The following is a 57,091-nucleotide window of genomic DNA, read 5'->3' as shown; positions in this document are numbered from 1 at the left end:
CCTGGACGGCCTCGATGGTGTGAGCCTTGGGTGACTCCCGGGGCGTCACCCCCTCCAGTGACCCGAAGGCGCGAGCCTAGGCGGCCCGGAAGGCGTGAGTGGGCGGGCCCGGTGGTGTGAGCCCTGGGTGGGCCCGATGGCGCGAGTCCCGGGCGGGCCCGATGGCGTGAGTGCCGGAGCGGTCCCGGGTGGGCCCGGGGAAGACGCCCTAGGCGGGCCCGGGCCGGACTGAGACCGGCCCAGGCCTGCTCATGCAGGCCCCGGGCTCGGGCCCAGGCCTGCTCATGCCGGCCCCAGGGGCCGGTCCCGCCTCGGGGTTGGTGCCTCGCGTGAGCCGCAGACAGGAGCCCTACCTCTCCCAGGCGGGCCTCGGACGTACCCAGGGGGGCCTGCGAGCCGTTCCTGGGCAAGGGGCTCGGGCATTCCCCGGGGACGGCTCCCAGCGCGCCTCAGGCGGCCTCGCACGCCTCAGGGGGCCACGGCGGGCCTGAGGCGCGCCTCAGGAATGCCTCGGGTGTGCCCCGGGCGAACGCCAGACGGGCCCACCGTGAGCCTCGGACGGGCCCGTGGCGCGCTCCAGGTAGGCAGGCGAGCCCCAGGTGAGCCTCAGGCGGTGAGCGACGCCGCCTTGGCGGCCCGGCGCGCGAGTACCTCGGCCCGTCGGTCCGTCACCTGCCGCAGCGCGTCCTTCCGCTCCCGCCGGGAGAGCCGGTCCAGATAGACCCGGCCGTCGCAGTGGTCGGTCTCGTGCTCCAGGCACCGCGCGAAGTAGCCCGTGCCCTCGACGACGACCGGTTCGCCGTCCTGGTCGAACCCGCGAACCACGGCCCGGTCCGGCCGGGGTACGTCCATCACGGCGCCCGGAACCGACAGACACCCCTCCTGGTCGTCGAGCAGCCGCCGCCCGACGGCGGTGAGTTCGGCGAGCACCGGGTTGACGACGTGTCCGACATGCCGGACACCTTCGTCGTCCAGGCAGTCGTAGACGAACAACCTGAGGTCCACACCGACCTGGTTGGCCGCCAGACCGGCCCCGTCGGCGGCGTACATGGTCAGGAACATGTCCGCGATGAGCGCGGCGAGATCGGGCCCGAACTCGGTCACGTCCCGGCACGGCTTGTGCAGGACCGCCTCGCCCACCTCGGTGACCCGGCGCACCGACCCGCGCCGGGCCTCGGGCGCGAGCGGGGGATACGAAGCGAGGGGCTGTCCCTGGACGAACACACGTGGCATGGCTGTCTCTCCTCCAACTCATGGCAGACCGTGCGGAGTTCCCGCCGGCCCGAGAGGAGGATGCCCGAGTTCGGAATGGCCGATTCGGAGCGCCTGATTGGGAGCGCCTGATTCGGGTACCCGATTGAGGCACCCGATCAGGGGGCCCTGATCAAGCGGTGTCGAGGATTGCCCGAAGGGCCGCTGCCCCCGAGCGGCTGCGGCCCTTGCGTGGCGGTACGGGTGCGTGCGTCAGAGGACGCGCACCGCACCCGACGCCGGGTAACCCGAAAGCTCCTGAATGACGACGCCCTTGGAGGGGTTGGCCGCGTCCAGGTACTGGCCGTTCCCGATGTAGACGCCCACGTGGTACGCGGAGCCCTTGCCACCCCAGTACAGGATGTCGCCCACCTCCAGATTGGACAGGGAGACATCGGTGCCGGACATCGACTGGTCCTGCGAGACACGCGGCAGGTCGACGCCGACCTGCTTGAAGGCGGCCTGGACGAGGCCCGAGCAGTCCCACGCGTTGGGGCCGGTGCCGCCCATGACGTAGGCGTCGCCCACCTGCGCCTTGAGGAAGGCGATGACCGTGGCCACGCTGCCGCTGGCGGGCGCGGAGACGGTCGTCGAGCTGCTGCTGGCGGTGGTGGTGGAGAGCGTCGAGCGCTCCGCGGAGCGGGAGACGGCCTCCGCGGCGGCGGCCTTGCGGGCGGCCTCCGCCTTCTTCTTCGCCTCTGCCTTCTTCGCGTCGGCGAGGTCCTGCTTGGCCTCCTTGGCCGCCGCTGCTGCGGCGGCGTCACGCTCGGCGTTGAGCTGGTAGTTCGCGGCGGCCTGCTGCGTCGCCTGGGCGGACTCGGCGACCTGGGCAGCCAGATCACCCGTGAAGACGGGCAGTTCGAGCGTCTGGGTCACCGGCTCGGCTGCGTAGGCCGTGCCGGCCGCCGTGGCGACGGCCAGCGTGCCGAGGACACCACTGGCGACTCCGGCCCGCATCGCGACAGTCGACGCGCTGCGGCGGGGTTTCCGGTGGCTGCGTATGTGAGCGGTGTGGGACATGAGTCCAACCGGTATCAGGGGCTCCTCCATACCTTCAAGAAACGTGTGCTGCGCCACATTTGTTCAACGGGGCCCCCGAATACCCTTCACGCCACTCTTTATTGACGCCGTAACGGACATTGCGGACTCGGGTGAACAAGCCTGTGATCATGGCCTTTCACTGTTACGCCCGAATTGCCCCGGGCCTACCATCGGTCGCGATCGTTGGCCAACCCCGGTTCTCATAGGTCTCTCATTGATGTGGCGGAGGTCACGGAAAGGTCACCCGCTCCGCTCGTGAACGCGTGCACGCGTCCACACCCCGCCCGGGCCCTCCCTCTGATGCGTGAACGAGGTCCACTATCAGCCCCTCACGTCCATCTCCAATTTGCATGCAAGGGAAGTCTCTTGATATGGAGACGCCCTGTGCCACCTGCGATGAAGAGCGTAAATGTCACTTCTTGTGATCACTCTGACGCTTCGAGTGCGGAGATCATCGCCGATATGACTTCATGATCCTTCGTCAGGTGGTGGAGATCACAAAGCTTGTGTAATACCCCGTGTCGCAGATCACAGAGTGGCGGGCATAGGATGCGAGGCAGTTGGGCTTGTGACCTGCTTCACATGTTCGCGATCTTGGTTGGGACGACCGGGGTTCGCAGGGCGCGTGAGAAGGATGTGAGTCCAGTGCCATCGCCAGCAGTCAGTGCCGACTGAGAGGAGCGAGGAGCGGTGAACGCCTATGCGCCCATCCTCGTACTGGGAGCCCTCGGGGCAGGCTTTGCGATCTTCTCCGTGGTCATGGCCACGCTGATCGGGCCTAAGCGGTACAACCGCGCCAAGCTCGAGGCCTATGAGTGCGGTATCGAGCCGACCCCCACGCCGGCCGGCGGCGGGCGCTTCCCCATCAAGTACTACCTGACGGCGATGCTCTTCATCGTCTTCGACATCGAGATCGTCTTCCTCTACCCCTGGGCCGTCACCTTCGACGCCCTGGGTGTCTTCGGGCTCGTGGAGATGTTGCTCTTCGTGCTCACCGTCTTCGTCGCGTACGCGTACGTATGGCGGCGCGGCGGCCTGGAATGGGACTGAGGGGCCTTTAGTCATGGGACTCGAAGAAAAGCTGCCGAGCGGCTTCCTGCTGACCACCGTCGAGCAGGCCGCGGGCTGGGTGCGCAAGGCGTCGGTCTTCCCGGCCACCTTCGGCCTCGCCTGCTGTGCCATCGAGATGATGACCACCGGAGCCGGGCGCTACGACCTGGCGCGCTTCGGCATGGAGGTCTTCCGCGGATCACCGCGCCAGGCCGACCTCATGATCGTGGCCGGCCGGGTGAGCCAGAAGATGGCGCCGGTGCTCAGGCAGGTCTACGACCAGATGCCCAACCCCAAGTGGGTCATCTCCATGGGCGTGTGCGCGTCCTCGGGCGGCATGTTCAACAACTACGCGATTGTCCAGGGCGTCGACCACATCGTCCCCGTCGACATCTACCTCCCCGGCTGTCCGCCGCGCCCCGAGATGCTGATGGACGCGATCCTCAAGCTCCATCACAAGATCCAGAACTCCAAGCTGGGCGTGAATGCCGAGGAGGCGGCCCGCGAGGCGGAGGAAGCGGCGCTCAAGGCCCTGCCCACGATCGAGATGAAGGGGCTGCTGCGGTGAGTGACGCGAACGGCACCGGCGCTTCGGGGAACGGAGTGAACCCCGAGAAGGACCTTGCCACCGACAACCTCCCCGGTCAGCGCGGCCAGGGCGGTGAGGAGATCCGCGTCCAGCGCGGCATGTTCGGCGCCAACAACGGCGGCGACACCTCCGGCTACGGCGGCCTGGTCCGCTCCGTCCGCCTCCCGGGCCCGTCCGCCCGGCCCTACGGCGGCTGGTTCGACGAGGTCGCCGACGAACTGGAGGGAGCGCTGGAGGAACAGGGACTCCTCCCCGAGAACGCGATCGGCACGACGGTCGTCGACCGCGGTGAGCTCACGTTCCACATCGAGCGCGAGCATCTGCCGCGCGTCGCCCGCACCCTGCGCGACGACCCGGCCCTGCGCTTCGAGCTCTGCACCGGCGTCAGCGCCGTCCACTACCCGAACGACAAGGGCCGCGAGCTGCATGCCGTCTACCACCTGCGCTCGATCACCCACAACCGGCTGATCCGCCTGGAGGTCAGCGCCCCGGACGCCGATCCCCACATCCCGTCCCTGGTCTCCGTGTACCCGACCAACGACTGGCACGAGCGCGAGACCTACGACTTCTTCGGGATCGTCTTCGACGGTCACCCGGCCCTGACGCGGATCATGATGCCGGACGACTGGCAGGGCCACCCGCAGCGCAAGGACTACCCCCTCGGCGGCATCCCCGTCGAGTACAAGGGCGCCCAGATCCCGGCTCCGGACCAGCGGAGGTCGTACTCGTGAGCACTTCCCACGCTTCTCCCCGCGAGACCACCGAGGGCACCGTATATACGGTCACCGGTGGCGACTGGGACGAGGTCGTCCAGTCCGCGGCCCGCGCCGACGACGAGCGCATCGTCGTCAACATGGGGCCCCAGCACCCCTCCACCCACGGAGTGCTCCGGCTGATCCTGGAGATCGAGGGCGAGACGGTCACCGAGGCCCGCTGCGGCATCGGCTACCTCCACACCGGCATCGAGAAGAACCTCGAGTACCGCACGTGGACGCAGGGCACCACGTTCGTGACGCGCATGGATTACCTGACGTCCTTCTTCAACGAGACCGCCTACTGTCTCGCCGTCGAGAAGCTCCTCGGCATCGAGGACCAGATCACCGAACGCGCCAAGATCATCCGGGTGCTCCTGATGGAGCTGAACCGTATGTCCTCCCACCTGGTGTGCATCGCCACCGGCGGCATGGAGCTCGGCGCCACCACGATCATGATCTACGGCTTCCGCGACCGGGAGATGATCCTCGACATCTACGAGCTCATCACGGGCCTCAGGATGAACCACGCGTACATCCGCCCCGGCGGACTCGCCCAGGACCTGCCGCCCGGCGCGGTGGACCAGATCCGCGCGTTCGTGAAGAAGATGAAGAAGAACCTCCCGGAGTACGACAAGCTCGCCACCGGGAACCCCATCTTCAAGGCCCGTATGCAGGACGTCGGCTACCTCGACCTGGCCGGCTGCATGGCCCTCGGCGCCACCGGCCCGATCCTGCGCTCCACCGGCCTGCCGCACGACCTGCGCAAGGCGCAGCCGTACTGCGACTACGAGACGTACGACTTCGACGTCCCGACCGCCGACACCTGCGACTCCTACGGCCGCTTCCTGATCCGCCTGGAGGAGATGCGCCAGTCGCTCAGGATCGTCGAGCAGTGCCTGGACCGGCTCCAGCCCGGCCCGGTCATGGTCGGCGACAAGAAGATCGCCTGGCCCGCCCAGCTCGCCCTGGGACCGGACGGACTGGGCAACTCCCTCGACCACATCAAGAAGATCATGGGCACCTCCATGGAGGCCCTGATCCACCACTTCAAGCTGGTCACCGAGGGCTTCCGCGTCCCGCCGGGACAGACGTACGCGGCCGTCGAGTCACCCAAGGGCGAACTCGGGGTGCACGCCGTTTCCGACGGAGGCACCCGTCCCTACCGGGTCCACTTCCGCGACCCGTCCTTCACCAACCTGCAGGCCATGGCGGCGATGTGCGAGGGCGGCCAGGTCGCCGACGTCATCGTCGCCGTGGCGTCCATCGACCCCGTGATGGGAGGCGTCGACCGGTGACCACCTCTTCTTCCGAGCGGGGCGTCAGCCTGGGCATGCCCGAACTGCCCGCGCCCGCCTACCCGGACGACGTCCGGGCCCGGCTCGAGCGGGACGCGCGCGAGATCGTCGCCCGCTACCCCGACTCCCGGTCCGCGCTCCTGCCGTTGCTGCATCTCGTGCAGTCGGAGGAGGGACACGTCACGCGCACCGGAATGCGGTTCTGCGCGGACGTACTGGAACTGACGACGGCCGAGGTCACGGCGGTCGCCACCTTCTACTCCATGTACCGGCGCCGGGCGAGCGGTGACTACCAGGTGGGTGTCTGCACCAACACCCTCTGCGCGGTGATGGGCGGCGACGCGATCTTCGAGTCGCTCCAGGAGTACCTCGGCGTCGGCAACGGCGAGACCACCGACGACGGAAAGATCACCCTGGAGCACATCGAGTGCAACGCGGCCTGCGACTTCGCGCCGGTCGTGATGGTCAACTGGGAGTTCTTCGACAACCAGACCGTGCAGAGCGCGAAGCGCCTGGTGGACGACCTGCGGGTCGGACACAGCGTGTCGCCCACGCGCGGGGCGCCGCTGTGCACCTTCAAGGACACCGCGCGGATTCTGGCCGGCTTCCCCGACGAGCGGCCCGGGGCCGTCGAGGCAAGCGGCAGTTCGGGACCCGCGTCGCTGGTGGGCCTTCGCCTGGCAAGGGGAGAGGCCGCACCCGCACGCGTGGTCCATCCGCGGGACGGCGGCCCGCACGACGAGCGGCAGGACAGGCCGGTGCACGACCCGTCGCCGACCGAGCACCTGAGCTCCCATGACGCGCCACAGGACACATCGGCCTCTGATCCGGCCCACCCGGCAGGACCGACCGCCGAGGAGGGGGAGGGATGACCTTGGCACCCGAGCTGAAAGGCAGCAGCCCCGAGAAGCTGCTCGCACCCGTGCTGTCGGCCTTCTGGGACGAGGAGAAGTCCTGGTCGCTGGACGTCTACCGAAGGCACGAGGGATACGAGGGACTCCGCAAGGCGCTCGCCATGTCCCCGGACGAAGTGATCGCGTACGTCAAGGACTCCGGTCTGCGCGGGCGCGGCGGCGCGGGATTCCCGACCGGAATGAAATGGCAGTTCATTCCCCAGGGTGATGGAAAACCACACTATCTAGTTGTCAACGCCGACGAGTCGGAGCCGGGGACCTGCAAGGACATCCCGCTCCTCTTCGCGAACCCGCATAGCCTCATCGAGGGCATTGTGATCGCGTGTTATGCCATCAGGTCTTCGCATGCCTTCATCTATCTGCGTGGTGAAGTGGTCCCTGTTCTGCGGCGGTTGCACGAGGCCGTGCGCGAGGCCTACGCGGCCGGCTACCTGGGCGAGAACGTCCTGGGCAGCGGACTCGACCTCGAACTCACCGTGCACGCGGGCGCGGGTGCGTACATCTGCGGTGAGGAGACCGCGCTGCTGGACTCCCTCGAAGGCCGCCGTGGTCAACCGCGGCTGCGTCCCCCCTTTCCTGCGGTCGCGGGCCTCTATGCGTGCCCGACTGTGGTGAATAACGTCGAGTCCATCGCGTCGGTTCCCGCGATCCTGAAAAACGGGAAAGAGTGGTTCAGGTCGATGGGGAGTGAGAAGTCCCCGGGCTTCACGCTCTACTCGCTCAGCGGCCACGTCGCGAGCCCCGGCCAGTACGAGGCCCCGCTCGGCATCACCCTCCGCCAGCTCCTCGAGATGAGCGGCGGCATGCGGCCGGGCCACCGCCTCAAGTTCTGGACGCCGGGCGGCTCCTCCACCCCGATGTTCACCGCCGAGCACCTCGACGTCCCTCTTGACTACGAAGGAGTGGGGGCCGCGGGTTCCATGCTCGGCACGAAAGCACTCCAGTGCTTCGACGAGACGACCTGCGTGGTGCGCGCCGTCACCCGCTGGACCGAGTTCTACGCCCACGAGTCCTGCGGCAAGTGCACACCCTGCCGTGAAGGCACCTACTGGCTCGTGCAGCTGCTGCGTGACATCGAGGCCGGCAAGGGCGTGATGTCCGACCTCGACAAGCTGAACGACATCGCCGACAACATCAACGGCAAGTCCTTCTGCGCCCTCGGCGACGGCGCCGCCTCGCCGATCTTCTCCTCCCTCAAGTACTTCCGCGAGGAGTACGAGGAGCACATCACGGGCCGGGGCTGCCCCTTCGACCCGGCCAAGTCGACGGCCTGGGCCGACCGCCCGGAGGTGAACGCATGACCGTGACCACCAGCGCTCCCGCAGGCGGGGGAGAAGCGGCGGTCCCGCCGGAGGATCTCGTCACGCTGACGATCGACGGCGCGGAGATCAGCGTGCCCAAGGGCACCCTGGTCATCCGGGCCGCCGAACGGCTCGGTATCGAGATCCCCCGCTTCTGCGACCACCCCCTCCTCGACCCGGCCGGCGCCTGCCGGCAGTGCATCGTCGAGGTCGAGGGGCAGCGCAAGCCCATGGCGTCCTGCACGATCACCTGTACGGACGGGATGGTGGTGAAGACCCACCTCACCTCGCCCGTGGCCGAGAAGGCCCAGCACGGTGTGATGGAGCTGCTCCTCATCAACCATCCGCTGGACTGCCCGGTCTGCGACAAGGGCGGCGAGTGCCCCCTGCAGAACCAGGCCATGTCGCACGGCCAGGCCGACTCCCGGTTCGAGGGCCGCAAGCGGACGTACGAGAAGCCCGTCCCGATCTCCACGCAGGTGCTGCTCGACCGCGAGCGGTGCGTGCTGTGCGCCCGCTGCACCCGGTTCTCCAACCAGGTCGCGGGCGACCCGATGATCGAACTGATCGAGCGGGGCGCGCTCCAGCAGGTCGGCATCGGCGAGGGCGACCCGTTCGAGTCGTACTTCTCCGGCAACACCATCCAGATCTGCCCGGTCGGCGCGCTGACCTCGGCGGCGTACCGATTCCGCTCCCGCCCCTTCGACCTCGTCTCCTCGCGCTCCGTGTGCGAGCACTGCTCCGGTGGCTGCGCCACGCGCACCGACCACCGGCGCGGCAAGGTCATGCGGCGCCTCGCGGCGAACGACCCCGAGGTCAACGAGGAGTGGATGTGCGACAAGGGGCGGTTCGGGTTCCGGTACGCGCAGCAGCGCGACCGGCTCGAGACGCCTCTGGTGCGCAACGCCGAGGGCGACCTGCAACCGGCGTCCTGGCCGGAGGCGCTGCAGATCGCCGCGCAGGGGCTGCTGGCCTCGCGCGGCCGGACCGGCGTCCTGACCGGCGGCCGGCTCACCATCGAGGACGCCTACGCGTACAGCAAGTTCGCGCGCGTGGCGCTCGGCACCAACGACATCGACTTCCGCGCACGCGTGCACAGCGGCGAGGAGGCCGACTTCCTGGCGGCCCGGGTGGCCGGCCGCGGCCGTGACCTCGACGGTACGGGCGTCACGTACACCTCGCTGGAGAAGGCGCCCGCCGTCCTGCTGGTCGGTTTCGAGTCCGAGGAGGAGGCACCCGGCGTCTTCCTGCGGCTGCGCAAGGCCTGGCGAGGACACGGACAGCGGGTGTTCTCCCTCGCCACGCACGCCACCCGGGGTCTGGAGAAGGCGGGCGGCACCCTGCTGCCGGCCGCTCCGGGCACCGAGACCGAGTGGCTGGAGGCGCTCGCGACCGGCGTCGGCCTGGACGACGTGGGCGGCAGGGCCGCCGAGGCGCTGCGGGCCGAGGGCGCGGTGATCTTCGTAGGAGAGCGGCTGGCCACTGTGGCCGGCGGGCTCACTGCGGCCGTGCAGGCCGCGTCGGCCATCGGCGCCGAACTGGTGTGGATCCCGCGCCGGGCCGGGGAGCGCGGCGCGGTCGAGGCGGGCGCGCTGCCGGGCCTGCTGCCCGGCGGGCGCCCGGCCACAGACCCACGCGCGCGGGAGGAGGTCGCCGCCGCCTGGGGGCTCGCCGACCTCCCTTCCGGCCACGGCCGGGACACCACACAGATCGTCGAGGCCGCCGCCACGGGCGAGCTGCAGGCGCTGCTCGTCGCGGGCGTGGAGGTCGCCGACCTGCCCGACCCGGCACGCGCGCGTGAGGCACTCGCCGAGGTCGGCTTCCTGGTGTCGCTGGAGCAGCGGCCCGGCGAGATCACCCGGCAGGCGGCCGTCGTGCTTCCGGTGGCCGCGGTCGCCGAGAAGGCGGGCGCCTTCCTCAACTGGGAAGGCCGGGTCCGGTCCTTCGAGGCCGCGCTCAAGCCCGACCAGATGACCCGCAACCCGGCGCCGTCCGACGCGCGCGTGCTGCAGATGCTTGCCGACGCCATGGACGTTCATCTGGGCCTGCCGGACCTGCGCACCGCGCGCGTGGAGCTGGACCGGCTCGGCGCCTGGGACGGCTCACGGGCCACCGGGCCGGTGGAGACGTCGGGTGTGCTGCCGAGGCCCGCCGCCGGGGAGGCCGTACTCGCCGGACACCGGCTGCTCCTGGACCAGGGCCTCCTCCAGCAGGGCGACGAGGCGCTCGCCGGGACCCGGCACGCGGCACGCGCGCGACTGTCGGCCGCCACGGCCGCCGAGGCCGGTGTCGCGGACGGTGACGTCCTCGCCGTGACCGGTCCCTCCGGAACGGTCGAACTGCCCCTTCAGGTGACCGAGATGCCCGACCGGGTGGTCTGGCTCCCGCTGAACTCCACCGGCGGCGGCGTCGCCTCCGACTCCGGGGCCGTCCTCGGCTCCCTCGTCCGCATCGGCCCGGCCACGCCCGCCGAAGCCCCCAAGGAGGTGGAGGCGTGAGCCCGTACTTCGCCGCTGAGGACCTCTCGATGTTCGGCCGCGACCCCTGGTGGCTGGTCGTCGTCAAGGCCGTCTTCTGCTTCGCCTTCCTGATGGTGACCGTGCTGTTCTCCATCGTCTGGGAGCGCAAGGTCGTCGCCTGGATGCAGCTGCGCATCGGCCCCAACCGGCACGGCCCCTGGGGCATGCTCCAGTCGCTCGCCGACGGCGTGAAGCTGATGCTGAAGGAAGACCTCGTCGTCAAACGCGCGGACAAGGTGGTCTACGTCCTCGCGCCGATCGTCGCCGCCATCCCGGCCTTCATGGCGATCGCGGTGATCCCCTTCGGCCCGGCCAACAACGAGATCTCGATCTTCGGCCACCGCACCACGATGCAGCTCACCGACCTGCCGATCGCGATGCTCTACATCCTCGCGGTCGCCTCGGTCGGCATCTACGGCATCGTCCTGGCGGGTTGGAGTTCCGGATCCACCTACCCGCTCCTGGGCGGCCTGCGCTCCTGCGCGCAGATGATCTCCTACGAGATCGCCATGGGCGCCGCGTTCGCCTCGGTGTTCCTCTACTCGGGGTCGATGTCGACCTCGACGATCGTCGAACAGCAGCAGGACCGCTGGTACATCCTCCTGCTGCCGGTCTCCTTCGTCATCTACATCATCACGATGGTGGGCGAGACCAACCGGGCCCCCTTCGACATGCCGGAGTCCGAGGGCGACCTGGTCGGCGGTTTCAACACCGAGTACTCGTCGATCAAGTTCGCGCTGTTCATGCTCGCCGAGTACGTCAACATGGTGACGGTCTCGGCCGTGACGACCACCCTCTTCCTCGGCGGCTGGCGGGCCCCCTGGCCGATCAGCACCTTCTGGGAGGGCGCGAACCACGGCTGGTGGCCGATGCTCTGGTTCGTGATCAAGGTCCAGTTGCTGCTGTTCTTCTTCATCTGGCTGCGCGGCACGCTCCCGCGCGTGCGGTACGACCAACTGATGAAGCTCGGCTGGAAGGTCCTCATCCCGGTCTCGGTGGTGTGGCTGATGCTCGTCGCGACCGTGCGGACCCTGCGCAACGAGAACTACGGCTTCGCAGACATCGCCCTCTACGTCGGCGGCGGCGTCCTGGTCCTGTTGCTGCTCTCCTTCCTCGCGGACATGTTCCGCGGCGGCGGGAAGGACGACGAGGCCCCCGCAGAGCCCGCCGACTTCGACCCGATGGCGGGCGGATTCCCCGTGCCGCCGCTGCCCGGACAGGAGCTTCCGCCGGTGCCCAGGCGCCGTTCGCGCCGGGAGCGGGAGCTGATTGTCAGTGGCGGGTCGGACACTGTCAGTGACGGATCGCTGGATGGAAAGGAGGCGTCCGATGGCTGAGGAGCCGAAGGAGACCGGGCAGACGAAGCCCGGCTTCCAGAACCCGGTAGCCGGCTTCGGCGTGACCTTCAAGGCCATGTTCAAGAAGCGGCTGACCGAGCAGTACCCGGAGCAGGAGAAGACCACGGCTCCGCGGTTCCACGGACGGCACCAGCTCAACCGCCATCCGGACGGCCTGGAGAAGTGCGTCGGCTGTGAGCTGTGCGCCTGGGCCTGCCCTGCCGACGCCATCTACGTGGAGGGTGCGGACAACACCGACGAGGAGCGCTACTCGCCGGGCGAGCGGTACGGCAGGGTGTACCAGATCAACTACGCCCGCTGCATCCTGTGCGGCCTGTGCATCGAGGCGTGCCCCACGCGCGCGCTGACGATGACCAACGAGTTCGAGCTCGCCGACTCCAGCCGCGCCAACCTGATCTTCACCAAGGAGCAGCTGCTGGCCGGCCTCGACGAGGGCATGGTCGACAGCCCGCACGCCATCTACCCGGGGACGGACGAGCAGGACTACTACCGGGGCCTGGTGACGGAGGCCGCGCCCGGCACCGAGCGTCAGGTGCCCACCTCCAAGGGCGAGAAGCCCGAGGAACAGGGGGTGGAGGCATGAGCGATCTCGCCGCCTACTCCACCTCCACCGGTGAGGCCTTCCAGTTCTGGGTCCTCGGCACCGTCGCGGTGATCGGCGCCCTGTGCACCGTTTTCATGAAGAAGGCCGTGCACAGCGCGCTCTGCCTCGCCGGCACCATGATCGTCCTGGCGGTGTTCTACCTCGCCAACGGGGCCTACTTCCTGGGCGTCGTGCAGATCGTCGTCTACACCGGCGCGATCATGATGCTGTTCCTGTTCGTGGTGATGCTCGTCGGTGTGACGGCCGCGGACTCCCTGAAGGAGACCATCAAGGGCCAGCGCTGGCTGGCCCTGGTGTGCGGCCTCGGCTTCGGCATCCTGCTGGTCGCCGGCATCGCCAACGCCTCCCTGACAGAGTTCAACGGCCTCTCCCAGGCGAACGCGAACGGCAATGTGGAGGGCCTCGCCGCCCTCATCTTCACCAAGTACGTCTTCGCCTTCGAGATCACCGGCGCGCTGCTGATCACCGCCGCCGTCGGCGCCATGGTGCTCACCCACCGCGAGCGCACCGAGCGCGCGAAGACCCAGCGCGAGCTGGCCGAGCAGCGCGTCCGCGAGGGCAAGCACGTACCGCCGCTGCCGGCGCCCGGCGTGTACGCGCGGCACAACGCCGTGGACATCGCCGGCCTGCTGCCCGACGGCACCCCGTCGGAGCTCACCGTCAGCAGCACGCTGCGCGAGCGCGGCCAGATCCGTGATGTGTCCACCGAGGCGCTGAACGACATCAAGGCGCTGGAACAGCGCGCGGAGGACCGCCTGGAGCGGGGCGGGATCGAGCCGCCGCACCTCAAGCGGGACACCCTGCGGACCGAGGAGGCGTCGAAGTGAACCCGGTCAACTACCTCTACCTCGCCGCCCTGTTGTTCACGATCGGCGCGACGGGCGTGCTGATCCGGCGGAACGCGATCGTCGTCTTCATGTGCATCGAGCTCATGCTCAACGCCTGCAACCTCGCGTTCGTCGCCTTCTCCCGGATGCACGGCAATCTCGACGGCCAGATCATCGCCTTCTTCACGATGGTCGTCGCCGCCGCGGAGGTCGTGGTGGGTCTCGCGATCATCGTGTCGCTGTTCCGTTCCCGCCACTCGGCCTCGGTCGACGACGCCAGCCTGATGAAGCTGTAAGGGGTCGGAAGAATCGTGGAGAACCTGATCGCGCTGCTCATCGCGGCGCCCCTGCTCGGAGCGGCCGTCCTTCTGGTCGGCGGTCGCCGGCTCGACGCCGTCGGCCACTGGATCGGCACGCTCCTCGCGGCCGTCTCCTTCGTGCTCGGCCTCGTCCTCTTCGCCGACCTGCTCGGCAAGGGCACCGAAGACCGCACGCTCACCCAGCATCTGTTCAGCTGGATCCCGGTCGAGGGCTTCCAGGCCGACGTCGCCTTCCGCCTGGACCAGCTGTCGATGACGTTCGTGCTGCTGATCACGGGCGTCGGCTCGCTGATCCACCTGTACTCGATCGGGTACATGGAGCACGACGAGCGGCGCCGCCGCTTCTTCGGCTACCTCAACCTGTTCCTCGCGGCGATGCTGATCCTCGTCCTCGCCGACAACTACCTGCTGCTGTACGTCGGCTGGGAGGGCGTCGGTCTCGCCTCCTACCTGCTGATCGGCTTCTGGCAGCACAAGCCCAGCGCCGCGACGGCCGCGAAGAAGGCCTTCCTGGTCAACCGCGTCGGCGACATGGGCCTGTCGATCGCCATCATGCTGATGTTCACCACCTTCGGGACCTTCGCGTTCGGCCCGCTGCTCGGCACCCTCGAGGAGCCGGGGGTCGCGGGCGACGCGAGCGAGGGCAAGCTCACCGCGATCGCCCTGATGCTGCTGCTCGCGGCCTGCGGCAAGTCCGCCCAGGTGCCGCTGCAGTCCTGGCTCGGAGACGCGATGGAGGGCCCGACCCCGGTCTCGGCCCTCATCCACGCGGCGACCATGGTGACCGCCGGCGTGTACCTGATCGTCCGCTCGGCGGCGATCTTCAACGGCGCGCCCGACGCCCAACTCGTCGTCACCGTCGTCGGCGCCGTCACGCTCCTGTTCGGTGCGATCGTCGGTTGCGCGAAGGACGACATCAAGAAGGCGCTGGCCGGCTCGACCATGTCGCAGATCGGCTACATGGTGCTGGCCGCGGGCCTCGGCCCCATCGGCTACGTCTTCGCGATCATGCACCTGGTGACGCACGGCTTCTTCAAGGCGGGCCTGTTCCTCGGCGCCGGCTCGGTCATGCACGGCATGAACGACGAGGTCGACATGCGCAAGTACGGCGGCCTCCGCAAGTACATGCCGATCACCTTCGTCACCTTCGGCCTCGGCTACCTCGCCATCATCGGCTTCCCGGGACTGTCCGGCTTCTTCTCCAAGGACAAGATCATCGAGGCGGCGTTCGCCAAGGGAGGCACCGAGGGCTGGATCCTCGGCGCCTGCGCCCTGCTGGGCGCGGCCATCACGGCGTACTACATGACGCGCGTGATGCTGATGACGTTCTTCGGCGAGAAGCGCTGGCAGCCTGATGGGGACGGCCACGAGCCCCACCCGCACGAGTCGCCGAAGTCCATGACGATCCCGATGATCGTGCTGGCCTTCGGGTCGGTCTTCGCCGGAGGGTTCTTCAGCATCGGCGACCGCTTCCTGCACTGGCTGGAGCCGGTCACCGGCCACTCCCACGGCGACTCGCCGGTCAGCGCCCTCACCGTCACCCTCTCCACGATGGTGGTCCTGGTGATCGGCGTCGCGATCGCCTACGCGCAGTACGGCCGCAGCCCGGTCCCGGTCGTCGCCCCGCGCGGGTCGCTGCTCACCCGGGCCGCCCGCCGCGACCTCCTCCAGGACGACTTCAACCACGTCGTCCTGGTCCGTGGCGGCGAACACCTCACACGCTCCCTGGTGTACGTCGACCACACCCTGGTCGACGGGGTCGTCAACGGCACGGCGGCCTCCATGGGCGGCCTGTCCGGACGGCTCCGCAAGCTGCAGAACGGCTACGCGCGGTCGTACGCGGTCTCGATGTTCGGCGGTGTGGCGATCCTCGTCGCCGCGACCCTGCTGATGAGGGCGGTCTGATACCGATGTCCTTTCCTCTGCTGACAGCGACGGCCGCGCTCCCGGCGATCGGGGCGGTCGCCACGGCCGCCGTCCCGGCCGCCCGGCGCAACGCGGCCAAGTCGCTGGCCCTGCTCGTCTCGCTCGGCACACTCGCCCTGGCGATCGCCGTCCTGGTCCGCTTCGACCCGGACGGCGACCGCTACCAGCTCACCGAGTCCCACGCCTGGATCAAGGACTTCGGGGTCAGGTACGAACTGGGCGTCGACGGCATCGCGGTGGCGCTCATCGCGCTCACCGCCCTGCTGATCCCGTTCATCATCCTGGCGGGCTGGCACGACGCCGACCCGCTGGAGACCGGGAACAAGCGCTGGCGGCCGACGCAGGGCTTCTTCGCCCTGATCCTGGCCGTCGAGGCGATGGTGATCATCTCCTTCGAGGCCACCGACGTCTTCCTCTTCTACATCTTCTTCGAAGCCATGCTCATCCCGATGTACTTCCTCATCGGCGGCTTCGGCGACCGCGCCCACGAGCACGGTGAGGAGACGGCGTCCACGCAACGGTCGTACGCGGCCGTGAAGTTCCTGCTCTACAACCTGGTCGGCGGTCTGATCATGCTGGCCGCGGTGATCGGCCTCTATGTGGTCGCCGGGAACTTCAGCCTCCAGGAGATCGCCGAGGCGCGGGCCAACGGCACGCTCGACATGGCGACGAACACCGAACGCTGGCTGTTCCTCGGCTTCTTCTTCGCGTTCGCGGTGAAGGCGCCACTGTGGCCGCTGCACACCTGGCTGCCCAACGCCATGCAGGAGTCCACCGCCCCCGTCGCCGTTCTCATCACGGCGGTCGTCGACAAGGTCGGCACCTTCGCGATGCTCCGCTTCTGCCTCCAGCTGTTCCCGGAGGCCAGTAAGTGGGCGACGCCCGTGATCCTCGTCCTGGCGCTGATCAGCATCGTCTACGGCGCGCTGCTCGCCGTCGGCCAGAGGGACATCAAGAGGCTGGTGGCGTACGCGTCGATCTCGCACTTCGGGTTCATCGTCCTGGGCATCTTCGCGATGACCAGCCAGGGCCAGTCCGGTGCGACGCTCTACATGGTCAACCACGGCATCTCGACCGCCGCCCTGATGCTGGTGGCCGGCTTCCTGATCTCCCGGCGCGGCTCGCGGCTCATCGCCGACTACGGCGGCGTGCAGAAGGTCGCCCCGGTGCTGGCCGGCACCTTCCTGATCGGCAGCCTCGCGACCCTGTCGCTGCCCGGACTCGCGCCGTTCGTCAGCGAGTTCCTCGTCCTGGTCGGCACGTTCGCCCGCTATCCGGCGGTCGGCATCATCGCTACCTTCGGCATCGTGCTCGCCGCGCTCTACACCCTCGTCCTGTACCAGCGGACGATGACGGGCCCGGTGAAACCCGAGGTCTCCAAGATGCCGGACCTGCGCCCGCGTGAGCTGGCGGTCGTCGCCCCGCTGATCGTGCTGCTGATCTTCCTGGGCGTCTACCCGAAGCCCGTCACGGACATCGTCGACCCAGCGGTCAAACAGACCCTGTCAGACGTACACAAGAAAGACCCCAAGCCCGAGGTGGAGGCGGCCAAGTGAGCGCAACAGCCGTCCACAGCCTGTGGACAACGGCGGCCGAGCCGATCGCCAAGATCGACGCGCCGAAGATCGAATACGGGCAGCTGTCGCCCACCCTGATCGTCGTGGGCGCGGCGATCGTCGGGATCCTCGTCGAGGCTTTCGTGCCGCGCAAACACCGCTACTACGCCCAGGTGTTCGTCTCCGTCGTGGCCCTCGCCGCCGCGTTCGCCGCGGTGGTCGCCCTCGCGGCCGACGGATACGGCACCACCAAGGCGCGCATCGCGGCGATGGGCGCGATCGCGGTCGACGGACCCGCCCTGTTCCTGCAGGGCACCATCCTGCTGGCCGCCCTGGTCGGTCTGTTCACCTTCGCCGAACGCCGCCTCGACCCCGAGGCGCACGGCAACCGGGTCGACTCCTTCGCCGCCCAGGCCGCCTCCGTGCCCGGCAGCGACAGCGAGAAAGCCGCGGTCAAGGCCGGTTTCGCCACCACAGAGGTCTTCCCGCTGCTGCTGTTCGCGGTCGCCGGCATGCTGGTCTTCCCGGCGGCCAACGACCTGCTGACCCTCTTCATCGCCCTGGAAGTCTTCTCGCTCCCGCTGTACCTCCTGTGCGCCCTGGCCCGCCGCAAGCGGCTCATGTCGCAGGAGGCCGCGGTCAAGTACTTCCTGCTCGGCGCGTTCGCCTCCGCGTTCACCCTGTTCGGCATCGCCCTGCTGTACGGCTACGCGGGCTCGGTGTCGTACGGGACGATCGCACGGGTCGTCGACGGCACCGTCCAGAACGTCGACCCTGCCCTCGCCGACACCATGGGCAACGACGCGCTGCTGCTCATCGGCACCGCGATGATCGTCATGGGGCTGCTCTTCAAGGTCGGCGCCGTGCCCTTCCACATGTGGACGCCGGACGTCTACCAGGGCGCCCCGACGCCGGTCACCGGCTTCATGGCGGCGGCGACCAAGGTGGCCGCGTTCGGCGCGCTGCTGCGCATCCTGTACGTCGTCCTGCCCGGCCTGCGCTGGGACTGGCGGCCGGTCATGTGGGCCGTCGCGATCGTCACCATGCTGGGCGGCGCGATCGTCGCGATCACCCAGACCGACATCAAGCGGCTGCTGGCGTACTCGTCCATCGCGCACGCCGGTTTCATCCTCGCGGGTGTCATCGCGACCACCCCCGACGGTGTCTCCTCCGTCCTGTTCTACCTGGCCGCGTACTCCTTCGTGACGATCGGCGCCTTCGCCGTGGTCACGCTGGTGCGCGACGCCGGTGGCGAGGCGACCCACCTGTCCAAGTGGGCGGGGCTCGGCCGCCGCTCGCCACTGGTGGCGGCCGTGTTCGCGGTGTTCCTGCTCGCCTTCGCCGGCATCCCGCTGACCAGTGGGTTCGCCGGGAAGTTCGCCGTGTTCAAGGCGGCGGCGGAGGGCGGCGCGGCGCCGCTGGTCGTGGTCGGTGTGATCTCGTCGGCGATCGCCGCGTTCTTCTACATCCGTGTGATCGTGCTCATGTTCTTCAGCGAGCCGAAGCCCGACGGCCCGACCGTCGCCGTCCCGTCGCCGCTGACGATGGCGGCGATCGGCGTGGGCGTCGCGGTCACTCTGGTACTCGGCGTGGCACCGCAGTACTTCCTGGACCTGGCCAACCAGGCAGGAGTGTTCGTGCGCTGACCTGTGGTGCGCCTGCGCGACGGGCCCGGTCCCCTCCGGTTTTTCGGGGGACCGGGCCCGCAGCCGTGTTCGAGTGACGGGTGTTGCACACAGGGCGACTCGATCCAGCCTGTGGATAACTCCGGCGCTGTCAGTCCGGACCCCTATCGTGGGGGCAGTGGTCGAGGGACGACGTACGGGGGACGAGACGATGGGTGGGACGGGCGGTATCGGCGAGATGACAGGGATCACCGGGACACCGGGGCGGACCGACAGCGAGGCGCTGGCCACGCTGCACCGGATCTTCGGCTACGACGCCTTCCGCGGCGAGCAGGAAGAGGTCATCGAACACGTGGTGGCCGGCGGGGACGCGGTCGTCCTCATGCCGACCGGCGGCGGCAAGTCCCTCTGCTACCAGATCCCGGCCCTGGTCAGACCGGGTACGGGCGTCGTCGTCTCTCCCCTCATCGCCCTGATGCAGGACCAGGTGGACGCTCTGCGGGCGCTCGGCGTGCGCGCCGGGTTCATGAACTCCACGCAGGACTTCGACGAGCGGCGCGTGGTCGAGGCGGAGTTCCTCTCGGGCGAGCTGGACCTGCTGTACCTGGCGCCGGAGCGGCTGCGCCTGGACTCCTCGCTGGAGCTGCTCTCCCGCGGCAAGATCTCCGTCTTCGCGATCGACGAGGCGCACTGCGTGTCCCAGTGGGGCCACGACTTCCGCCCCGACTACCTCGCCCTCTCCCTGCTCGGCGAGCGCTGGCCGGACGTCCCGCGGATCGCGCTCACGGCGACCGCCACACACGCGACGCACCAGGAGATCACCCAGCGCCTGAACATGCCGGCCGCCCGGCACTTCGTGGCGAGCTTCGACCGGCCCAACATCCAGTACCGGGTCGTGCCCAAGGCCGACCCCAAGAAGCAGCTCCTCGCCTTCCTGAGGGAGGAGCACGCGGGTGACGCGGGCATCGTGTACTGCCTCTCGCGCAACTCCGTCGAGAAGACCGCCGAGTTCCTCGCCGGCAACGGCATCGCGGCAGTGCCGTACCACGCGGGCCTGGACTCCGGCACCCGCGCGGCGCACCAGTCCCGGTTCCTGCGCGAGGAGGGCCTGGTCGTGTGCGCGACCATCGCCTTCGGCATGGGCATCGACAAGCCCGACGTCCGCTTCGTCGCCCACCTCGACCTGCCCAAGTCGATCGAGGGCTACTACCAGGAGACCGGCCGCGCGGGCCGTGACGGACTGCCGTCGACGGCCTGGATGGCGTACGGCCTCAACGACGTCATACAGCAGCGCAAGCTGATCCAGTCCGGAGAGGGCGACGAGGCCTTCCGGCGCCGGGCCGGCGCCCATCTGGACTCGATGCTGGCGCTGTGCGAGACCGCCCAGTGCCGCCGCGGACAGCTCCTCAACTACTTCGGCCAGGAGCCCGACCTGACGGGCTGCGGCAACTGCGACACCTGCCTCACGCCGCCGGAGACGTGGGACGGCACGGTCGCCGCCCAGAAGGTGCTGTCGACGGTGGTGCGGCTGCAGCGGGAGCGGGGGCAGAAGTTCGGCGCGGTGCAGATCGTCGACATCCTGTTGGGCAAGCGGACCGGCAAGGTCATCCAGTTCGACCACGACCAGCTGTCCGTGTTCGGCATCGGTCAGGACCTCGTCGAGGGCGAATGGCGCGGCGTCGTCCGGCAGTTGCTCGCCCAGGGGCTGCTCGCGGTCGAGGGGGAGTACGGCACGCTGGTGCTGACCGAGGCCAGCGGGGAGGTTCTGCGGCGGGAGCGCGAGGTGCCCCTGCGCAAGGAACCGAAGAAGCCGGCGACCTCCAAGGCGTCGGGCTCGTCGTCCGCCGGTTCCTCCGGCAAGGGCAAGGCCAAGGCGGCCGTCGCCGAGCTGCCCGAGGAACTGCTCCCCGCCTTCGAGGCGCTGCGTGCCTGGCGCGCCGAACAGGCCCGCGAGCAGGGCGTCCCGGCGTATGTCATCTTCCACGACGCCACGCTTCGGGAGATCGTCACGGCCTGGCCGACGTCGGTGCGAGGGCTCGGCGGCATCAACGGTGTCGGCGAGAAGAAGCTCGCGACGTACGGGGAGGGTGTCGTCGCGGTGCTGGCCTCGCTGGAGGGCGGGGCGCCCGGCTCCGCTCCGGCGGCCTCCGAGGCAACGGGCGGAGGCGGGGTGCCCGGCTCCGCTCCGGCGGCCTCCGAGGCAACGGGCGGCGACGACCACTGGCCCGAGATGGACGCGGAACCGGAGCCGGACGACTGGATATGAGAGCCGGGGGACTCCCGCCTACAGGGCCCGGGTCGCGTACGCCCTGACGTCCGCGTCCGAGTCCGATGTGACCGTGGCGAGGGCCGCGCGGGCCTCCTCGGTGCGGCGGTGCCGGGTCAGGGCCAGGACGGCGGCCTTGCGCACATCGGCGTTCGGGTCCGCGAGGACCTTGGCCAGGGCGGGCACGGCTCCATCGGGCGCGGCGGAGGACAGTGCCGTCGCGGCTCCGGACCGCACCTGCCAGGCCGGGTCGGCCAGTGCGGCCACGGCGCGGGCGGCGAGCGGGGCCGGGCAGCCGGTGGTGCCCAGCGCGGCGTAGGCGGCACCGCGGACCAGGGCGTCCGCGTCCTCGGTGAGCCGGTCCAGGGTGCCGGTGAGCAGATCGTGGCCCGCCGGTGGGAGGGCCGTGGCGTCGACACCGGCCAGAGCCTTGGCCACGGCGACACGGACCTCGCGGGAGGCGTCGTCGGCGGCCCGCGCCAGGGGGGCCGCCGCGTCGACCGACACGAGCGCGCGCACGGCCTCGATGCGGACGGCGATGTCGGGGTCGTCCAGCGAGGCGGCGAACAGCTCGGCGTCGCCGAGCCGCAACGCGCGCAGCACGTCTAGGGCGGTGGCACGGACCACCGGGTCGGGCGAGTCGAGCGCACCGGCGAGGGCGTCGCGCAGGGCCGGCTCGGCGGGGAGTGTCTCGACCAGCTCGCGCAGTGACGCGGAGGCGGTGGCGCGGACCTCGCCGTCGGCGTCGCCGAGGGCACCGGCCAGCGCCTGCCCGGTGCCGGGCGGCACGGTTTCAGTGAGCACGGAGACGGCCGTCCGGCGTACGGCGGGGTCGAGGTCGGTCAAGTAGGGGTCGAGGGCGGCCAGTTCTGGTTCCTCCTCGGCCAGGGCCAGCAGTTCGAGGAGCCGGGGCGAGGCCGCCCCCCGGGGGCCGCCGCGGTCCGCGGAGTCGGCGGAGTCGGCGTCGCGCGCGGATGTCGGGCCCGCGGCCACCGGTGCCGCGTCCCGCGACCCGGCCGTGGCCACGGCCTCGGGGTGGACCTCGCCGAGCTGCCGGGAGGGGCCGCCCACGGGCGTGAACTCGTCGACCGGAACCAGATAGGGAGCCACGGGACGTGCCGTGAACTCCATCGCACCGGAGGGGGACTTGTGCAGATCGAGGTGGTGGAACCAGGACGCGTCGTCGCGACTGGGGTGGTCGAGGCGGTCGTGGTAGAGCCCCCAGCGGGACTCCGTGCGGGCCAGGGAGGCGCGAGCGGCCATCTCCGCGCAGTCACGGATGAAGGTGACCTCGGCGCACCGCATCAGCTCGTGCGGGGTGCGGGCGCCCATCTCCGCGATGTCCTCGCGCATCCGGTCGAACGCCTCAAGGGCCAGCGACAGCCGCGCGCCCGACTTCGGCGGGGCCACGTAGTCGTTCACGAAGCGGCGCAGCTTGTACTCGACCTGGGTCTGCGGCGGGCCGTCCGGGTTGCGCAGCGGGCGGTACACCAGCTCGTGCGCCTCCCGGAGCTGGTCGGCCGGCAACTCCCCTTCGTACGGCGTGTACCGGGCCGCGTCGGCGCCAGCCAGCTCGCCGAAGACGAAGGCGCCGATCATGTAGTTGTGCGGGACGCACGCCAGGTCACCGGCGGCGTACAGCCCGGGGACGGTCGTACGGGCGTGGTCGTCGACCCGTACGCCCGAGGCGGAGTGGCCGCCGCACAGGCCGATCTCCGAGATGTGCATCTCGATGTCATGAGTGCGGTAGTCGTGGCCGCGGCCGGAGTGGAAGGTGCCGCGGGTGGGCCGCTCGGTGGAGTGCAGGATCGACTCCAGGGCGGAGATCGACTCCTCCGGAAGGTGGCTCAGCTTCAGGTAGACGGGGCCGCGGTCGCTCGCCACCTCCGCCGCGAACTCGGCCATCATCTGGCCCGACCAGTAGTCGGAGTCGACGAAGCGCTCACCGTGCCGGTTGACCTGGTAGCCGCCGAAGGGGTTGGCGACATAGGCGCAGGCGGGGCCGTTGTAGTCCTTGATCAGCGGGTTGATCTGGAAGCACTCGATGCCGGTGAGTTCGGCGCCCGCGTGGTACGCCATCGCGTAGCCGTCGCCCGCGTTCGTCGGGTTCTCGTACGTGCCGTACAGGTAGCCGGAGGCAGGCAGGCCGAGGCGTCCGCAGGCACCGGTCGCGAGGATCACGGCACCCGCGCGCACGGTGACGAACGCGCCGGTGCGCGTGTTGAAGCCGACCGCCCCCACGGCCCGCCCCTCCACGGTGAGCACCCGCACCGGCATCACCCGGTTCTCGATGCGGATCCTCTCTCGCATCTCGCGCCGCCGCAGCTGCCGGTACAGCACCTTCTTGACGTCCTTGCCCTCCGGCATCGGCAGCACATAGGAGCCGGAGCGGTGCACCTGGCGGACCGCGTACTCGCCGTGCTCGTCCTTCTCGAACTTCACGCCGTACGACTCCAGCCGCTGCACCATGGCGAAGCCACGGGTCGCGGTCTGGCGGACGGTGGACTGGTCGACGATGCCGTCGTTGGCGCGGGTGATCTCGGCGACGTAGTCGTCGGGCTCGGCGCGGCCCGGGATCACCGCGTTGTTGACGCCGTCCATGCCCATGGCGAGCGCCCCGGAGTGGCGGACGTGGGCCTTCTCCAGGAGCAGCACGTTCGCGCCGTGCTCGGCGGCGGTCAGGGCCGCGATGGTGCCGGCGGTGCCGCCGCCGACGACGAGGACGTCGCAGGAGATCTCCTCCGCCTCGCTGAGGGCGGGAATCTGCAGGAGGGTGTCCACCGGGATGCCTTTCACGTTCCGAGCGAGGTGAGGACGTCGCGCCGCAGCGCCACGCGCGCGGGAGCGTCGTGCGCCGTACGGTCCCGCGGGCGCGGCACGTCCCGTACGGCGAGGAGGCGGCCGGTGCCGAGGAGGGCCACACGGTCGCCGAGGAACAGGGCCTCGTCCACGTCGTGGGTGACGAAGACGACGGTCGCGCCCGTGCCCTGCAACACCTCCACCAGCAGGTCCTGCATGCCGGCGCGGGTCTGGGCGTCGAGCGCGCCGAACGGCTCGTCCATGAGGACGGCGCGCGGCGACCCGGCCAGCGCGCGGGCCAGTTGCGCGCGCTGGCGCTGGCCGCCGGATACGCGGTGCGGCAGTTGGCGCGCGTGCTCGGCGAGTCCGACCCGGGCCAGCCACGACTCGGCCTGGGCCCGGCGTTCCGAGCGGGGCAGCCGGCGGATGGCCAGGGGAAGTTCGACGTTCGCGCGCAGGGTGCGCCAGGGCAGGAGGGCGTCCTCCTGGAAGACCAGGGCGCGGTCGGCGCCGGGGCCGGTCAGCGGGCGGGCGTCCTGGGCGACCTCGCCGGCCAGGGGCGGCAGCAGCCCGGCGAGGGTGCGCAGCAGGGTCGACTTGCCGCAGCCCGAAGGGCCGACCACGGTGAGGATCTCACCGGGCGCGATCTCGAGGTCGACGCCGTCCAGGACGGGCGCGCCGGGGCGGCCGAGGATCACGCCGCGCAGGGTGAGTCCCGCTCCGGCGCGGGAGCCGGTGTGGCTGTCGGCGGAACGGACGTCAGACGAGCTGGTCATGGGGTACGCCCTCCTCGGTCCTGGGCCCGGCCGGTACGGGAGTGGTGGCGCCGGGTGCGCGCCGCGCGGGCCGTGCGCCGGGGACGTACGACGTGCCTGGGAGCCAGTGGGTGAGGCGGCGGCCGAGGAGTTCCACGGCTGTGGAGGTGGCCCAGCCGAGCACGCCGATCGTGACCATGCCGACGAAAACGCCGGGGTAGTCGACGACCGTGTAGTCCTGCCAGGTGCGGTAGCCCACGCCGTACTGGCCGGAGATCATCTCGGCGGAGATCACACAGATCCACGACACACCGATGCCGACCGACAGACCGCCGAAGATGCCGGGCAGCGCGCCCGGCAGGACGACCGAGGCGAGGATCCGCCACCGGCCGCCGCCCATGGTGCGCACCGCCTCCTCCCACACCGGTGTGAGGGCGCGGACCGCGTGCCGGGTGGAGACCAGGACGGGGAAGAAGGCGGCGGTGCAGGTGATGAAGACGATGCCCTGTTCGTTGGAGGGGAAGAGGAGGATCGCGACGGGCACGAGGGCGATGGCGGGGATGGGCCGGACCACTTCGAGGAGCGGGCCGAGCAGGTCCTCGGCGAGCCGCGAGCGCGCCACGAGCACGCCGGTGGCGATGCCGAGGACGGCGGCCAGCAGAAACCCGGTGAGGATACGGGTGAGGCTGTCGGTGAGGTCCGTCCAGTAGTCGTCGCCGGAGAGCCGGTCGGCGAAGCCGCGGGCGACATCGGCGACGGTCGGGAACTGCGAGAACCGCAGCCACAGGTCGATGTTCCGGCTGGTCAGCAACTGCCACAGACCGAGGGCGGCGGCGAGCGAGGCCAGCCGGAGCGCATACCGGCCCGCGCGCGGAGCGTTCCGGCTCACGACGCCCGCTCCAGCGCCTCGGCGTACGGGACGACGCGGGCGCCGCCGTGGGTACCGACGTACGCCTGCGCGGTCTCCGGCGCGACGAACGGCAGCAGGTCCTTGCCGTCGGCCACCCAGACCGCCTTGTCGGCGAACCAGAGGGTGCCGGTGGTGGCGTCGGGGACGTAGGCGGCGCGGATGCCGTCCTTGTGCTGCGCGACGTAGGCGAGCAGTTCGGCGGGGGTCTCGAAGGTACGGGTCTTCTCGGCGTCCTTGGGCCACACCTCGCTCGCGGCCGGCGCGGGCGTTGCGGTGAGCTGCTTGGCGTACGACGAGCCGAGCGCCTTCTTCACGTACTGGTCGTCGACGAAGGCGTCCACGTCGACGTCGCCGGTGAGCTTCGCCGCCTTCAGGACGGACACGTCCTTCTTGAGGGCGTCGACGAGCTGCGGTTTGACGGCCGGGTCGAAGGTGGAGATGCCGTGGGCGCCGTTGTAGAGGTAGACGACCTCGGCGGGCAGACCGGTGGCCGAGGCGACCTTCTCGGCGGCGGTCACGGGGTGGTCGTCGAGGTAGGCCGTGGCCTCTGCCTGGGCCTTCAGGAACGCCTCCAGCACGGCGGGGCGCTTCTTCGCGAAGTCCTCGCGGGCGGTGACGCCGTGGAAGGTCGGCAGGTCCAGCTCGGCGCCGTCGTACAGGGCCTTCGCCTTGCCCTGGAAGACGAGGAGGCCAGGCCAGGCGACGAACTGCGAGAGCGCGTCCGCACTGCCCGCGGAGAGGGCCGACGCGCCCACCGCCGGCTGCTGGTTGAGCTTCTCGACGCCCTTGTCCGGGTCGATTCCGGCTTGCTGCAGGGCCCGTACGAGGGTGCCGTCGGCGGCGGAGCCGATGCTCGTGGACACCTTCTTGCCCTTGAGGTCCGTGAGGGAGGTGAGCTTGGAGTCCGGCGCGGTGACGATGGTGTTGAGGCCGCCGCGAAGGTTGTAGCCGGTGACCGAGACCAGGTGGGTGGGTTTGCCGAGCTGTTTGCCGCGGGCCGCGTTGATGAGGAGCGGGAAGTCGCCCATCGAGCCGATGTCGATCTTTCCGGCGGTCATCTGCGCGGTGATGGGGGCGCCGGTGGCGTAGTCCTGCCAGTCGACCTTGTAGGTGTGGCCGTCGTGCAGGGCGTTGAGCTGCTTCTCGAAGTAGCCGAGGGAGCGCAGCAGGGTGCCGGCGGTGACCGTGTTGATGGTCTTGGACTGGTAGCCGACGGTCACGGTGACCGTGGAGCCGTCGCCCGCCTGGGCACTGCCCCCGCAGGCCGTCAGGGGAAGCAGCGAAAGGAGCAGCAGGGTGGCGGCAACTGGTTTGTGTTTCATGGGAGTTCGGGACCTCTCACCGGAGCAGATAGGGCATGTTGACCGTGACGGCTCCGGTGGGACAGCGGGCCGCGCACGGGCCGCAGTACCAGCACTCGTCGACGTGCATGTAGGCCTTGCCGCTGCTGGTGTCGATGGCGAGGGAGTCCAGCGGGCACATGTCCACACAGAGCGTGCAGCCGTCGATGCACTTCGACTCGTCGATGGTCACGGGCACGTCGGCCCGCTGGGGCGCCAGGGTCATGGCTGTCTCCAGAAAAGTCCCGAGAAATTCTGCGAAATCCGGCTCGTTCGTGAACCGATGAGGCCCTGCGGAACGATGAAGGGGTGAGGGCGCGGAGAAGAGCGGAAGGGACAGAAGGGGGTGTGTCAGAGGGCGCGGTGCAGCAGGCCGCTCATGGTGATGCGGTCGCCGCGGAAGCGGATGAACTCCAGGTCGACCGGTCGGCCGTCGGCGAGGTGGGTGAGCCGTTCCAGCATCAGGACGGCGGCGCCGCGCGGGGCCTCCAGTACGGCGGCGGAGTTGGCGTCGGCGTTCACCGCCTCCAGGGTGATCTCGGCCTGACCGAGACGCTGGCCGGTGATCGCCTCCAGGAGCCGGAAGACGTCGGTGTTCTCCAGGTCGGCGCCGAGCAGGGCGGTGCCGAGGTCGAGCGGGATGTAGGTGAGGTCGAGGGAGAGGGGGAGTCCGTTGAGCCGACGTAGACGTTCGATATAGAGGACGTCGGCGCCCGGGGTCACCCGGAGTCTGTCGGCGACCGGGGCAGGTGCGGCGACGGGGCCCATGGTGCGGACCTCGTTGGTGACGCGGCCGTGTTCGCGCAGCGTCTCCGCGAGTCCCATCAGCCGGTCCAGGCCGTGCGGGAACTTCTGGGCGACGACCACGGTGCCGACGCCGGGCAGGCGTTCCACCAGGCCTTCGGCGCGCAGCAGGTCGAGAGCCTGCCGCACGGTGTTGCGGGAGGCCCGGTATTCGGTGGCGAGGGTCGACTCGTGGGGGAACGCGCCGTCCGGGAAGCCGTCGGTCAGCAACTGGCGGCGGAGCAGGTCGGCGAGCTGCCGGGCCCGGTCGGCGCGCAGCCGGCGGCGCGCACGGTGGGCGGCGACGGTGGTCGCGCCTTGTCCGGCGTGGTCGCGGATGCGGTCGGTGGGCGGCATGGTCGGACCATACCTATCCGGTAGGGATAGTGGTGTTGCGGAAGTGTTGCGCCAGCTTCCGGTGCGTCAGGTAGCTCGATGACCTGCGCTTTCTCTGCGCGGGAGGCAAGATCTTCCACCTCCCGCGCACAGCTCCTTACCTTCCGCCTTGCTCTGCCGCCTTGCTCTGCCGTCTGCCGTCTGCCGTCTGCCGTCTGCCGTCTGCCGTCCGCCGGGCCGGCCCTACGTCAGTGCGGTCAGTCCCGGGGCGAAGGTGATCAGCAGGGGCAGCAGGGGGACGAGCGTGGCCAGGGTCGTCGTCATCGCCCGGTGCCTGCGGAGCAGACGCGGAGGCGGCTGGAGGAGACGGTCGACCCGCTCGCCCAGGAGGCGGTGGCTGGAGGCGCAGGACAGGACGCCCCGGTGCTGGTTCAGCTCGATCAGGGCCAGGGCGGTGGTCAGGTGGCCGCAGCGACGGGACGCGGTGTCGTCGGCCGCGAGTTCGACCAGGCGATGGGTCTGGTCGCAGAAATGGGAGAAGAGCGGAATGCGGGGGAATCCGGTGGCAAGAGCGGTCGAGAGGTGGAGCAGCCAGTCGTGGTGGGCGCGGGCATGGCCACGTTCATGGGTCAGGACGGCGTCCAGCTGGTGGGCGGTGAGGCGGTGCAGGGCGCCGGTCGTGACGATCAGCTGGGGCGGGTTGCCCGGCATCCACCAGGCGTCGGGGTACTCGTCCTCCAGGACGAGCAGGGGACCCCTTGCGGAGGGCAGGCCCGCCGGCAGGTCCGGGGCGCGTTCCCGCAGGTGGGCGCGGGTCTGGCCGCGCCGCCTGCGTGCCTCGACGAGTTCGCGGGCCAGCATCGCGGTGGTCCAGGCCGCGCCGCAGGCCAGCAGCAGGGTGAGGGCGGCGGCCCAGGGCGGGACGCCGGACAGGTCGTACGCCTCGGTCACCTCGGCCGGAGCGGGGGCGAAGACCTGGGCACGCACGGTGTGGAAGACGGCGGCGGCCCCGAGCACCAGCGCCGTCAGACAGCACAGCAGGACCGTGGCGACCAGGCACTGCCACACCCACAGCGCGACCACCGGCTCCCGCTCGGGCCAGTCGGCCCGGGTCAGCGCACGCGGGACCGGCACGGCGGCGGTCAGGGCGACGACGCTCAGCAGGAGCAGGCAGACGGTCATGCCATGGGCTCCGGATCCTGGTCGGAGAAGGCGGACGAGGGGCGGGGCCGTGCTTCGGGCGCGCGGGCGCGGGATGCGGCGAGTGCCCGTACCGGCCCGGTTGGGCGAGCTCTTGCGGGTCGGTGCGGCGGTGCGGGTGGGTGTGCTGTTGCGGTGGGGCGGAGGGCCCCGTGAGAGGACCGTGCCCGTCGCCAGTATGACGGCGGCGACCGCCGGAGTCAGCCCACCGGAACCGGCCGCATCCCTTGCCTTACCCGGTGATGATCCGTCCGCGCACCTAGTCTCACCCGGGCATGATCCGTCCGTGCACCTTGTAGCCCGCGGTCATGATCCGTCCGTGCACCTAGTCTCACCCGGTCATGGTCCGTCCGCGCCCCTTGTCGCCGGTCATGATCCACCCGCGCACCTAGTCTCACCCCGTCACGATCCGGCCGCTCACCTCGCCGAGGCCCACGCGCAGGCCGTCGGGGCCCGGGGCCCAGGCCGAGAGGGTCACGATGTCGCCGTCCTCCAGGAACGTGCGTTTGCCGTCGGGGAGTTCGAGGGGGTCGCGGCCGTTCCAGGTCAGTTCCAGGAGGGAGCCGCGCTGGTGGTCGGCCGGGCCGCTCACCGTGCCGGAGCCGTACAGGTCGCCTGTGCGCAGGGAGGCGCCGTTGACCGTGAGGTGGGCGAGCTGCTGGGCCGCGGTCCAGTACATGGTGGAGAAGGGTGGCTCGGAGACGACGTGGCCGTTGAGGGCGACGGAGATCCGCAGGTCGTAGCCGGCGGGCTCGGAGGCGGTGTCGTCCAGGTAGGGCAGCAACGGGTCGGTGCGCTCCGGCGGCGCCACCCGGGCCTCCTCCAGTGCCTCCAGCGGGGTGATCCAGGCCGACACCGACGTGGCGAAGGACTTGGCGAGGAACGGACCGAGGGGGACGTACTCCCAGGACTGGATGTCACGGGCCGACCAGTCGTTGAGCAGGCACAGTCCGAATACGTGTTCACGGAAGTCGGCCAGTGCGACGGGACTGCCCTGCCGGGAGGGCACGCCCACCACGAAGCCGACCTCGGCCTCGATGTCCAGCCGCACGGACGGGCCGAAGACGGGCACCGGGTCGGCGGGTGCCTTGCGCTGGCCCGAGGGGCGGACGACGTCCGTGCCGGATACGACGACCGTGCCGGCGCGGCCGTGGTAGCCGATCGGCAGGTGCTTCCAGTTCGGCAGCAGAGCATCCCCGCCGCCGGGGCGGAAGATCGCGCCCGCGTTCCGGGCGTGGTGCTCGGAGGAGTAGAAGTCGACGTAGTCGGCGACCTCGAAGGGGAGGTGCAGGGTCACCTCGGCGAGCGGGTGCAGGAGCGGTTCGAGGGCGGCTCGGTGGGCGGGGTCGGTCACCGCCTCCATCAGGGTGCGCCGCACCTCGGACCAGGTCGTGCGGCCCGCCGCCAGCAGCGGATTGAGGGTCGGCCGCGAGAGCAGAGGGGCGTGCGGCGAGCCGATCGCGCGGGCCGCCGCACTCGCGTCCAGGACGTGGTCGCCGAGCCGGACGCCCACGGTCCGCTCCCCGGACCCGGTGCGGGAGTAGACGCCGTACGGAAGGTTGTGCGGTCCGAAGGGGTCGCCCTCGGGGAGGTCGAAGGGGGGCATTGGGTAGTGCCTCGCTTTCGTTCGGGAACCGCCGCACACGTTACGGCCGATCACGCGGCAGGCGTAAGCGCACGGTGGCCGGGCCACCGCTCTCCGCATCCGTTCGCCTACTGGAAGTTGTCCACAAGAAGGCGTGCAATCTTGACGGAGCGGTGCGAAAGGGGACACTCTTGGCGGGTCCTGGAGCGCCTCGGGGAGGGGGCGGTCCCGCGGCACATCTGGGGGGCTCATGGCCATAGGGGAGGCCGGCCTCGGGTCGGCGCGGCGTGGAGCACGGCCGAAACGGCTGGAAGCGACCATGCGCGGCAGGCTCGGCCGGGAATGCTTGTACGTGCCGTCGTGCAGAATCGGGCTGTATGTGGCGTTGCGCCACTGGTGCCCGCCCGGCGGCCGGGTGCTGATGTCGCCGGTCAACGACGACGTGATCTTCTTCGTGGTGCTGGCGGCCGGACTGCGTCCGGTGCAGGCGCCGTTGAACCCGTTCGACGCGTCGATCGACGTGGACGCCGTGCCCGACGAGGTGTGGGGCTCGCTGTCCGCGGTGCTCACGACGAATCTGTACGGCAACCCGGACGACGCGCCGAGACTGCGGCAGAAGTGCGACGCGCTGGGCATCCCCTTGTTCGAGGACGGGGCCCATGCGATCGGCAGCGAGGTGGGTGGCCGGCCGGTCGGCGGCTGGGGGGACGCCTCCGTCTTCAGCCTGTCCAAGCACGTCGGTGCCAAGGCCGGGGGATTCCTGTCCTTCGCCGACCCGGGGCTGCGCGAGGCACTGGAGAAGACCTGCGAGGATCTGCTGCTGCCCGGCCGGCGTAAGGCGGAACTCGCCTATGCGGTCCGGCCGTACGCGGAGGCGATCGTGCGGGGACTGGGGTTGCGGCGGGCCGCCTGGGCGACGATGCGGCTGCTCGGGCTGATGGAGCGCGAGGACATCCGGATGCCGTTGCGGCCGGACGAGCTGGGTCGGGCGGCGGGGGCGGCGCCGGACCTCACCGCGTACGACTCGTGGGTGCGGGTCGACATGCACGACTACCGGCTGCGGTCCGGTCCGCTGCGCCTCGCGCGCATCGGGCGCAAGCTGGACCGGCTGGACGGGGTGCTGGCCGCCTGCCGGGCGGGCACGGAACTGCTGCTGTCGACACCGTGGGCGAGGCCGCACAGCGCCATGGGTCCGGTCCGGGCCCAACCCCTCTTCCGGGTCCCGCTGTTCGTCGCAGACCGGGACGCAGCGCGGGCGGCGCTCGCACGGCGGGGGATCGTCGTGGGGTACCTGTACGACCCGCCGCTGGACGACTACGCGGGGGCCGGGTTCACCGACCCCTCGCCCGATCCGGCGGGGGCCCGCTGGTTCGCACGGCATGCCCTGCCGGTGGATCCGCTGCGTGCCAGGCAGGTGGTGGAGGCGCTGGACGAGTCCAAGGCGCGGCCGGCCGAGATACCGGGAGGGCCGGTAACGAACCGTGGCTGAGACGCAGGCCGAGATCCACCCGCCCGAGCGGCCGGCGCCGCCCGCCGGGAAGGACACGGACGAGCCGGAGCCGGCGGGCACCGACCGAGGTTCCGACTCCCTGTTCAGGAACGCCTACTTCCTGATGCTCAGCACCGGCGTCTCCGCCGTGCTGGGCCTGGGCTTCTGGCTGGTGGCGGCCCGCTACTACTCGGAGGAGGCCGTCGGCCAGGGGTCGGCCGCGATCGCCGCGATGCGGCTGCTCGCCAGCATCACGGCGACGACGATGATCGGCGCGGTGGTCCGGTTCGTGCCCCGCGCGGGACGGGCGACCGGGTCGCTGGTGCGGCGGGCGTACGCGGCGAGTTCGGTGGTCGTCCTGATCGCCTCCGCCGTCTTCCTGCTGTCGCTGGACCTGTGGGGGGCGTCGTACGCGCCACTGGGGACGCCCGCCGCGGGGGCGGCGTTCGTCGTGGCGTGTGTGGCGTGGGCGCTGCTCACCCTGCAGGACGGCGTGCTGACCGGGCTGCGCAGGTCAGGCTGGGTGCCGGTCGGCAACGCGGTGTTCTCCGTAGGCAAGCTCATCCTGCTGGCGCTCTTCGCGACCACGCTGCCGGTGCTGGGCATCTTCGTGTCCTGGGCCGTGGCGATCGCCTTCTCGACACTGCCGCTCGGCTGGCTCATCTTCCGCAGGTTGATCCCGCGCCAGGCCGCCGCCGACCGGGACCTGGAGCCGCCCCGGCTGCGGGAGATGGGCCGCTTCCTCGCCGGGGACTCGCTGGGCGCGCTGTTCAGCCTGGCCATGATCAACCTGCTGCCGGTGATGGTCGCGGTGCGCTTCAGCGCGGCGGAGAACGGCTACTTCTATGTGGCCTACACCGTGGGCGGCACGATGGAGTTCATGGCCATCAACATGGCCTCCTCCCTCACCGCCCACGCCTCGCACGACCCGCGGCACCTCGCCGACGGGGTGCGCGGGGCGCTGCGCCGGATGACGGTGCTCCTGGTGCCGGTGGTGCTGGTGCTGGTGCTGTTCGCCCCGCAGATCCTGCTGCCGTTCAGCCCGGACTACGCCGAGCACGGCACCACCGTGCTGCGGCTGCTGGCCGCTGGGGCGCTGCCCCGGGTCGTGGTCGAGATGTACATCGGGGTGCTGCGGGTGCAGGGCCGTACCGGGGTGCTCGCCGCGCTGCAGGGTGCCATGTGCACGTTGGTGCTGGGCAGCGCGGCCCTGCTCTTCGGGTCGACCGGCATCGCGGGCGCGGGCTGGGCGGTGCTGCTGAGCATGACGCTGATCGCCGTCGTCTCCGTGGTGGGGCTGCGGGCCGCGCTGCGCGGAAAGGACCGGGTGCTGCCCGTCGACCGAGTCCCGGACGCGGCCGAGGCCCACGCGGCGACTCCCGCTCTCGACACCCGCCGGGCCCGGCTCAACGCCACCGCCGGCTACTACGGCACGAGCTGGGCGGCGCGCCGCGCGGAGCACGAGCACCCGGCGTCCGACGAGGACACCGTCGCGCTGTTCATAGGGCGTCCCGGCTACGAGCGCGAGGCACTGGAGGCGGACACCCTGGCCGTGATCGTGCGGCCCCACCGACAGCACGGGCAAGGGACCCCGGCCCCGGAGGCCACACGAACGGCCGCGGAGCCCACCCGGCCGACCGGGCCCCTGGGGCTGATCGGGCCCGCGCTGCCGACCGGCCCGGTGGGGCTGACCAGGCAGGCGTTGACGGCTGAACCGACGTTGCCGACCGGGCCCGTAGGGCCGGCTGCGCGGACGACCGGGCCGCCGGCCGAATCCGTCCCGGCGTACGAGGAGACCGGGATCTGGTCCGAGCGGTGGCAGCGGTGGTTGCGGGGCGGGCTGTGGGGCCTGGTCGGCGTGGCCGCGATGGTCCTCGGGTGGGGGCTGCGCGACCTGCCGTGGCCGGGCGGCCGGCTTCCCGGCTCGCTCGCCGGGCCGCTCAGCGGGCAGGAGATGCTCGCCCAACTGCCCGGACCCGCGGTCGCAGCCGGGGCCGCACTGCTGGTGCTGTTCGTCGCCACGGTGACGCTGGGCATACGGCACGACGTGTGGCTGCCAGGGACCGCGCTCGGACTCATCACCCTTTCGATGTATTCCGTGCCGGTCGCGTTCGGACGGGAACCAACCCCGCTCGGCGGGACGTTCTATGCGCATACGGCCGATTTCTTCGCGGAAACGCTGGGGCTGCCCGGGCCCGAGCCGTTGCTGCGCTGGGTACCGCCCGTCTGTCAGGTGCTGTGTCTCGTGGCGCTGTGGCGGCTGCTCGCCCGGATGGGCGGCCGGCTGCCGTGGGAGGCGCGCTGGGGGGTCGTCTTCCTCGTCGCCATGGGGGGCTGGGCGGGGCGCGAGACGCTCGCTCCGGTCGCGCTGCCTCTGATGTTGCTGCTGTTCCTGCTCGTCCTGCTTCTGTCGCTCCACCGCGAAGAGCCACCGGCGGAGCCCGGCCGCGATCCGCTCCGGTCACCCGTGTCTGCAGAGTCTTCCGAACCGTCCGTGACACGCGTGACCGCCGGATCCGGCGCCCCACCCAGCGACTGACCAAGCGATTGACCAAGGGACCGACCAAGCCTCGGAGCCGAACCGCAGGGGGGAACCTGTCGTGCGTCCGCCAACCACTCCACGAAGGAGATCCGAACCGGATCCCGTGCCGGGTCCGAGCCCGGGGACCGACACGACCCTCGCGCTCGGCACGGCGCGCGCCTCCGGTGAGGCAGCCGCGTCCGCGCCCGGGCCGGGCCGGGCCACCACGGTCACCCAGGAGTCGCACGGCTCGGTGGGGGCCGAGTCCGTGACCGACCTCTCCGACCTGCCGCCCGCGCGCCCCTGGCGCGAGTCCGGGCTGTGGCCGGCCGTCGCGCTGCTCGGCGCGCTCGCCCTGTGGGGCTACGCCGTGACCCACACCGACGTCTCCCACCTGGACGACTTCGGCTTGGTCAGCGCGGTGCACCCGACGTTCTGGGCCGGGCTCGCGCTGCTCACCTGCGGCTTCTGGATCACGCTGCGCGGCCCGCACCGCCACCCCGGCTGGGCGCCCGCGTATGTGCTCGGGCTGCTGGTGATGGAGCGGGCCACCCAGGCCGTGGTGTACCCGACGCCGCTGTACGCGTGGGCGTGGAAGCACGACGCGGTCATCGACCACCTGCTGACCGCGGGGCACCTGCAGAACGCGGACGTCCTCGGCGACATGGCCGTCTACGACCAGTGGCCGGGCTTCTTCGCCGCGCAGGCCACGCTGGTACGGCTGTTCGGGGTGGACTCGGCCGCGCAGTTCATGGCCTGGTGGCCGCTGGTCTCCAGCCTGATGCTGCTGCTCCCGCTGCTGCTGATCTACCGCACCTTCACCGAGGACCGGCGGCTGATCTGGCTCTCGGTCTGGCTCTTCTGCATCGCCAACTGGGTCGGCCAGGACTACTTCTCGCCCCAGTCGGTCGCCTTCGCCCTGCACCTCGGCGTGCTCGCCGTCGTGCTGCGCCGGTACGCGGGCCGCGGACCGGCCGGCACCCAGCGGCAGGCGGTGTGGACGGTCCTGCTCACCCTGCTGGTGGTGGCCATCGTCATCACCCACCAGCTCACCCCCGGCATGCTCGTGGTGTCCCTGGCCGTCCTGTTCTTCGTCCGCCGCTACCGCGACAAGGTCCCGCTGTTCACCACCCTGGTGGTCTTCCTGGCCTGGTGCCTCACGGCCGCGCTGCCCTTCCTGTCCGCCACCATGCCCGACATGCTCCGCTCCATCGGCGACGTCGGGGCCAACGTAGAGACCGGTTACGGCGCCACCCCCACCGGTGCCGGAGCGGTGACGGCGTCCTGGGCGGCCCGGCTGCTGTCCGGCTCGGTGCTGCTGCTCGCCGCCGTCGGCGTGCTGCGCCGGCCCGTGCTGCGCCACCGCGCCCAGCCTCTGCTGCTACTCGCCCTGGCCCCGCTACCGATGTTCGTGGCGAGCAGCTACGGCAGCGAGATGATCTTCCGGGTACTGATGTTCATGCTGCCCGGCGCCGCCTTCTTCGCCGCGGCGGCCCTGCTGCCCCAGGTGCGCACCCTGACGGCCGTCGAGACACAGGGCGTCCGGCCGGAGCCCCGCCGGTTCGTGTGGCTGCCGTTGCTCGCCCTGCTCGCCGGGACACTCGCGTTCGTGCCGAGCTACTCCGGCAAGGACCGCCTCAGCTACTTCCCACCAGCCGAGGTCGCCCTCGTCCAGCAGGTCTTCGACAAGGCGCCGGACGACTCCCTGGTCGTCGCCGCCGACCGCAACTACCCGCTCGCGTACGACGACTACTGGCGGGTGGACCACTACTGGTTCCTCGACGACGGCAAGACACACGTCGACCTCATCGTGAAGAGCCCGGCGGCCACCCTGGCGAGCGACATGTCGTCCGTGGAGTCGCCCGGCCGGGCCTATGTGCTGTTCACCCGGGGCCAGTTCGCCGACTCCGAGATGAACGGGCTGCTCACCAAAGCCCAGTTGGACCGCATAGAGGGATCGGTCGCGGCGTCCCCGCTGTTCGAGCGGGTCGCGGAGAACAGCGCGGGGTCCGCCTACGTGCTCAAGGAACCGAAGGAGGCAGGCCGATGACCCCGCAGGAACTCATGGTGCGGATGCTGCCGCCGTTCGGCGGCTGGCTGGCCCTGACCGCGCTCGCGCTGCCCGAGGGCTCCGCGCTGCGGATCGCGGCGATGACCGTCTTCGTCGCGGCCGGGCCGGGCGCGGCCCTGGTCAGAATCTGCGGGCCCGCGCTCGGCGCGCGCCCCGCCGAGGGGCCCGTCGAGCGCCGGGACCCGGCCTTCGAACGCCACTCCGACCTGCTGGAGCGGCTGATGCTGATCGTCTTCCTGAGCGTGGCGATCATCCTGCTCGTCGCGACGGTGTTCATCGCCACGCACGCCTTCAGCGCGCAGCGCGTTCTGCTGACACTGACGCTGCTGACCACGGTCGCCGCGTTCTGCCCGCGGCTGCGCGCCTCCCCGCAAAGGACTGGGAAGGGTATGGCCACGTGAGGTTGCTCCACCCCTTTCGCCATGGGAAACACGCACTTCGCAACGGAAAACTCCCCTTTCGTCAAGCAAGGCACCCACTGAATCTCGCGGTGGTCGCCGGCCTCTGCACCGTCCTGACCGCGGTCCTGGCCGCCGTACTGATCATCCGTCACGAGTCCGCCGACGACTCGGGGCCGGGGCAGACCGTCGCGTCGCGGCCCTCGGCGCTCGGCGGGCGGTGCGCCCCGACGGTGCTGCTCGAACCGCCCTGCGGGGCCTGGTTCGGCGCGTTCGTGCCGCACAGCAAGGGGAACCTTGCCCAGAAGGTCAGCGCCTACGAGCAGAAGGTGGGCCGCAAGCTCGACATCGTGTACACGTACCACGACATGTCCCTGGTCCAAGGAGGGCGACTGGAAGGGCAGTTGCTCACCGACGAGGAGAAACGCGTCGCCGCCGACGATCACCTCCTGCTGCTGTCCTGGGAGAGCAAGTGGTGGGGCGGCACCAAGGCGCAGCAACCCACCTGGAAGCAGATAGCCGACGGCGACCTGGACGCGTCGGTCATCGACGTGCAGGCCCGGCGTGTGAAGGCGTACGGGAAGAAGATCTTCCTCTCCTTCGACCTGGAGATGGACACCCGCACGCCGGCCAGCGGCACCCCGGAGGACTACGTCAGGGCCTACCGGCACATCCACGACCGGTTCCGGGAACTGGGCGTCACCAACGTGGTGTGGACCTGGATCACCACCGGCTACCTGGGGCACGCCGACCTGATCAAGCGGATGTACCCCGGCGACGACTACGCCGACTGGGTCGCCTACAACCAGTACAACTACTACAAGTGCCACCGGGCGGACTGGATGTCCTTCGCCCAGACCCAGCGGGCCACCCACGACTGGATACGCAGGAACATCTCCGCCGACAAGCCGCTGATGCTGTCCGAGTTCGGCACGGCGAACGACCCGTCGCGGCCGGACCGGCAGGCCGAGTGGTATGCGCAGGTGCCGGGCGTGCTGAAGAGCCTGACCGGGGTCAAGGCCGCCCTCCAGTGGAACTACCGCGACCCCGGACCGCACTGCGACCTGGCGGTGGCGGGCGACGAGTCCTGGGACAGCCTGCGCAAGGCGGTCTCCGACCCCTACCTCAACCAGCCGCTGAGATAACCGAGCCGGGGTGACCCGAGCCGAGAGGGCCCGAGCCGGGGTGACCCGAGCCGAGAGGGCCCGAGCCGGGGTGACCCGAGCCGGGGTGACCGGATGGAGGGGGGTCACCCCGCGAACACGGACCCGCGTGCCGCCGCGCGGGCCCGCCGGTACCACCGCCAGGCGACCGTCTTCGCACTGTCGCGGTACGGCGCGATCCGCGCCCCCCGACCGGCCAGCCAGTCCTCGACGTCACCGACGGTGTGACCGCGGCGCACGATGAGCCGGGCGATGCGGTGGAGCTCGTCGCGGTCCGAACTGAGCGCGTGGCGCACGGCGGTGGCGGTCTCGTAGCCGGCGGCGACCGCCATCCGCCGCACCCGCCCGCTGTTGTAGCCGTGCGGATAGGCGAGATGGCGGACCGGGTGGCCGAGGGCCTCCTCCAGCGCCGAGCGGGAGGCGCGCAGTTCGTGCGCCAGCGCCCGGGGCGCGAGGGTGTCCAGCTGGGCGTGCGTGACGGTGTGGCTGCCGACCTCCATGCCGTACTGCTCCAGGCGTGCCGCCTGCGTCAGCGTCATCATCGGCGCGGGCGGCAGCAGACTGCGCCCGCCCGGAGTGATCGCGCCGGTGGTGAGGTAGGCGGTGGCCGACAGCCCGCGCACCGCCAGCGCCTCGGCGGTCGGACCGGGCAGGTCGGCGAACCCGTCGTCGAAGGTGAGCAGCACAGGGCGGGGCGGCAGCGGCGCCCGCCCCGCGAGATGCTCGGCGAGCGCGCTGATGGTGATCGGAGTACGCCCGCTGCCGACGACGGCGTCCAGATGCTCGCCGAACTGCTTGGGGCTGACGGTGAACTCGGCGATCCAGTCCGGCGGGTCCTCCATCACGGCGTGGTACAGGAACACCGGGATGCCGGCGACACCCGCTCTGGCGGAACCGCCGTCGCCTCTGTGCGCGCCCGCCGTCATCGCGCCGCACCCCGCACCCGCAGTGCGCGCCGGGCCCGCAGATAGCCGAGCGGCCCGTACAGCATGCCGCGCCGCTGGAGCCGGGACAGTCGCCCTGGCCACGCGTGCGTGCGGTGATCGTGCCCGCCGGGACCCGTGTCCTGACCGCTCTCCGCCGCCCGGCTCGCGGTCAGCGTCCGCGCGTAGGCCAGCCCCCTGGGCAGTCGGGCGAGGAACGCGGGCAGCAGCCCGGGCCGGTTGACGAGGACGGCGGTGAGGTAGGCGGTGAGGCCGGCGCCGTAGCCGTACGCCTGGGTCTCCAGGTCCCGCCAGGTCTCCCGATGGTGGTGCCAGACCAGGGCGTACGGCGTGTAGTGCAGCCGGTGCCCCTCGGCGAGGACGCGGACGAACCCGTAGAGGTCGTCGCCGCCGCGCGCGAGGGTGCCCGCGCCGGTCGCCGGGTCGAAGCCGCCGACCGCGCGCAGCACCTGTGTACGGAAGGCCATGTTGGCGCCGGAGCCGAACCGGCCCGCGGTGAACGGGAACAGCGGCTCGCCGGCGGGCGGGTCGGCGGGGTCGTAGGTGCGCGGCGCGAAGCCCTTCGCGAAGCCGCCGTGGCTCTCCAGGAGGACCTGGGCGGGCGTGCGCAGCCGGGCCGGCAGGATCAGCCCGGTGGCGCAGCCGAGGCCGGGATCGGAGCCGAAGGACGCGGTGAGTTCGGTGAGCCAGCGCGGATCGGCCACGACGTCGTCGTCGGTGAAGGCGATCACCTCGCCGTGCGCCGCCGCGACGCCCGTGTTGTGCGCGACGGCCAGCCCGGGCACCGGCTCGGTCACGTACCGCACGCGCTCGGCGTACTTGCGTTCGACCAGTTCCCGGGTCGCGTCCGTGACGGGCGCGTTGTCGACGACGACGATCTCGAAGTCGGGGTGGTCCTGGGCGAGCATCGAGTCGAGGGCGTGGGCGAGCCGGTCGGCGCGCTCGCGGGTGGCGATGACGACGGACACCGACAGTGGCGCGGCGGAGGGCGCCGGTACGGGCGGCGACGTCTCGGGAGCGTGCTCACGGGCCGCCGACGTGAGGAGCACCGTCCTCGGATCGGCTCCCTCCGGTACCGACCCGAGCAGTGTCCCGACCGGGCGCCCGCCCCGCCTCACGAGCAGGAACACGTCGCCGTGCGTGACGGGCGGGCTGCCCGGGCCGGGTTTGAGGACCCCTCCTCCGTCCAGCTCCAGCTCGGCGACCTGCACTGGTCCGATGCCGAGAAACGTCTCTGTCTCCTGCTGTACGCGTGTCGCGTGTGACATGAACCCCCCCTGGGCCAGGACGATCGTCATGACCGGCGCAGCCGGCCCGCCCCCTTCAAGGACCGTGCGGCGAGCGCGGCGAGCCTCGGCCGGCCGCGCACGAAGTGGTGCGCGCGGCGCGCCGGCTCACGGCTGAGCCAGTGGAGCGCGGCGCCCGCCCCCGGGCGCGTCCACGCTCCCTCGTACACGGGGGTCTCCCCGGTTTTCAGCGACTCCTTGTACTCGGCCGCGCCCCGCCCCAGGTCGAGCAGGCCTATCCCCTCGGCGGCGGCGGCCTCGGCCATCCGCAGATGCAGCACCAGGCCCGGTGAGTACTTCGACAACTCCGTGTCGTACGACGGAAACCAGCAGGCCAGGACGGTGGCTGAACGTAACCCGAAGTGCGCGGCGACCGGTTCGTCACCGGCGTACAGGACGGACAGCGTGCCGGCGCACTCCGGCGCGCGCGTCGTGTGCAGCGTGTGCACGAGCCGGGTGATCCACTCCTGCGAGAACCGGTCCCGGCGGCCGGTCCTGCGGTACTGGGCCGACTTCCACGCCATGAGCGTGCGCAGCGCGGCGGGGTCGCGTTCGTCGAACACGAACCGCACCTCCCCGACCTGGCGGCCGAGCCTGCGCTCCTTGGCGAGTGTGGTCTTCAGGAACTTCGGCGACTGGGCCCGCAGGACGGACTCGTACGTCTCGTAGCCCTTCTCGACGTCGATGACATAGGCGCTGTACTCGGCGGCGGCGTGCGGCACGAACAGGCCCTGTTCCGCCTCCAGGTTGTCGAAGGCGAAGGTGGACAGGGAGCACTCCCGCATCAGTTCGTCGGTGTCGATGCTCAGCCCGGGGGCGAGTACGGCCCCCTGCGCGTCGGACACGCCGTACGCGAGTGCCTGGCCCCGGCCCAACGGGCCGCGCTCGTGGGGCAGGAAGCCGACCGGCTCGCGCCCCTCGTACACCACTGCCACCCGCGTACGCGGCCGTACGCGGCCCATTGCTTCGGTGAACTCCGGTTCCATGAACGGGTTGCGCGGTGCGGTCGACACTGCGCGCAGCGCGCGCCACCGACTCCGTTCCCCCTCGCCGAGATCCTCAGGACTCAGCACACGAATGCGCCCACTGCTCAACCTGACCCCCCGATCAAGTCCCCCCTGGACACAGGGAAGGTACCGCTACCAACCGGGCGCACGGTAGGTAGTGGAGCAAGTTGTTGCCAATCGGTGCAGAGGTCTTTAACCGGTCTGTACCCGGCGATGCGGGCGAACGGTGAGAGCACCGGATCGTCGTGGGCGTCTCCGGTCAACAATCAAAGGGGAGTTGGCACAAGCGTGCCGGACTTCGGCCTCGTTCGATTCGCGTCGAGTCCGCAGGGTGCGGGATCCGTATTCTCTGATCATGGCCGCACCCACCGCTAATGCCTCGCGCACCGCGTACTCCCTCATCGCCACCGACCTGGACGGAACGCTGCTGCGCGGCGACGACACCTTCTCCGACCGGTCGCTCGCCGCGCTCGCGCGGGTGTCGGCCGCCGGGGCGCGCCACCTGGTGGTGACCGGCCGGCCCGCGCCCCGGGTACGGCCGCTGCTCGACCGGCTGCACAGCAGAGGGCTCGCGGTGTGCGGCCAGGGCGCGCAGCTGTACGACGTCGGTGCCGACCGTCTGCTGTGGTCGGTCACCCTGGACCGGGAGCTGGCGGAGACCGCGATCGGCAAGATCGAGGCCGAGATCGGGGAGGTGTACGCGGCCGTGGACCAGGACGGTGTCGACGGGCTGACGCTCATCGAGCCCGGCTACACGATGCCGCACCCGACCCTGCCCGCCCTGCGCGTCGGCGACCGCGACGACCTGTGGTGCGCGCCGATCAGCAAGGTGCTGCTGCGCCATCCCGCCCTGTCCGACGACGAGTTGGCGGCCACGGCCCGCGCGGTGGTCGGTTCGCTCGCCACCGTCACCATGTCGGGTCCCGGCACGGTGGAGCTCCAGCCGTGCGGGATCACGAAGGCGACGGGCCTCGCCCTGGCCGCCGAACACCTGGGGCTGCGGCCCGAGGACACCATCGCCTTCGGTGACATGCCCAACGACATCCCGATGTTCGACTGGGCCGCCCGCGGGGTGGCGATGGCCAACGCGCATCCCGAACTCAAGGCGGTGGCCGACGAGGTGACGACGTCGAACGAGGACGACGGCGTGGCCGTCGTCCTCGAACGTCTCTGGCCGTGAGGCGCCTGGGTCAGTACGCGCCGAAGACGTTGTCGATCGAGCCGTAGCGCGCCGCCGCGTAGTTGCAGGCTGCGGTGATGTTCGCGACCGGGTCGTAGGGGTCCCACGACGTGCCGGCCACGTGGTAGGCCTGGAAGGTCGGGTCGATGGTCTGGAGCAGGCCCTTGGAGGGGGTGCCGGCGGCGGCGTTGGAGTCCCACAGGTTGATGGCGTTCGGGTTGCCCGAGGACTCCCGCATCACGTTGCGGTAGATGCCGTTGTAGGTGCCGGGGATGCCCTTCTGGGCCATGATCGCGAGCGACTCGCGGATCCACCCGTCGAGGTTGTTGGCGTATCCGGCGGTCGTCACCGTCGTGGCCGTGGTCGCGGTGGTGGCCGCGGAGGCGCCGGTGGCGCCGATGAGCGGAAGGGCGAGCACGGCCGCGCCGGTGGCGGCGACGGCGAGCGTGCGGGCGAGGCGGCGGGGACCGCGGTTCTGAGCGGCAGCAGGCATGGCGAAGTGTCCTCTCCGTCGCCTGCGAGGTGAGCTGTCGGGTTCGGGCGGGAGCTGCCCGGCCGCGTCCCGGGGAGGGACGCGGCTTCACCCCAAGCCGTAACGGAATGCCCCATGTGAAATGAAACATCCGGTCCGGCGACTTACCTGGTTCCCCCGCTCCTGCCATGGCGTTCTAGGTGGGTGTCGGAGCGGCGGCAGGATTAGGCGTCCGCTCGACAGGCCGGGAACGTATGCGAGAGCACATGTCCGGAACAAGTGGCGGATTCACAGATGACCCCTATTGACCTTGGTCTGTGGCTTATGAGGTACTTGATCCTTTGTTGCTGCAAAGCGTCAACTCGCTTGACGGGTGAGAGGGGTCGGGGTGCGGGGAACGGGAACCCGGGGAGGGTCGGTTCGTCCGGCCGAGTGAGCCAACTCACCGGCTTCCACAAGAAGGGCGAAACGGGTAATAAACCCAGATGGCCGCGTAAGGGGTGCCCGCTTCCCGGTGAGACCGCCCGAGCTGTAACCGTGGGGGCTCGTGGTGATCGAAACATGACCGGATACGCTGACTTGAGTGAGCTCAGAGACCTATCGACAAACCGCGTAATCGCCAGCAGACACCAGCAGACAGGAGACTCCTCGTGACCGTCGTCGAGCCGTTCGGGCTGAGCGTGCGGGACCAGGCTCTGGAAGCCGATGTCCAGGCCGGATTGGCGGCTGTCGAGGAAGGCTTGCTCGAGGCCACCAAGAGTGAGGTGCCGTTCATCACGGAGGCGGCCCAGCATCTGCTGCGAGCCGGAGGGAAGCGATTCCGGCCACTCCTCGTGATGCTCGCGGCGCGGTTCGGCGACCCGTACGCGCCCGGGGTCGTACCGTCGGCCGTGGTGGTGGAACTGACCCATCTGGCGACCCTGTACCACGACGACGTCATGGACGAGGCGGCGGTCCGGCGCGGGGTGCCCAGCGCCAACGCCCGCTGGGGGAACTCGCTCGCCGTCCTCACCGGCGACTTCCTCTTCGCGCGCGCCTCACACATCCTCGCCGACCTCGGCCCCGAGGCGGTCCGCGTACAGGCCGAGGCGTTCGAACGGCTGGTCACCGGCCAGATCCTGGAGACGGCGGGCCCGGTCGACGGCCGTGACCCGGTGGAGCACTACCTGGACGTCCTCGGCGGCAAGACGGGCTCCCTGGTGGCGGTCTCCTGCCGCTTCGGCGCGATGATGTCGGGCGCCGACGACACCGTGGTCGACGTGCTCACCCAGTACGGGGAGCGGCTCGGCGCCGCCTTCCAGCTGGCGGACGACGTCCTGGACATCGCCTCCGACTCCCACGAGTCCGGCAAGACCCCCGGCACCGACCTGCGCGAGGGCGTCCCCACGCTGCCGGTGCTGCGGCTGCGCGAGCGGGCGGCGCAGCAGTCGCTGCCCGAGGACGTCGCGCTGTGCGAGCTGCTCGACTCCGACCTGAGCGACGACGCCAAGCTCGCGGAGGCGGTCGCGGCCCTGCGCGCCCATCCGGCGCTCCAGCAGGCCCGCCGCGACACCGTGCGGTACGCGGAGGAGGCCCGGGCGGCGCTGGCCCCCCTCAAGGACTGCGACGCGAAGGCGGCCCTGACGGAACTCTGCGACGCGGTGGTCCACCGCGCCGGCTGACCGACGCCGCGCCGGGTTCTCCGGGAGGGCGCCGGCCCTTGCGGGACGCGGCCTGCCGGGGGTGACCCCTACGGGTCGGGAGTACGCCGCGGCCCTCGACGTCATACCCCAGACGTACGCGGAGTTGGCTCCCGGGTCTGACGCTTCTTCGTGTGCGATTTGGTCAGATGGGAACCAGGGAAAACACCACCGCTCACCGATTCGGGTGAGAATGGCGGCTCGGGGTGGGGACGTTACATCGCGAGATGACCAGCCGCCGCCGACGACGGAGGTAAGGCACACATGGCACCGAACGCATCCGACGACATCACGACCGCCGGAGACGCGGCCGACCCGCGCCTCGGGCGCCGCAAGGCCGTGCGGTACGTCGTTCCGGTCACCGTGATCGGCGTCGCGGCGGCGACCATCGGGCTGGTCCCGGCGCTCGCCGACTCGGGCGACCCCGATCTGCCGAAGATCACCGCACAGCAGCTCCTCGACAAGATCGCCGCGTCGGACGTGGAGCAGTTGTCCGGCACCGTGAAGATCACCACCGACCTGGGCCTGCCGGACCTCGGCGGGCTGGAGAGCAGCCTGCTCTCCGGCGCCACCGGAGCGGGCGGCGGCGACGGTTCGTCCGCCGACCCCTCCACCAAGCTCACCGAGCTCGCCGCAGGCACCCACACCCTGCGCGTCGCCGCCGACGGCCCCGACCGCCAGAAGCTCTCCCTGCTGGAGAACGCGGCGGAGTACAGCGTCATCCACAACGGCAAGAACGTCTGGGGCTACGACAGCGCGTCCAACGAGGTCTACCACTCCACCGTCGACGAGAGCTCCAAGGACGCGGAGACCCCCGCCACGCCCAAGGACCTCACCGAGGACGCCCTCAAGGCGGTCGACGACACCACCTCGGTCACCGTGGACGGCACCGTGCACGTGGCCGGCCGGGACGCCTACAAGCTGCTGATCAAGCCGAAGCAGTCCGGCTCCACGGTCGGCGCGATCAGCGTGGCCGTCGACGCGAAGACGGGCCTGCCGCTGAAGTTCACGCTGACCCCCGCGAGCGGCGGCGCCGCCGTCGTGGACGCCGGCTTCACCCAGGTCACCTTCGCCAAGCCCGCCGCCTCTACCTTCGACTTCACCCCGCCCAAGGGCGCGAAGGTCACCGAGGGGGACGACGAGGGGACCGCGTCGGAGGACTTCGGGATGTCCGACGACGAGCTCGCCAAGGAGCTCGACGGCCTCGACGGCCTCGAGGGCCGGGACGGTTCGCACGGCACTCCGAACGCCGACGAGCCCGACGTCCTCGGCAAGGGCTGGACCTCGGTGGCGGTCTTCGAGACCGGCGGTGCGGGAGTTCCCTCCGACTCCGAGCTGAACTCCGAACTCGGCTCCGATGCCGGCGGCGCCCTCAGCGGCTTCCTCGGCTCCTTCGGGGACAAGGTGAGCGGCAAGTTCGGCTCGGGCACGGTCTTCTCCACCCGCCTGATAAACGCCCTGGTCACGGACGACGGCAAGGTCTACGTCGGTGCGGTCACCAAGGACGCGCTGGTGAAGGCGGCGAACACCGGGAAGTAAGTAGCCTTGGGGGCCTGAGGCAAGGGGGAGCGCATGGCTGAGGGGCGGCTCATGGACGACGAACCGGTGATCCGCACCCACGGCCTGACCAAGCGCTACCGCGGCGGCCGGCCCGCCGTGGACCGCCTCGACCTGAGCGTCCCGGAGGGCAGCGTCTTCGGCTTCCTCGGGCCGAACGGCTCCGGCAAGACGACCACGATCCGCATGCTGATGGGGCTCATCGAGCCCACGTCCGGCTCGGCGCGCGTCCTGGGGCAGCCCATGCCCCGGGCGGTGCGCGGGGTCCTGCCGCACGTCGGGGCCCTCATCGAGGGCCCCGCCCTCTACGGCTTCCTCTCCGGCCGCGACAACCTCCTGCGCTACGACGCCGCCGACCCGACCGCCGACCCGCGCACCCGGCGCACACGCGTCACGGCCGCGTTGGAGCGGGTGGGACTGACGGCGGCGGCCGGCAAGAAGGCCAGGGCGTACTCGCTCGGCATGAAGCAGCGGCTGGGCCTCGCCGCCGCGCTCCTCCGGCCGCGTCGGCTCCTCGTCCTGGACGAGCCGACCAACGGCCTGGACCCACAGGGCATGCGGGAGATCCGCTCCCTGGTACGGGAGCTGGCCTCGGACGGCACCACCGTCTTCCTCTCCTCCCATCTGCTGGACGAGATCGAGCAGGTGTGCACGCACGCGGCGGTGATGGCACAGGGCCGGCTGATCACCCAGGGGTCGGTCGCCGAGCTCGCGGCGGGCGTGCGCGGCCGGCTGGTCGTCACCACGCCCGACACCGCCGACGCGGCGCGGGTGCTGAAGGAACAGGGCGCGGGGGACGTGTCCGCAGGCGACGACCGGGTCAGCGCCGACCCGCCGGACCGCGATCTCGCCGAGGTGAACGCCGCGCTGGTCACGGCCGGCGTCCGTGTCCGCGGCTTCGCCGTCGAACGGGCCTCCCTGGAGGACGCGTTCATGGCGCTCACGGGGGAGGGGTTCGATGTCGCGGGCTGAAGCGGTCGGTCCGCCGAGCATGTGGTGGACCTTCGGTCTCCTCCGCAGCGAACTGCTGGTCACCTTCCGCCGCTGGCGCACCCTCGCCCTGCTAGGTGTGCTGGCGGCCGTGCCGGTCCTGGTCGGCATCGCCGTCAGGATCGAGACGGGCGACGGATCACCGGCCGGGCCGGGAGGAGGCGGCGGCGGGGGCGGCGGCCCGGCGTTCATCGCGCAGGTCACCAACAACGGCCTGTTCCTGGTCTTCACCGCGCTGGCCGCGACACTGCCGTTCTTCCTGCCGATGGCCATCGGTGTCGTCGCGGGCGACGCGATCGCCGGCGAGGCGAGCTCCGGGACCCTGCGCTACCTTCTGGTCGCCCCGGCCGGCCGCACCCGTCTGCTGCTCACCAAGTACGCGACCGTGCTGGCCTTCTGTCTGGTCGCCACGCTCGTGGTCGCGCTCTCGGCGCTCACGGTCGGGGCGCTGCTGTTCCCGCTGGGCGACCTGACCACGATCTCCGGCACCACGATCAGCTTCACCGACGGACTCGGCCGGGCCCTGCTGATCGCGCTGGTCGTCGCCGCCTCACTGATCGGCGTGGCGGCGCTCGGCCTGTTCGTCTCCACCCTCACCAGCAGCGGCATCGCGGCGATGGCGACCACGGTGGGCCTGCTGATCACGGTCCAGATCGTCGACCAGATCCCCCAGCTCCACGCGATACACCCCTACCTGTTCTCCCACTACTGGCTGTCCTTCGCCGACCTCATGCGCGAACCCGTGTACTGGGACGAGCTGGTGAAGAACCTCGGCCTCCAGGCCCTGTACGCAGCGGTGTTCGGCTCGGCTGCCTGGGCACGCTTCGCGGCGAAGGACATCACCGCGTAGCTGTAGCCAGACACCGGGTCACGCGGCGTCGGCCTCGTAAGGGAAGCGGGCGAGCGGGGCGGCTCCGGCGAAGAACGTCTTGGCGCGGGCGAGGGCCTCGGCGTCCCTCAGGACGTCACCGGGCTTGCTGCTGTTGCCGAGCAGCACGCCTCCGAACCGCATCCCGAGGTACGCGGCGGAGTTGCTGAGCGTGCCGACCAGCGGGTCGGCGACCTCGGCCTCCTCATGGGCGAGCGCGGTGACACCCCACAGGGTGCGTCCGGCCATGGTCGCCATGAAGTCCACGCCGGGGGTGCGCAGCCAGCCCGACCAGTGGTCGAGGTAGCGCTTGACGTGCGCGGACACCGAGTACCAGTACAGCGGGGAGACGATCACGACGTCCGTCGCCGCGAGGGTCGCGTCGAGGAGGAGCGCCGGGGTGCCGTCCGTCGGACGGAGGTGGTCGCTGTCGTGGCGCAGGTCCTCGAAGTCCGGCAGCGGGTGCTCGGCAAGGCTGATCCAGGTCTGGTCGACGGACGGGCCCAGCTGCTCGGCGGCCCTGCGGGCGAGCAGTTCGGTGTTGCCGTCCGGCCGGCTGCTGCCCAGTACGAAGAGGAAACGGCGCGTCATGAGATCCCCCAGGAAATCGGCGTGCAGAGGTAATCCGCTCATGCATTATATGCATGAGCAAGTAATCAGGGAAGGGAGAGCTCGGCCGCCCGGGCCGGCGCCAGCAGGAGCGGCTCCCTCCCGTGTCCCGCGACGATCTGCAACCCCACCGGACACCCGTCTGCACCGAGGCCCGCCGGGATGCTGATCGCCGGATGGCCGCTCAGATTGAACGCCCAGGTCAGCGCGGTCGAGTACCGGTCGCCGGGGCCCTCGTGACCGTGCGCGGCGTTCGGCGTGGTGGGCGTCAGGAGCAGGTCGGCGCGGGCGAAGAGCGCGGCCAGCCGCAGATCGTTCACCTCCCGGATCCGGCGAACGTCCCCGCCCGCTCGGCCGCCGTCCCTCCCTTGTCCGCGCAGAGCGAGCCACGCGGGCGCCGGATCCTCCAGCCGCACCGGAGCGGCGTCCGGCAGGAGTCGTACGACACCGGCGTCCGCGAGACGCCCGACGGCGGCCCGGGCGAGGGCCAGAGGTTCGGGGTCGGGCGAGGCGAAGCCGAGATCGGACGAGAAGACGGCGACAGGCACCGAAGGAGCCACCACCTCCGGACGGGTCCCCATCGCCGCCACCACCTCCGGACTCGTTCCCGCCCCCGCCCCCGCACCCGCCATCACCCGCCAGTACGCCTCCGCGTCCGCCGCGTACCGGGTGAGCACTCCGGGTGCCGCCAGGCCCGTACGGTCCGGGGACGGCAGCCGGCCGTTCGTCGTCTTCAGGCCGAGCACCCCGCACCAGGCCGCCGGGATCCGTACCGAGCCCGCGCCGTCGCTGCCGGTGGCCAGCGGCACCAGCCCGGCCGCCACCGCCGCCGCAGACCCGGCCGAGGACCCGCCCGGAGTGCGGTCGGCCCGCCAGGGGTTGACGGTACGGCCGTGCGCGCCGAGTCCCCAGGTCTGCCAGGGCGTACCGGGCCCGGGCACGGCGGTCGCCCCCACCGGCACGCACCCGGCGGCGAGCAGCGGCCCCGCCGCAAGCAGCCCCTGCCGCCGCCCCTTGACCCCGATCGGCACCCCGGCCAGCGGCAGCGGCTCACCCGCCCCGACCCGCGCGTCCACCGCACGCGCCCGCGCCAAGGCCGCCTCCTCCCACACCTCGGCGAAGGCACGGAGGGCCGGGTCGACCCGCGCGATCCGCTCCAGGGCGGCACCGACGACGTCCACAGCGCGCAGCCGCCCGGTTCGTACGGCCGCGGCGATGCCGACGGCGGAGAGAGACGAGTCGGCCGAGTGCGCGGAAGGAGGTGTTCCGGCGCTCAGCGGCGTACGGCGGTGAGGCGGGCCAGCGCCTCCGTCTCGCGGGGCCGTGCGCCGCTCAGGTCGCCGAGGCGCCAGTCGTTCACCCACGGGACGCGGTAGACGTCGATCACCGATTCGATGATCCGCACGCGCTGGACCAGGGGCCGGGGCAGCCGTCCGGGCGCGTCCGCGACCAGTACCACCGCGTCCAGGTCCAGTCCGCGCGGAGCCTCCCCTCGCCGGAACACCTCCAGGACCCGGAGCGCGGACTCCAGCCCGCTCGCGTGCGTTCGCGCCACGAGCAGCACGGACGGCGGATCGGCGGGGCCCGGCCAGTCACGTCCGCAGTCGTGTCCGCCGTAGACCGCCGCGAGCGTGGTGGCACCGGCGCCGCCGTGCGTGGCCAGCCAGGAGAAGCGCCTCGGACCGGCGACGGCCGCGTGCGAACCCCCTACCTGAACCTGGCCCGGCGCCGGTTCCGGCGCGGGGACCGGCCCACGGAGCCAGATCTCCGGCCCCCGCCGCTCCTCCGTCGTCCGCATGACCCGTCCCCCTCCCTGAGACCGCCGCCTCCGCCGGCCGGATGCGGGTTCCCGGAAGTCCTGGAACGAGGCTGTGACGTCGTGGTGACGTCCCGACCGGGGGCGAGCGGAGAGACTCAACAGTACGTGCACGCGTACGCGCACCTGGACGACCGGAGCGTGGCGACGCATCCGAGTGAGGAACCGATGTCTCGACTCAGCCGCGAGAAGAAGCGGGAACAGAAGCCCGCCGGGCGCCCGGCCGCCATGGTCGCACCGCTCGACGTCCATGTCCGCGAGGGCGGACCGACGAGCATAGGCGGCGTACCGGTCACCCCGGCGGACGGCGAGGAACTCCAGCACGCCGTCCTGGGCCACCTCCACCGCATCGCCCTCGCCACCGGACACGCCGTCCTCGCCACGGTCCACGACGAACGCATCGGCTACGTCGTCCCCCTGCGCGTGGACCCGGACGGCTCAAGCCACTTCACGGCCGAGCCGCTGCGCACACCGCCCGCGTCCCTGGAGCCGCGGCGCGACAGGGCGACGCACGTCCTGCGCCAGATCGAGGCACGGACACCGGAAACGGAGGTGCGGGCAGAGGTGCCTGCACGGGAGACGGAGGCGCCTGCACCGGAGCCGCAGGACACCGCCGTGCCCGAGGCTTCGGACGAGGTTTCGGACCAGGCGCCGGTCGCGCTCCCCGGTACGGTCCTCGCGCCCACAGGAGTCTTCGGTCCGCCGCCGCAGATGGACCGGCAGCCGGACGAGCCCCCGGCACCGGCACAGGCCCCCGCCGCGCTGACCGCCCCCGCACCGGCTCCCCGACCCCTGCCCACAGTCACCCCCGCACCGGACGCGCGCCCCGCCCTCGGCCCCGATGCCGATACGGACGCCACCGGTTCCACTTTCACTTCCGGTTCCGTTTCTGATTCCGATGCAGACCTCGGTCTCGGTCTCGGCCTCGGTGTTGACCCCGACTTCAAACCCACCCCCGCCCGCGGCTTCGACGCCGTCGCGGAGGCCGTGCTCGGGGACGACCCCCGGACCCTCCCCGGGGCCGGCGATGCACCCGCACTCCTCGCGGAGCCGATGGCCCGGATCAACGAGGCCGTGCGGGCCGGTCGGATAGATGTGGCGGCCGGGCTCGCCGAGCGGACCGTGACGGAGGCGTCGGCGACGCTGGGGCCGGAGCACGCCGAGGTGCTCCGGCTGCGCGAACTCACCGCGTACATCGCCTACTTGGCGGGCGACCCGCTCCGCGCCTTCCACGTCTCCCTCGACCTCGCCAGGATCCATCGCGGCACGCGGGACGGCGAGGCCGCGTACGGCAACGTCCTGAGCGCGGCGGCGGCCTGGCGTGCCGTACGGGACCCGTTCCAGGGTCTGAACCTGGGGACCGAACTCCTCGGCCTGTGGACGGAGTTGACCACCGAGGACGGACCGGCCGCGGACGACGCCGAGCAGTTGGAGTCGGCCCGCGCCCGGATGGTCAGGCTCGCGGGACGGGCCCGCGCCGCCGGAGCCTGACCCGGTGGGGTCCCGACTCGGTGGGGTCCTAGCTGGACAACGTCCACAACGCGTACGCGAGCGCGTCCGTGCTGCGGTCGAGGGCCGTGTCGTTGATGTTGGCGGTGCTGTCGCAGGAGGAGTGGTAGCAGCGGTCGAAGGCCTGCCCGGAGGTGCCGCCCCACTTGGCCGCCTGCGCCGCCGTCTTGATGTAGTCGGCGCCACTGAACAGCCGCCCACCGGTACGCCCGCGCTCTTGAAGGGGGCGTGGTCGGAGCGGCCGTCGCCCTCGGTCTCGATCTCGGTCGCGACGCCGAGACCGGCGTAGAAGTCCTTGAAGGTCTTCTCGATGGTCGGGTCGTCGTCGTAGACGAAGTAGCCGGGGTTCGGCGAGCCGACCATGTCGAGGTTGAGGTAGCCGGTGATGCGTGAACGGTTGGCCGAGGAGAGGTTGTTGACGTAGTACCGGGAGCCGACCATGCCCAGCTCCTCCGCGCCCCACCAGGCGAACCGCAGGTGCTTGGTGGGCTGGTAGCCGGCCCGGGCCACGGCGAGGGCGGCTTCCAGGACGGCCGCCGAACCGGAGCCGTTGTCGTTGATGCCCGCGCCGGACGTGACGCTGTCGAGGTGGGAGCCGGCCATGACGACCTGGTTGGCGTCGCCGCCGGGCCAGTCGGCGATCAGGTTGTAGCCGGTGCGGCCGGAGGACGTGAACTGCTGGATGGTGGTGGTGAATCCGACCGCGTCGAGCTTGGCCTTCACATAGTCGAGCGAGGCGCGGTAACCGGTCCGGCCGTGGGCGCGGTTGCCGCCGTTGGCGGTGGCTATGGACTGCAACTGGGCCAGATGCGCCTTGACGTTCGCCACCGGGATGTCGGGGGCGGCAGCCAGAGCCGACGGCGCTGCGGGTGCCGCGCCTGCCAGCGATCCGCCAGTCAGGAGCATGACAACAGAAACGGCGCCGACGACCGCCGTACGCCCGGAAACGGGGAGCTTCATGTGGGGGGCTCCGAATTTCTTGGGAGTCCGGGAATCACAGGGACTCCACAGTGAATGGGGTTCCAGGATGGTGAACTCTTTACCAACACCGCGTCAAGGGCGTGATCAGGACATGGGGTTCACATACCGGACGCCGAAGCCCCCCCGTGCGCGCCTACTGCACGCAGAACTCGTTCCCCTCGGGATCCGCCATCACCACCCACGCCCCGGACGGCTCGTCGACCTCCCGCAACGCGGTCGCCCCCAGCCCCGTCAGCCGCTCGACCTCACCGCTCCGCAGCCCCGCCCCGGGATGCAGATCGAGATGCAGGCGGTTCTTCACGGTCTTCGACTCCGGCACCCGCTGGAACAGCAGCCGCCGCCCGAGCCCGGTCCCGCTGTCCGCGTCGAACGGGTCGTCGGGATGCCGTACGGCGATCAGGTCGCGGAAGGCGGCACGGCCATGGTGCTCCACCGTCGCCGCACCCGGCAGCGCACCGGCCGCCAGCAGCCGCTCGACGAGGGCGCTGTTGTCCTCGACCTCGTAGCGCAGCGCGGCGGCCCAGAAGTCGGCCTGCGTGTGCGGGTCGGCGGCGTCGACCACGAGCTTCCAGTGGATGGGGGCGGGAGTCTGCGTCATGCCGTCCACTCAACCAGCCGACGGCACCTTTTCGGCGCTTTCGGCCCGTCCGGCGGGAAAGGGCGAGGCCCTTTCGGGGCCGAATGGGGGTTTGGGCGCGGAGCCCCTGATCACACGTCCACCGAAGTGGACCCGAGCTGGGAGACCTGAGGAACCTCAATCCCCTTCGGCCGCCGCGAGAAGCGCCACGCGTCGGCCGTGAGCAGCACCAGCGCCAGCCACACCAGCGCGAACCCGGCCCACCGCTCGGCCGGCATGTCCTCGCCGAAGTAGACGACGCCGAGCAGGAACTGGAACACCGGGGCGAGGTACTGCAGCAGCCCCAGCGTCGACAGCGGGACGCGGATCGCCGCCGCGCCGAAGCACACCAGGGGCAGCGCGGTGACGACACCGGTCGAGGCGAGCAGGGCCGCGTGTCCGGCGCCCTCGGCGGCGAAGGTGGCGTCGCCGTGCGCCGACAGCCAGAGCAGATAGCCCAGCGCGGGCAGGAACTGGATCGCGGTCTCGGCGGTCAGCGACTCGACCCCGCCGAGGTTGACCTTCTTCTTGACCAGCCCGTAGGTGGCGAAGGAGAAGGCGAGACAGAGCGAGATCCACGGCGGGTGCCCGTATCCGATGGTCAGCACGAGCACCGCGGCGAAGCCGATCCCGACGGCCGCCCACTGCACGGGCCGCAGCCGTTCCTTCAGCAGCAGCACGCCCATGGCGATGGTGACCAGGGGGTTGATGAAGTACCCGAGCGAAGCCTCCACCACATGCCCGGAGTTCACGGCCCAGATGTAGACGCCCCAGTTCACGGTGATCACGGCCGCCGCGATCACCACGAGCCCCAGCCGGCGCGGCTGGCGCAGCAGCTCACCGGCCCACGCCCAGCGCCGTACGAAGAGCAGCGCCACGGCGACGAAGACGAGGGACCACACCATGCGGTGGGCGAGGATCTCTCCCGCGTCGGCGGGCTTGAGCAGGGGCCAGAACAGGGGGACGAGCCCCCACATCCCGTATGCCGCGAAGCCGTTCAGCAGGCCTATCCGGCCCTCACCCCTCGACGACCCGGCCACCGGCGCCCCTCCCTCTCATGTCCCCACGCGCCTTCACGCACGCGTGGACGAAGGTAACGCCGGGCACCCCCGCCTGTCATGCCCGTATCGGCATACGGTCATGACAGGCGGGGGTGAGGAGGCCCGAGGGCTCCGAGCCGGGTGTCAGCCCTTGAGTGCGGCCGTGATCGCCTCGGAGATCGGAGAGGTCGGGCGGCCCGCGAGCCGGGACAGGTCGCCGCTGGAGACGACCAGCTCGCCCTTCTCGATCGACGCGTCCACGCCGGCGAGGATCGCGGCGAACGGCTCGGGCAGCCCGGCACCGGTCAGGATGCCGACGAGCACCTCGGCGGGCACCGAGTTGTACGCGATCTCCTTGCCGGTCTGCGCGCTCAGCTCGGCCGCGTACTCGGCGAAGCTCCACGCCACGTCGCCGCCCAGCTCGTACGTCTGGTTCTCGTGGCCCTCGCCGGTCAGCACGGCGACCGCGGCGGCGGCGTAGTCCGCGCGGGAGGCGGAGGAGACCTTGCCCTCACCGGCCGCCGCGACGACGGCGTTGTGCTCCAGGACCGGGGCGAGGTTCTCGGTGTAGTTCTCGTGGTACCAGCCGTTGCGCAGCAGCGTGTAGGGCACGCCGGAGGCGATCAGGGCCTGCTCGGTGACGCGGTGGTCGTCGGCCAGCGCCGCGGTCAGCGAGCCCGGGGCGCCCGTGTACGCCAGCAGCGCCGCACCGGCCGCCTTCGCGGCGTCGATGACGACCTGGTGCTGCGCGGGGCGGCCCTTGTCGAACTCGTTGCCCGAGATCAGCAGCACCTTGTCGCCGGCCGCTATCACGCCGTCGAAGGTCTCGGGGGTGTTGTAGTCGGCGATCGCCAGCTTCACGCCGCGTGCGGCGAAGTCGGCGGCCTTGGCCTCGTCGCGTACGACGGCCGTGATCTGGTCGGCGGGGACCTTCTCCAGCAGCTGCTCCACGACGTGGCGGCCGAGGTGTCCGGTGGCTCCGGTGACGACGATGCTCATGGTTCAGGAACTCCTCGTGGGGTTGCGGGTCTGCCACTAACCATAGGGCGAGCGCTAACTCTGCGAAAGTACCCACTTTGAAGTAAGGTACTTGCATGGCAGTAAGTACTCCGCGTATCCCACGTGTGGAAGCGACGACGTGTCCGTACCGTCTCGTCCTGGAGCACGTCACCAGCCGCTGGGGAGTGCTGGCGCTGATCCACCTCCTCGACCGCCCCCACCGCTTCAGTGAGCTGCGCCGGGCGATCGGCCAGGTCAGCGAGAAGATGCTGACCCAGACCCTGCAGACCCTCGAGCGCGACGGCCTGGTCCACCGCGACGCCAAGCCGGTCATCCCGCCCCGGGTCGACTACTCCCTCACCGACCTCGGCCGCGAGGCGGCGGAGCAGGTGCGGGACCTGGCCACCTGGACCCGGGAGCGCATGGCCGACGTGGAGAAGGCCCGCGAGGCATACGACGAGGCCCGGGACGCACGGTCCCGGGCCTTGTAGCTACGAGGCCCGGCACCGTAGCCGGTCCTGGACCGGTCAGCCGACGACGGTCCAGGTGTCCCCGCCGGCGAGCAGCGCGGCCAGGTCCCCCTTGTCGTGCTGTTCCACGGCCGTGTCGAGCTGCTCGGCCATCAGCGTGTCGTAGACCGGCCGCTCGACGGAGCGGAAGACACCGATGGGCGAGTGATGCAACGTCTGCGGGTCGGCGAGCCGGGAGAGCGCGAAGGCGGTGGTGGGGGAGGGGGTGTGCGCGTCGTGGACCAGGACGTCGGGGTCGTCGCCGGGGACGATCCGTAGGTCGCCGGTGGCGGGATCGCGTGCGACGCCTTTCGCGCTGTCGGCGCCGAAGCGGATGGGCTGTCCGTGTTCGAGGCGGATGACTGCTTCTTCGGCGGTTTCGCGGTTTTTGAGGGTGTCGAAGGCGCCGTCGTTGAAGATGTTGCAGTTCTGGTAGATCTCGACGAGTGCGGTGCCGGGGTGGGCGGCGGCCTGGCGGAGGA

The 57,091-nt window shown here is 70.9% G+C and carries 47 protein-coding genes, 2 pseudogenes and 1 riboswitch; of the genes and pseudogenes, 27 read left to right on the top strand and 22 right to left on the bottom strand.

Annotated features, from left to right (window positions below; all coding sequences use genetic code 11):
• Positions 1–606 precede the first annotated feature (606 nt).
• Positions 607–1,233, bottom strand: a complete 627-nt coding sequence (gene def, locus ACFPIH_RS30300) for a peptide deformylase (protein ID WP_381179068.1) — start codon at positions 1,231–1,233, stop codon at positions 607–609.
• 231 nt (positions 1,234–1,464) lie between these two features.
• A complete protein-coding gene (locus tag ACFPIH_RS30295) occupies positions 1,465–2,301 on the bottom strand; it encodes a C40 family peptidase (RefSeq protein WP_381179065.1) in 837 nt (278 codons plus the stop codon).
• Positions 2,302–2,982: 681 nt separating this feature from the next.
• Here ACFPIH_RS30295 and ACFPIH_RS30290 point away from each other — a divergent pair.
• The 15 genes from ACFPIH_RS30290 to recQ all read left to right on the top strand — a co-directional run bounded on the left by ACFPIH_RS30290 (position 2,983) and on the right by recQ (position 21,197).
• Positions 2,983–3,342 (top strand): NADH-quinone oxidoreductase subunit A, encoded by a 360-nt coding sequence (locus tag ACFPIH_RS30290; RefSeq protein WP_007383963.1) that lies wholly within the window; start codon positions 2,983–2,985, stop codon positions 3,340–3,342.
• A gap of 13 nt (positions 3,343–3,355) precedes the next feature.
• Positions 3,356–3,910: a NuoB/complex I 20 kDa subunit family protein gene (locus tag ACFPIH_RS30285; protein WP_055635348.1), complete on the top strand. Its 555-nt coding sequence runs from the start codon at positions 3,356–3,358 to the stop codon at positions 3,908–3,910.
• The gene (locus tag ACFPIH_RS30280; RefSeq protein ID WP_381179061.1) at positions 3,907–4,662 is read left to right on the top strand and encodes an NADH-quinone oxidoreductase subunit C; all 756 of its coding nucleotides are present in this window, start codon (positions 3,907–3,909) and stop codon (positions 4,660–4,662) included. Before ACFPIH_RS30285 ends, ACFPIH_RS30280 begins: the two co-directional genes overlap by 4 nt.
• Entirely contained in the window at positions 4,659–5,981 is a 1,323-nt protein-coding gene (locus tag ACFPIH_RS30275; RefSeq protein ID WP_381179058.1) for an NADH-quinone oxidoreductase subunit D, read from the top strand. Before ACFPIH_RS30280 ends, ACFPIH_RS30275 begins: the two co-directional genes overlap by 4 nt.
• The gene (nuoE, locus tag ACFPIH_RS30270) at positions 5,978–6,853 is read left to right on the top strand and encodes an NADH-quinone oxidoreductase subunit NuoE (RefSeq protein WP_381179055.1); all 876 of its coding nucleotides are present in this window, start codon (positions 5,978–5,980) and stop codon (positions 6,851–6,853) included. Before ACFPIH_RS30275 ends, nuoE begins: the two co-directional genes overlap by 4 nt.
• Entirely contained in the window at positions 6,850–8,196 is a 1,347-nt protein-coding gene (nuoF, locus tag ACFPIH_RS30265) for an NADH-quinone oxidoreductase subunit NuoF (protein ID WP_381179053.1), read from the top strand. Before nuoE ends, nuoF begins: the two co-directional genes overlap by 4 nt.
• Positions 8,193–10,694 carry an NADH-quinone oxidoreductase subunit G gene (locus tag ACFPIH_RS30260; RefSeq protein ID WP_381179050.1) on the top strand — a complete coding sequence of 834 codons (2,502 nt, stop codon included), beginning with the start codon at positions 8,193–8,195 and terminating at the stop codon, positions 10,692–10,694. Before nuoF ends, ACFPIH_RS30260 begins: the two co-directional genes overlap by 4 nt.
• Positions 10,691–12,052: an NADH-quinone oxidoreductase subunit NuoH gene (gene nuoH, locus ACFPIH_RS30255; RefSeq protein WP_381179047.1), complete on the top strand. Its 1,362-nt coding sequence runs from the start codon at positions 10,691–10,693 to the stop codon at positions 12,050–12,052. The genes ACFPIH_RS30260 and nuoH overlap by 4 nt, the downstream gene beginning before the upstream one ends.
• On the top strand, positions 12,045–12,656 hold the full coding sequence (gene nuoI, locus ACFPIH_RS30250) for an NADH-quinone oxidoreductase subunit NuoI (protein WP_381179044.1): 612 nt from the start codon (positions 12,045–12,047) through the stop codon (positions 12,654–12,656). The genes nuoH and nuoI overlap by 8 nt, the downstream gene beginning before the upstream one ends.
• Positions 12,653–13,504 (top strand): NADH-quinone oxidoreductase subunit J, encoded by an 852-nt coding sequence (locus ACFPIH_RS30245; protein ID WP_381179041.1) that lies wholly within the window; start codon positions 12,653–12,655, stop codon positions 13,502–13,504. Before nuoI ends, ACFPIH_RS30245 begins: the two co-directional genes overlap by 4 nt.
• Positions 13,501–13,800 (top strand): NADH-quinone oxidoreductase subunit NuoK, encoded by a 300-nt coding sequence (gene nuoK / locus ACFPIH_RS30240; RefSeq protein WP_003974374.1) that lies wholly within the window; start codon positions 13,501–13,503, stop codon positions 13,798–13,800. Before ACFPIH_RS30245 ends, nuoK begins: the two co-directional genes overlap by 4 nt.
• A gap of 15 nt (positions 13,801–13,815) precedes the next feature.
• Positions 13,816–15,729 carry an NADH-quinone oxidoreductase subunit L gene (gene nuoL, locus ACFPIH_RS30235; RefSeq protein WP_381179036.1) on the top strand — a complete coding sequence of 638 codons (1,914 nt, stop codon included), beginning with the start codon at positions 13,816–13,818 and terminating at the stop codon, positions 15,727–15,729.
• Positions 15,730–15,734: 5 nt separating this feature from the next.
• Positions 15,735–17,306, top strand: a complete 1,572-nt coding sequence (locus tag ACFPIH_RS30230; RefSeq protein WP_381179033.1) for an NADH-quinone oxidoreductase subunit M — start codon at positions 15,735–15,737, stop codon at positions 17,304–17,306.
• Positions 17,303–18,952, top strand: a complete 1,650-nt coding sequence (gene nuoN, locus ACFPIH_RS30225) for an NADH-quinone oxidoreductase subunit NuoN (RefSeq protein ID WP_381179030.1) — start codon at positions 17,303–17,305, stop codon at positions 18,950–18,952. Before ACFPIH_RS30230 ends, nuoN begins: the two co-directional genes overlap by 4 nt.
• Before the next feature lie 190 nt (positions 18,953–19,142).
• On the top strand, positions 19,143–21,197 hold the full coding sequence (gene recQ, locus ACFPIH_RS30220; RefSeq protein ID WP_381179430.1) for a DNA helicase RecQ: 2,055 nt from the start codon (positions 19,143–19,145) through the stop codon (positions 21,195–21,197).
• Positions 21,198–21,215: 18 nt separating this feature from the next.
• Here the strand turns inward: recQ and ACFPIH_RS30215 are convergent, their stop codons facing one another.
• The 8 genes from ACFPIH_RS30215 to fahA all read right to left on the bottom strand — a co-directional run bounded on the left by ACFPIH_RS30215 (position 21,216) and on the right by fahA (position 30,926).
• Entirely contained in the window at positions 21,216–23,993 is a 2,778-nt protein-coding gene (locus tag ACFPIH_RS30215; RefSeq protein WP_381179027.1) for a fumarate reductase/succinate dehydrogenase flavoprotein subunit, read from the bottom strand.
• Positions 23,990–24,772 (bottom strand): ABC transporter ATP-binding protein, encoded by a 783-nt coding sequence (locus ACFPIH_RS30210; protein WP_381179025.1) that lies wholly within the window; start codon positions 24,770–24,772, stop codon positions 23,990–23,992. The genes ACFPIH_RS30215 and ACFPIH_RS30210 overlap by 4 nt, the downstream gene beginning before the upstream one ends.
• Positions 24,756–25,640 carry an ABC transporter permease gene (locus ACFPIH_RS30205; protein ID WP_381179022.1) on the bottom strand — a complete coding sequence of 295 codons (885 nt, stop codon included), beginning with the start codon at positions 25,638–25,640 and terminating at the stop codon, positions 24,756–24,758. Before ACFPIH_RS30205 ends, ACFPIH_RS30210 begins: the two co-directional genes overlap by 17 nt.
• Positions 25,637–26,983, bottom strand: a complete 1,347-nt coding sequence (locus ACFPIH_RS30200; RefSeq protein ID WP_381179019.1) for an ABC transporter substrate-binding protein — start codon at positions 26,981–26,983, stop codon at positions 25,637–25,639. The genes ACFPIH_RS30205 and ACFPIH_RS30200 overlap by 4 nt, the downstream gene beginning before the upstream one ends.
• Positions 26,984–26,999: 16 nt before the next feature.
• On the bottom strand, positions 27,000–27,227 hold the full coding sequence (locus ACFPIH_RS30195) for a 4Fe-4S dicluster domain-containing protein (protein ID WP_381179016.1): 228 nt from the start codon (positions 27,225–27,227) through the stop codon (positions 27,000–27,002).
• Positions 27,228–27,352: 125 nt separating this feature from the next.
• Entirely contained in the window at positions 27,353–28,141 is a 789-nt protein-coding gene (locus ACFPIH_RS30190) for a GntR family transcriptional regulator (RefSeq protein ID WP_381179013.1), read from the bottom strand.
• Positions 28,142–28,363: 222 nt separating this feature from the next.
• Entirely contained in the window at positions 28,364–29,302 is a 939-nt protein-coding gene (locus tag ACFPIH_RS30185) for a M56 family metallopeptidase (protein WP_381179010.1), read from the bottom strand.
• 412 nt (positions 29,303–29,714) lie between these two features.
• Positions 29,715–30,926 (bottom strand): fumarylacetoacetase, encoded by a 1,212-nt coding sequence (fahA, locus tag ACFPIH_RS30180; protein WP_381179007.1) that lies wholly within the window; start codon positions 30,924–30,926, stop codon positions 29,715–29,717.
• A gap of 229 nt (positions 30,927–31,155) precedes the next feature.
• Between fahA and ACFPIH_RS30175 the strand changes: the two genes are divergently transcribed.
• The 5 genes from ACFPIH_RS30175 to ACFPIH_RS30155 all read left to right on the top strand — a co-directional run bounded on the left by ACFPIH_RS30175 (position 31,156) and on the right by ACFPIH_RS30155 (position 38,529).
• Positions 31,156–32,394: a DegT/DnrJ/EryC1/StrS family aminotransferase gene (locus tag ACFPIH_RS30175; protein WP_381179004.1), complete on the top strand. Its 1,239-nt coding sequence runs from the start codon at positions 31,156–31,158 to the stop codon at positions 32,392–32,394.
• Entirely contained in the window at positions 32,387–34,933 is a 2,547-nt protein-coding gene (locus ACFPIH_RS30170; RefSeq protein WP_381179001.1) for an oligosaccharide flippase family protein, read from the top strand. The genes ACFPIH_RS30175 and ACFPIH_RS30170 overlap by 8 nt, the downstream gene beginning before the upstream one ends.
• Before the next feature lie 250 nt (positions 34,934–35,183).
• Entirely contained in the window at positions 35,184–36,965 is a 1,782-nt protein-coding gene (locus ACFPIH_RS30165; protein ID WP_381179427.1) for a glycosyltransferase, read from the top strand.
• On the top strand, positions 36,962–37,387 hold the full coding sequence (locus ACFPIH_RS30160) for a hypothetical protein (RefSeq protein WP_381178998.1): 426 nt from the start codon (positions 36,962–36,964) through the stop codon (positions 37,385–37,387). The genes ACFPIH_RS30165 and ACFPIH_RS30160 overlap by 4 nt, the downstream gene beginning before the upstream one ends.
• A gap of 89 nt (positions 37,388–37,476) precedes the next feature.
• Entirely contained in the window at positions 37,477–38,529 is a 1,053-nt protein-coding gene (locus ACFPIH_RS30155; protein ID WP_381178995.1) for a glycosyl hydrolase, read from the top strand.
• 104 nt (positions 38,530–38,633) lie between these two features.
• Here the strand turns inward: ACFPIH_RS30155 and ACFPIH_RS30150 are convergent, their stop codons facing one another.
• Genes ACFPIH_RS30150 through ACFPIH_RS30140 form a run of 3 tightly spaced genes read right to left on the bottom strand, consistent with a single transcriptional unit; the run spans position 38,634 to position 41,871 of the window.
• Positions 38,634–39,473 carry a polysaccharide deacetylase family protein gene (locus tag ACFPIH_RS30150; protein ID WP_381178992.1) on the bottom strand — a complete coding sequence of 280 codons (840 nt, stop codon included), beginning with the start codon at positions 39,471–39,473 and terminating at the stop codon, positions 38,634–38,636.
• Positions 39,470–40,759: a glycosyltransferase family 2 protein gene (locus ACFPIH_RS30145; RefSeq protein ID WP_381178989.1), complete on the bottom strand. Its 1,290-nt coding sequence runs from the start codon at positions 40,757–40,759 to the stop codon at positions 39,470–39,472. Before ACFPIH_RS30145 ends, ACFPIH_RS30150 begins: the two co-directional genes overlap by 4 nt.
• A 26-nt stretch (positions 40,760–40,785) precedes the next feature.
• Positions 40,786–41,871: a GNAT family N-acetyltransferase gene (locus ACFPIH_RS30140; protein WP_381178986.1), complete on the bottom strand. Its 1,086-nt coding sequence runs from the start codon at positions 41,869–41,871 to the stop codon at positions 40,786–40,788.
• 268 nt (positions 41,872–42,139) lie between these two features.
• On the opposite strand from ACFPIH_RS30140, the gene ACFPIH_RS30135 reads away from it, so the two are divergent.
• Positions 42,140–42,964, top strand: a complete 825-nt coding sequence (locus ACFPIH_RS30135; protein ID WP_381178983.1) for an HAD family hydrolase — start codon at positions 42,140–42,142, stop codon at positions 42,962–42,964.
• 10 nt (positions 42,965–42,974) lie between these two features.
• On the opposite strand, the gene ACFPIH_RS30130 is transcribed toward ACFPIH_RS30135, so the two are convergent.
• Positions 42,975–43,457: a transglycosylase SLT domain-containing protein gene (locus tag ACFPIH_RS30130; protein WP_381178981.1), complete on the bottom strand. Its 483-nt coding sequence runs from the start codon at positions 43,455–43,457 to the stop codon at positions 42,975–42,977.
• Positions 43,458–43,461: 4 nt separating this feature from the next.
• Positions 43,462–43,640: riboswitch (cyclic di-AMP (ydaO/yuaA leader) on the bottom strand.
• A gap of 446 nt (positions 43,641–44,086) precedes the next feature.
• Between ACFPIH_RS30130 and ACFPIH_RS30125 the strand changes: the two genes are divergently transcribed.
• From ACFPIH_RS30125 to ACFPIH_RS30110, 4 genes are all read left to right on the top strand, one after another.
• Complete coding sequence (locus ACFPIH_RS30125) at positions 44,087–45,097, top strand: polyprenyl synthetase family protein (protein WP_381178978.1); 1,011 nt, start codon at positions 44,087–44,089, stop codon at positions 45,095–45,097.
• A 282-nt stretch (positions 45,098–45,379) separates the two neighbouring features.
• Positions 45,380–46,654 carry a LolA family protein gene (locus ACFPIH_RS30120; protein ID WP_381178975.1) on the top strand — a complete coding sequence of 425 codons (1,275 nt, stop codon included), beginning with the start codon at positions 45,380–45,382 and terminating at the stop codon, positions 46,652–46,654.
• A gap of 33 nt (positions 46,655–46,687) precedes the next feature.
• Positions 46,688–47,644, top strand: coding sequence for an ABC transporter ATP-binding protein (locus tag ACFPIH_RS30115; RefSeq protein WP_381178972.1), 957 nt, complete (start codon positions 46,688–46,690; stop codon positions 47,642–47,644).
• Positions 47,631–48,512: an ABC transporter permease gene (locus ACFPIH_RS30110; RefSeq protein ID WP_381178969.1), complete on the top strand. Its 882-nt coding sequence runs from the start codon at positions 47,631–47,633 to the stop codon at positions 48,510–48,512. Before ACFPIH_RS30115 ends, ACFPIH_RS30110 begins: the two co-directional genes overlap by 14 nt.
• Before the next feature lie 18 nt (positions 48,513–48,530).
• On the opposite strand, the gene ACFPIH_RS30105 is transcribed toward ACFPIH_RS30110, so the two are convergent.
• The 3 genes from ACFPIH_RS30105 to ACFPIH_RS30095 form a co-directional block, all read right to left on the bottom strand.
• On the bottom strand, positions 48,531–49,121 hold the full coding sequence (locus tag ACFPIH_RS30105; protein WP_381179424.1) for a flavodoxin family protein: 591 nt from the start codon (positions 49,119–49,121) through the stop codon (positions 48,531–48,533).
• Between the two features lie 65 nt (positions 49,122–49,186).
• The gene (locus tag ACFPIH_RS30100; RefSeq protein WP_381179421.1) at positions 49,187–50,329 is read right to left on the bottom strand and encodes an amidase family protein; all 1,143 of its coding nucleotides are present in this window, start codon (positions 50,327–50,329) and stop codon (positions 49,187–49,189) included.
• Between the two features lie 83 nt (positions 50,330–50,412).
• Positions 50,413–50,937 (bottom strand): DUF6668 family protein, encoded by a 525-nt coding sequence (locus tag ACFPIH_RS30095; RefSeq protein WP_381178966.1) that lies wholly within the window; start codon positions 50,935–50,937, stop codon positions 50,413–50,415.
• Positions 50,938–51,123: 186 nt separating this feature from the next.
• Here ACFPIH_RS30095 and ACFPIH_RS30090 point away from each other — a divergent pair, with 186 nt between their 5' ends.
• Entirely contained in the window at positions 51,124–52,446 is a 1,323-nt protein-coding gene (locus ACFPIH_RS30090; RefSeq protein WP_381178963.1) for a tetratricopeptide repeat protein, read from the top strand.
• A 28-nt stretch (positions 52,447–52,474) separates the two neighbouring features.
• On the opposite strand, the pseudogene ACFPIH_RS30085 reads toward ACFPIH_RS30090, so the two are convergent.
• From ACFPIH_RS30085 to ACFPIH_RS30070, 4 genes and pseudogenes are all read right to left on the bottom strand, one after another.
• Positions 52,475–53,424, bottom strand: a pseudogene (locus ACFPIH_RS30085) (M28 family metallopeptidase).
• Between the two features lie 154 nt (positions 53,425–53,578).
• The gene (locus tag ACFPIH_RS30080) at positions 53,579–54,043 is read right to left on the bottom strand and encodes a VOC family protein (protein WP_381178960.1); all 465 of its coding nucleotides are present in this window, start codon (positions 54,041–54,043) and stop codon (positions 53,579–53,581) included.
• Between the two features lie 110 nt (positions 54,044–54,153).
• Entirely contained in the window at positions 54,154–55,101 is a 948-nt protein-coding gene (gene rarD, locus ACFPIH_RS30075) for an EamA family transporter RarD (RefSeq protein WP_381178957.1), read from the bottom strand.
• Positions 55,102–55,245: 144 nt separating this feature from the next.
• Complete coding sequence (locus tag ACFPIH_RS30070; RefSeq protein WP_381178954.1) at positions 55,246–56,100, bottom strand: NAD(P)H-binding protein; 855 nt, start codon at positions 56,098–56,100, stop codon at positions 55,246–55,248.
• A 95-nt stretch (positions 56,101–56,195) separates the two neighbouring features.
• Between ACFPIH_RS30070 and ACFPIH_RS30065 the strand changes: the two genes are divergently transcribed.
• Positions 56,196–56,591 (top strand): winged helix-turn-helix transcriptional regulator, encoded by a 396-nt coding sequence (locus ACFPIH_RS30065; protein WP_381178951.1) that lies wholly within the window; start codon positions 56,196–56,198, stop codon positions 56,589–56,591.
• A 36-nt stretch (positions 56,592–56,627) separates the two neighbouring features.
• Here ACFPIH_RS30065 and ACFPIH_RS30060 read toward each other — a convergent pair.
• Positions 56,628–57,091 (bottom strand): annotated as a pseudogene (locus tag ACFPIH_RS30060) (2-oxoacid:ferredoxin oxidoreductase subunit beta); the annotation flags it as partial.

The sequence above is a fragment of the Streptomyces vulcanius genome (genome assembly GCF_042653945.1).
GTDB classification, from domain to species: domain Bacteria; phylum Actinomycetota; class Actinomycetes; order Streptomycetales; family Streptomycetaceae; genus Streptomyces; species Streptomyces mangrovi.
This window is presented reverse-complemented; position numbering and strand designations above follow the sequence as displayed.

What these genes read in the sequence shown, in the direction of transcription:
- ACFPIH_RS30210 (WP_381179025.1), bottom strand. Translation starts at nt 24,772, where the DNA reads ATGACCAGCTCGTCTGACGTCCGTTCCGCCGACAGCCACACCGGCTCC.
- ACFPIH_RS30070 (WP_381178954.1), bottom strand. Translation starts at nt 56,100, where the DNA reads ATGAGCATCGTCGTCACCGGAGCCACCGGACACCTCGGCCGCCACGTC.
- ACFPIH_RS30145 (WP_381178989.1), bottom strand. Translation starts at nt 40,759, where the DNA reads ATGTCACACGCGACACGCGTACAGCAGGAGACAGAGACGTTTCTCGGC.
- ACFPIH_RS30295 (WP_381179065.1), bottom strand. Translation starts at nt 2,301, where the DNA reads ATGGAGGAGCCCCTGATACCGGTTGGACTCATGTCCCACACCGCTCAC.
- nuoF (WP_381179053.1), top strand. Translation starts at nt 6,850, where the DNA reads ATGACCTTGGCACCCGAGCTGAAAGGCAGCAGCCCCGAGAAGCTGCTC.
- ACFPIH_RS30175 (WP_381179004.1), top strand. Translation starts at nt 31,156, where the DNA reads ATGGCCATAGGGGAGGCCGGCCTCGGGTCGGCGCGGCGTGGAGCACGG.
- ACFPIH_RS30200 (WP_381179019.1), bottom strand. Translation starts at nt 26,983, where the DNA reads ATGAAACACAAACCAGTTGCCGCCACCCTGCTGCTCCTTTCGCTGCTT.
- ACFPIH_RS30115 (WP_381178972.1), top strand. Translation starts at nt 46,688, where the DNA reads ATGGCTGAGGGGCGGCTCATGGACGACGAACCGGTGATCCGCACCCAC.
- ACFPIH_RS30195 (WP_381179016.1), bottom strand. Translation starts at nt 27,227, where the DNA reads ATGACCCTGGCGCCCCAGCGGGCCGACGTGCCCGTGACCATCGACGAG.
- ACFPIH_RS30090 (WP_381178963.1), top strand. Translation starts at nt 51,124, where the DNA reads ATGTCTCGACTCAGCCGCGAGAAGAAGCGGGAACAGAAGCCCGCCGGG.
- ACFPIH_RS30120 (WP_381178975.1), top strand. Translation starts at nt 45,380, where the DNA reads ATGGCACCGAACGCATCCGACGACATCACGACCGCCGGAGACGCGGCC.
- ACFPIH_RS30230 (WP_381179033.1), top strand. Translation starts at nt 15,735, where the DNA reads ATGTCCTTTCCTCTGCTGACAGCGACGGCCGCGCTCCCGGCGATCGGG.
- ACFPIH_RS30150 (WP_381178992.1), bottom strand. Translation starts at nt 39,473, where the DNA reads ATGACGGCGGGCGCGCACAGAGGCGACGGCGGTTCCGCCAGAGCGGGT.
- def (WP_381179068.1), bottom strand. Translation starts at nt 1,233, where the DNA reads ATGCCACGTGTGTTCGTCCAGGGACAGCCCCTCGCTTCGTATCCCCCG.
- ACFPIH_RS30105 (WP_381179424.1), bottom strand. Translation starts at nt 49,121, where the DNA reads ATGACGCGCCGTTTCCTCTTCGTACTGGGCAGCAGCCGGCCGGACGGC.
- fahA (WP_381179007.1), bottom strand. Translation starts at nt 30,926, where the DNA reads ATGCCCCCCTTCGACCTCCCCGAGGGCGACCCCTTCGGACCGCACAAC.
- ACFPIH_RS30160 (WP_381178998.1), top strand. Translation starts at nt 36,962, where the DNA reads ATGACCCCGCAGGAACTCATGGTGCGGATGCTGCCGCCGTTCGGCGGC.
- ACFPIH_RS30245 (WP_381179041.1), top strand. Translation starts at nt 12,653, where the DNA reads ATGAGCGATCTCGCCGCCTACTCCACCTCCACCGGTGAGGCCTTCCAG.
- ACFPIH_RS30095 (WP_381178966.1), bottom strand. Translation starts at nt 50,937, where the DNA reads ATGCGGACGACGGAGGAGCGGCGGGGGCCGGAGATCTGGCTCCGTGGG.
- ACFPIH_RS30135 (WP_381178983.1), top strand. Translation starts at nt 42,140, where the DNA reads ATGGCCGCACCCACCGCTAATGCCTCGCGCACCGCGTACTCCCTCATC.
- ACFPIH_RS30130 (WP_381178981.1), bottom strand. Translation starts at nt 43,457, where the DNA reads ATGCCTGCTGCCGCTCAGAACCGCGGTCCCCGCCGCCTCGCCCGCACG.
- nuoI (WP_381179044.1), top strand. Translation starts at nt 12,045, where the DNA reads ATGGCTGAGGAGCCGAAGGAGACCGGGCAGACGAAGCCCGGCTTCCAG.
- ACFPIH_RS30185 (WP_381179010.1), bottom strand. Translation starts at nt 29,302, where the DNA reads ATGACCGTCTGCCTGCTCCTGCTGAGCGTCGTCGCCCTGACCGCCGCC.
- ACFPIH_RS30285 (WP_055635348.1), top strand. Translation starts at nt 3,356, where the DNA reads ATGGGACTCGAAGAAAAGCTGCCGAGCGGCTTCCTGCTGACCACCGTC.
- recQ (WP_381179430.1), top strand. Translation starts at nt 19,143, where the DNA reads ATGGGTGGGACGGGCGGTATCGGCGAGATGACAGGGATCACCGGGACA.
- ACFPIH_RS30110 (WP_381178969.1), top strand. Translation starts at nt 47,631, where the DNA reads ATGTCGCGGGCTGAAGCGGTCGGTCCGCCGAGCATGTGGTGGACCTTC.
- ACFPIH_RS30065 (WP_381178951.1), top strand. Translation starts at nt 56,196, where the DNA reads ATGGCAGTAAGTACTCCGCGTATCCCACGTGTGGAAGCGACGACGTGT.
- ACFPIH_RS30190 (WP_381179013.1), bottom strand. Translation starts at nt 28,141, where the DNA reads ATGCCGCCCACCGACCGCATCCGCGACCACGCCGGACAAGGCGCGACC.
- ACFPIH_RS30260 (WP_381179050.1), top strand. Translation starts at nt 8,193, where the DNA reads ATGACCGTGACCACCAGCGCTCCCGCAGGCGGGGGAGAAGCGGCGGTC.
- ACFPIH_RS30080 (WP_381178960.1), bottom strand. Translation starts at nt 54,043, where the DNA reads ATGACGCAGACTCCCGCCCCCATCCACTGGAAGCTCGTGGTCGACGCC.